Origin of the sequence: Pelagibacterium sp., assembly GCF_035555455.1 — a bacterium.
GTDB lineage: Bacteria > Pseudomonadota > Alphaproteobacteria > Rhizobiales > Devosiaceae > Pelagibacterium.
The window spans coordinates 1-47,550 of record NZ_DATMGM010000030.1 but is presented as its reverse complement, the minus strand read 5'-3'; the positions used below and the strand labels follow the sequence as shown (position 1 = coordinate 47,550).

Here is a 47,550-nt window from a genome sequence, read left to right as displayed (position 1 = left end):
TTTGCCTGCGCACCATGGACGGGATTTCGCGCCCGGCCATCGCCGCCATCTGGCCGACCCTTCGCTCCGACATCGTGGTGCTGGACGTGGGCGCGACCATCGGCGCGGACGCAAAGCAACTCGTCGACTTTTCGATTCTGGGGGCGGCATTGGCCCGGGCCCTGTTCGACAGCGAGCGCCCGACCGTCGGCCTGCTCAATGTGGGCGTCGAAGAAGCCAAGGGCAACGAGGCGGTTCGCGATGCCGGCAAGATCCTGAGCGAGACGGCCCAGACGGACTTTGTCTATAAGGGGTTCGTCGAGGGCGACGATCTGGGCAAAGGTACGGTGGATGTGGTCGTGACCGAGGGGTTCACCGGCAATATCGCGCTCAAGACCGCCGAAGGCACCGCCCGGCAGGTCGGGACCTATCTGCGCGATGCCATGAAATCATCACTGCTGAGCAAGATCGGGGCGCTGTTCGCTCGTCAGGCGCTGAACGCCATCCGTTCGAAACTGGACCCGCGCACCGTGAATGGCGGCATGTTCCTCGGCCTTAATGGGGTCATTATCAAGAGTCATGGCGGCACCGACGAAATCGGTTACAAGAGCGCACTGAGCCTTGCCTATGACATGGCGCGTAACGATCTGATCGAAAAGATCGGTGAAGGCATCAAACATTTCCCCGCGCTGGCAACGCCCGCGGATCCGTCCAGCCTGGAGGCACCTACGGCGTGACCAAGATTCAATCAGTTGTGCGCGGAGTGGGCGGATATCTCCCCGAGCGCGTCATGACCAATGACGACCTCGCAAAGCTGATCGATACCTCCGATGAGTGGATCGTGCAGCGCACCGGTATCCGCAAGCGCCACATCGCCGCCGAAGGTGAGCTCACCTCCGACCTGGCGCTGGTCGCGGCCCGCCGCGCGCTGGAAAACGCCGGCATGGACGCCAGCGATATCGACCTGATCATAGTCGGCACCACGACGCCGGACATGACGTTTCCCTCGACCGCCGCCCTCTTGCAGCAAAAGCTCGGCATTACCGGCGGTTCGGCCTTCGACGTGCAGGCCGTGTGCTCAGGGTTTGTGTTCGCGATGGCGACCGCAGACAGCTACATCAAGACCGGCATGGCCCGGCGCGCGCTGGTGGTTGGCGCGGAGACCTTTTCGCGCATTCTCGACTGGACCGACCGCACCACCTGCGTGCTGTTCGGCGATGGCGCCGGAGCGGTGATTCTCGAAGCGCGCGAAGTGCCCGCCGATGCCCCCGAGGATGGTGTGCTGGCGTCGAGCCTCCGGACGGACGGCAGCCATTGGGACAAGCTCTATGTGGACGGTGGCGTCTCGTCGACCCAGACTATTGGCCATCTGCGCATGGAAGGGCGGGAGGTGTTCCGGCACGCTGTCGGGATGATTTCCGACGTGGTGGAAGAGGTTCTGGCCAAGACCGGCAAGACCACCGATGAGCTCGACTGGTTCGTTCCCCATCAGGCAAACCGGCGGATCATCGACGGAGCGGGCCGCAAACTGGGCATTTCAGACGCCAAGACGGTGGTGACCGTGGATCAGCATGCCAACACTTCGGCGGCATCGGTTCCGCTGGCACTATGGGTGGCTTGCGAGGACGGCAGGATCAACAAGGGCGACCTGGTGATGATCGAGGCGATGGGGGGCGGCTTCACCTGGGGAGCATCACTGATTCGCTGGTAGGCGTTGACCCGGTTTCGTTTTGAGCGTTAAGTGTTTGAAATCTTGGGGGCTGTGTTGCGGGTCTCTATGAGGTTGAGGGGATCATCATGTCGGGAAAAACAGTAACTCGCGCCGATCTGGCCGAGGCTGTGTATCAATCCGTCGGCCTTTCGCGAACCGAATCGGCGGAGCTTGTGGAGCGTGTCCTTCAGATCGTGAGCGATTCGCTGGCAGCGGGGGACAACGTGAAACTGTCGTCTTTCGGCTCATTCCAGGTGCGGTCCAAGAATGAGCGGATCGGGCGGAATCCCAAGACAGGCGAGGAAGTGCCGATCCTTCCGCGGCAGGTTCTTGTGTTCAAACCTTCGAACGTCTTGAAATCCAAGATCAACAAATCTATGGTTCGAACTGTAAAGTAATCACTTTTACCGGGGCAACTTGCGTTGGAAAAATCGCCAGACGCCTTCCGGACGATATCCGAAGCGGCAGAAGAACTCGATCTACCCCAGCACGTGCTGCGCTTCTGGGAAACCCGGTTTTCCCAGATCAAGCCATTGAAGCGCGGCGGCGGACGTCGCTATTACCGCCCGGACGATGTGCAACTGCTCAAGGGCATCCGGCACCTGCTTTACGATCAGGGTTTCACCATCAAGGGCGTCCAGCGTATCCTCAAAGAGCAGGGCGCGCGGCACGTGATCGCCATCGGCGAGACAGGCTCGACCCTGCCCATTGCTGCCCAGCCGCATCCCGATATGGACCTCGATGGCGATTCGGCTATCCCCAATGCCGAATTTGTCGAACTGAGCGATGAGGGCAGGGCGCCAACGCCCCCCCTGTCTGTCGCGCCCGAGCCGGTGCGACCCGAGCTGTCACAAGAGCATCGTGACCGGCTTTCCGCTGCGCTCGCGATTCTGGAGGAATGCCGCGCTCTGCTCGACCGGACACGGACCTGAGCCTTTTCGACCCTGATGCCGGCGCATAGGGGCCATAATTAGCCCTGTCCTGCAAGCAAGCGCTGGGCGGGAGGCTTTAAAGCTGATATTGGCTTTCAACATTGTTGACGGACCGGGTGTGGATGGCTAAAACCTGACATGCACAGTCAGCATTGCGGCTGCGTACTCCACTTCACCCAACGATTGGATGATAAGCGTGACTCTTTTCACTCATTTCCGCACCGCCACCGCGGTTGTAGCCCTGGCAGCCTCGCTCGCCCTTACTGCTGGAGCGTCTGCCCAGGATGTCACTGTCGAGCACCCGCAGGGCGAAACGACCATCACCGGCGTTCCTGAAACCGTCTTCGTCATCGACTGGGCAGCTTTCGATAACCTGACCGCGCTCGGCGTGGAAATCGATGGCGCTCCCGGCTCCAATGTTCCCTCCTATCTCGCCGATAACGCCAGCGGCGACCTCGTCAATGTCGGTTCGCTGTTCGAACCCGATTATGAGACGATCGCGGCATCGGAGCCCGACCTGGTGATCGTTGCCGGACGCTCGGCTTCCACCTATCCGACGGTCAGCCAGATTGCGCCGACGGTCGATATGTCGGTCAACAACTCCGACATCATTGCTGGCCTCAAGGGCAACCTGGCAACTCTGGGCGAGATCTTCGGCATTGAAGACCGCGCAGCCGAACTGACCGCCGATCTCGACGACAAGATCGCAGAAGCGCGCGCCGCCGCCGATGGCAAGGGCGACGGGCTGGTTCTGGTCACCAACGCCGGCAACCTCGGCGTATACGGACCGGATTCGCGCGTTGCATGGATCTATAACGAACTGGGCATTCCTTCGGTGATGGACCGGGTCGAAGACGGCGACCATGGCGGTGACGCCGTGTCGTTCGAATTCCTGCTCGAAGCCAACCCTGACTGGCTGTTCGTCGTCGACCGCGATGCCGGTGTCGGCAATGACGGTGCGGCCAAGCAGCTGCTCGACAACGAACTGATGCACCAGACCACAGCCTGGCAGGAAGATCACATCATCTACCTCGACCCGCAGGCTGCCTACATCACCATGCATGGCTATACCGGCATCATGCTGCTGCTCGACCAGGTGATCGAAGGTCTCAACGCCGCCGAGTAACCGGCCCGGCATTTCCTTGCGCCCGGCGGGTTCCACCTCGCCGGGCGTTCCATATTCAGCCGTCCCTTGGCGGGTGGCGCAAACGCAGGCGATACGGTGCGGCTTCTTTCTGTCGGAATATTGATGACCGTTATTCTGGCGATCATCAGCTTATTCGTTGGCGTCAGCGACGTTTCGATTCACTCGCTGCTCTCCTCCAGTCCCGAGGATCGCCCGATGCAGGTCCTCATCATCAGCCGGGTTCCACGGACTCTCGCAATCCTGCTAGCCGGTTCATCATTGGCTATCGCCGGGCTCGTCATGCAGATGATCGTCCGCAACCGGTTTGTGGAGCCATCGACGGCGGGAACGACCGAGTCGGCGGGCCTGGGATTTCTGGTCGTCACCCTGTTCGCACCCGGTTGGCCGCTGATTGCCAAGATGATCGTTGCCGCCACCTTCGCGATGGCGGGTACGGCGCTGTTCATCCGCATCCTTAGGTTCGTGCCGCTGCGCGACGTGTTGCTGGTGCCGCTGGTCGGGATCATGCTGGGCGGCGTGATCGGCGCGGTCACGACGTTTTTCGCCTACCGCTTCAACCTGATGGCATCGATGCTGGCCTGGAATATGGGCGACTTTTCCGGGGTGCTGCGCGGCCGATATGAACTGCTGTGGTTCGGCCTCGCTGGAACCGTGATGGCCTATATTGCCGCCGACCGGTTCACAGTTGCCGGTATGGGGCAGGATTTCACCACCAATCTGGGGCTCAACTACAAGCTGGTGATGCGGCTGGGCCTGATCATCGTATCGATCGTGAGTGCCGTTGTGCTGGTGTCGGTCGGCTCGATCCCGTTCCTGGGTCTGATCGTGCCCAACGTGGTCAGCCTGATGATAGGCGACAACATGCGGCGCACGGTGCCCTGGGTGGCGGTGCTTGGCGCAGCCTTCGTGCTGGCCTGCGATATCATCGGGCGCATCGTGCGCTTTCCTTATGAAATTCCGATCAGCGTGGTCGTTGGGGTAATCGGCAGTGGCCTCTTCCTCTATCTGCTGCTGAGGAAGCGTCACAATGCGTAATGTCCAGTGGTCGCGTCCGACCGTCGTTCTTTTGATTCTCGCTATTCTCGCTCTGATCTCTATTGCGTGCTTCATGACGCTGGGGGCCAAGGGAAGCTGGAGCTTTGTGTTGCCGTTCCGGGGGCGCAAGCTGCTGTCGCTGGCGCTGGTGGCCTACGCCATCGCTATTTCGACGGTGCTATTCCAGACGGTCACCAATAACCGCATCCTGACCCCGTCGATCATGGGGTTCGATGCGCTGTATATTTTGCTCAAGACGGCAACGGTGTTTTTCCTCGGCCCGCAAATGCTGGCGCTGATGGACCCCCACCTGCAATTCGGCATCGAAGTGGTGCTGATGATCGGGTTCTCGTGGATATTGTTCCAGTGGCTGTTCCTCAGCGAAGGCCGGAGCCTGCATCTTCTGGTGCTGGTGGGCATCGTCTTTGGAATATTTTTCCGCAGCCTGTCGAACTTCATGCAAAGACTGCTCGATCCGAATTCCTTCCAGGTTCTTCAGGATACGTTCTTTGCAAGCTTTTCGACGGTCGATCCGACTCTGCTCGGCGTCTCGGTGGCGATCCTTACAGTCGTGACCCTTGTGTTGTGGCGCATGGGCCATACCTTCGACGTGCTCTCGCTGGGCCGTGACACGGCGATCAACCTCGGCGTGGAATACAAGCGGACCGTGGTGATCATTCTCGTGATGGTTTCTGTGCTGGTTTCGGTATCGACCGCGCTGGTGGGGCCGATTACGTTCTTTGGCCTGCTGGTGGCCAGTTTGGCGCATGGGCTTGTCGGCACCAGCAAGCATAAATACATACTGCCTGCAGCGTCGCTTCTGGCCATCGTGGCTTTGGTGGGCGGACAGACGCTGTTCGAGCGGGTGTTTGCCTTTGACACCGCGCTGTCCATCATTGTCGAGTTCCTCGGCGGCCTCGTCTTTATCATTCTTATTCTGCGGGGAGCGGCCCGATGATCATCACTACCGGCCTCAAGAAATATTACGGCCCCACTGCCGTTGTGGACGATGTCTCGATCCAGCTGCCGGCGCGCGGCATCACATCGATCATCGGCCCGAACGGGGCGGGCAAATCCACCATGCTCTCGTTGATCAGCCGCCTGCTCGGGATGGATGCCGGATCGGTGACCGTCGATGGCATGGACGTCTCCAAGACACCCAGCGACGTGCTGGCCAAGCGCCTGTCGATCCTGCGCCAGGACAATCACATGACCGCGCGGCTGACCGTGCGCGATCTGATTGCCTTCGGGCGTTATCCCTATTCCAAGGGACGGACAACGATCGAAGACAAGGAGCATATCGACCGGGCCATCGAATATCTCAACCTGAACGATTTCACTGACCGGTTTCTCGATGAGCTCTCGGGCGGCCAGCGCCAGCGGGCGTTCGTTGCCATGGTGCTGTGTCAGGACACCGATTACGTGCTGCTCGACGAGCCGCTTAACAATCTCGACATGAAGCACGCCATGAGCATGATGAAGCTCATGCAGCGGGCCTGCCGAGAGCTCGGCAAGACCGTGGTGGTCGTGCTGCACGATATCAATTTCGCGTCCTGGTATTCGGATTACATCATCGCCATGCGCGACGGGAAGGTCGTCAATCACGGCTCGACCGACAAGATCATCCAGCCCGAGGCACTGCGGGAAATCTACGACATGGACATCAACGTCCATGAAATCGGCGGGCACCGGGTGTCGCTGTTTTACGATTGATCGCTTTAGCGATCGATGGTGCCGCGCGTCAGGTAGCGCTCGGCCATGTCCGCCGTGCCCGTCGCAAAGGTCGCGTGCTGATCCCGGGCGAGACCGGTTTCGGCATGGGAGCCCGTCCAGGCCAGCAATGCCATGCGGCGCAGCAACACCATCTCGTCGAGCATGGCTTCGTCCTCGCGCGTGAAGGCGCGATGAACGCGATAGCCTTTTAGCCAGGCCTCACGCAGGGCAGGGACCCTGTCGCTGTCTTCGAAAAACGAGACGGCCGCGCCGAAATCATATCCGAACCAGGAAAACCCGCTGTCGTCGAAATCGATGAGCCGCGTTACTCCATCCGAGACCAGAAGATTGGCCAGCCGCATGTCGGCATGGATCAGGCCGAACCGGTCGCGGGTCGCGCCATAGGCAGCGAGCCTGCGCCGCAATGCCAGGTCGAGGGCATCGAGCGCGGTGCGGGTTTCGCCCGCTACGCCCGGCGCCAGGCGCCAGTCGCCCCAGATGGCATCCGGGTCGAGAATGGCACCAGCGCTCCACGTCTGCCGCTCGAATGAGGGCGGAAGCTGCCAGTGTTCGATATGGGCATGACATTGGGCGGCCAGAGCACCCAATTGGTGGAAAAGCGGGACAAGATCATCGCTCTCGCATGGCTCTTCGCCCTCTTCGAAGGCGAAGGCCACCATATGGCGCTGTTGCCCCATGAACGCAGATTGTTGCACCAGCACGCCGTCGAGCCCGGGAAGGGGGCGGGGAGTGAACAGTCCTGCGTCCCTGCGCAGCGCGCGCATCCACGCCAACTCGCTCTCGATGGCGTTGCGGGAGTGATAGCTGGGCCGGTGAACGCGCAGCACGGCGGGCGTTCCATCGGGCAGATCAAGCCGGAACGTATGGTTTTCCGATAGGTTGATGAGTCTCGCTTCGCTACCTGCAAAGCCCGGCCAAAGGCTGAAAGCTTCGGAAAGCCCCGTCCAGTCATCGCTCATGGTTTGTCCCCCGTCGGCGGTCTTATCGACCAGGAGACGGCAGCTTGTCCACGGTCAATTTGTGCAATCGGGGAGGAGCGGGACGCTTGGAAATGGAAGATTTCCGGATGGGACTGGTGAGAAGATAAAGAAGAAAAAAGATAGTCATTTTATATTATTATAGAAATAAAAAGAAATTATACAGAATATTTTGAGATAAGGAAAGGGTTGTTATTTCAACAATAGCTGATGCGTCTAAGTTGACTGGCATGTGCAGCGATATGATACTTCCGGCGTGAAATGACGTGGGGGGAGGGCCGTATCATGCAGGGCAGAACCGGCTCCTGTCCTTAGAGTGTCAGAATCCTGGCGGGCCGCCCCTCCCGACCCGGATGATCGCTCCAGTGTGCCGTGGTGACGGACAAATGCATCGATCGCGTGTGACCAGGGGCGTGGAGGGAATACAATGAGATATACAACTCTGGCGCTTGCCTTGCTGCTTTCGGCAGCGGGTGCAGGCGGTGCTGCGGCGCAGGAGAGCGCAGCAGACCCATGGGCCGGCTTCACGCCGGTGACTGATGAAATGTTCGCCAATCCGGCTGATGGCGACTGGCTCAACTGGCGGCGCACCCGCGATAGCTGGGCCCACTCGCCACTGACCCAGATCACCCCTGAAAACGTCGACGATCTGCGAATGGCATGGTCGTGGAACGTCGAGCCGGGCACCTTCGAATCGACCCCGCTGGTCTATGACGGGATTATGTTCCTCGCAGGCGCGCGCGACGTCATTCAGGCGCTCGATGCCGTATCCGGTGACCTGCTCTGGCAGTACAAGCGCCAATTGCCCGAAGATGCCTGCCATGGGACTTCCGGCGCCACCCGTAACATTGCCCTTTATGGTGATCGGGTCTTTACCTCGACCTGTGATGCTCACGTTGTCGCACTCGACGCCCGCTCGGGCCAGGTGGCCTGGGACGTGGAGATGGAGAGCTGGGAAGACTACAAGGTGGGCTTCAGTACCGGCCCGACCATCGTCAAGGGGCAGGTGATCTCCGGCCTCACCGACTGTCGCGTGTTCCGTGAGGAGCGCACGGGTTGCTACGTGGTGTCCCACGATCCGCAATCGGGCGAGGAGCTGTGGCGCACCTATACTGTGCCGATCGCAAGTGAAGAGGGTGGCGACACCTGGGGCGACACGCCTGACTTCCTGCGCGCCGGCGGTAGTGTCTGGCATCCATGCTCATACGACGATGAACAGGATATCATCCTGTGCTCGACGGGCCAGCCTTATCCCTGGACGAGCTTTGGTCGCGGCCATCGCGGCGATTCGCTTTACACCAACTCGACGATCGCCCTTGATCCCGACAATGGCGACATCCTGTGGTATCACCAGTTCCTGCCCGGTGAGACCCTCGACCTCGACGATGCTTTTGAGCATGTCTTTGTCGACGTTGATGGTGAAAAGCGCTTCTACAAGATCGGCAAGAGCGGCATCCTGTGGGTCATGGATCGCGAAACCGGCGATTACATCGATCACCGCGAAATGGTGTTCCAGAACATATTCGACGTGAACACCCAAACCGGCCAGGCAACGGTCCGCGAGGACAAGATTCCGACCGACTACGAAACGCCGGTGTTCTCATGCCCCAGCACCGCCGGGGGCAAGGATTGGCACCCGATGGCGTTCAACCCCAACACCCGTGGCCTCTATATGGCTATGAGCCAAAGCTGCATGAACTTTACAGCCCGCGAAGTGGAAGCCGTGGTCGGCGGCGGCGGCACGGGCGGTTTCCGGACGTTTGCTCCGATGCCTGATGTCGGTGGACAGGGCCTGCTCGCGGCAATCGACGTGGATACGCTGGAAGTGAAGTGGCGTCACGAGCAGCATGCTCCGTTCCTGACGGGCTTGCTCTCGACCGAAACCGGCCTGATCTTTGCCGGCGACCTTGACCGCTACTTCAAGGCGTTCGACGCGGAAACAGGTGATGTCATCTGGCAGGTCCGTCTGTCCCAGTCGGTCCAGGGCATGCCCGTGACCTACGAAGTCGACGGCGTCCAGTACATCGCGGTGCCGACTGGCCTTGGTGGCGGCAGCCCGCGCGCCCAGGCGGCGCTGGTCCCCGATATCCTCCATCCGGCGACCGGGAACAACCTGTTCGTGTTCGCCTTGCCGCAAGCCAACTGATCGGCTAGCTCCAGGAGCCGCCTGCCGCTTTCCAACCCGGCGGCAGGCGGTTCCGCCTTTTATGACAGAGGAAGTCCTGGTGAGACGTCTGGCATTGGCTCTTGCTGTTTCATCGCTGGCGACAGTGGCCAGTGCCCAGCCCATGGTGCAGAGCGACTTTTACGAAGGCGCTGCCCGGGCGAGGGGAAATCGCATCATTTTCTGCGTCTGGCCAAGCAGCCCCATGGTCGAACTCGACAGGGCCGTGGGCGAGCAGATTGCCAGCCTGCAACTGCTTGAGGCACAGTTTTACGACGTCTCGCTGGTCAGTTCCGGAACCCAGGAACTGTTCGAGCAGGAACTGTTCGTCCATCTGATGGACAATTGCGATGCAGCCATGGGAACCAGCCACACATGGCGCCCGCTGCCCGAATGGCTGACCATCAGCGAGGCCTATTTTGACGTGACCTATGTGCTCGCGTCGTCCCAGCCCGATATCGGCAGCCCGTTCGATTTGCCTTTGGACGCAAGGATCGGCTCCCTGATGCTTTCACAGGCCGATATGACCCTGGCGATGACGCTCAGCACGGGCAACCGCCCGGACCTGCGGCGCATTCCCTACGATACGCCGGGCAACATCCTGCGGGCGATTGCTGGGGGGCAACTGGAGGCGGGCATCATTCCCAACCACGCCCTGCCTTTGCTTTTGGACCAATATGCCGATAGCGGAATTGAGGTCGCGCCGCTTGTCTTTCCCGTGCTTGAGACCGAGCCGGTCGGCATCGTGCTGTTGAGCCGCGACGCCTATCTGCGCGAATTGCTCGATGAGGCCATTGCCGCCTTGCGGGCCGATGGGACGATTGCGGAACTGGCGTCGAATCTGGGCTTTGATCCAAAAGGGCTTTAGCAAGTGGACACTCACATTTTAGCGTATTTGAATTCTGACCTCGCCGGCAGGTGTGCCGGTGAAACCAAACCGAGGAGAAAGAAGTGAATCGTATTTTTTGGGCTGCGCGGTCGACGCGCGTTCTGGCCATCGCCGCCCTTTCAGGGACGGTCGGGCTCATGGCTGCGACTGGGGCGATCGCGCAGGATGCGGCGGAGGCTCACGATTGGACCACGCCTGAACAGATCGAGCGAGGCGACGCGGCCTATCAGCAGCGCTGCTCCACTTGCCATGGGGCAGATATCGTGTCGATCTATAAGAGCTTCCCCAACGCAGCGCTGTTTTATGGCTTTATCTCGACCACGATGCCCGGCGACTCCCCCGGGAGCCTGCCCGCGCAGCAATATGCCGACATCATCGCCTACCTGTCGGCTGAAAACGGCCTGACGCCCGGCACCGAGGAACTGCCTGCCGATGAGGCCATTCTGGCCACCATCAAGCCAGCCGACTTCTAAAATGCTTTCAACTACTGTTCGAACGCATTTGATGGTCGAGTGGTCTCAAAGCAAGTAGTTTTCCTGAGTCTTGGAAGGAAAGATTTACGCAATAAGTGGTTAGCAACTTCGGGTTTGCCCTCTTCCCACCCAGGATACGGTGGACGCAATCGAAGCCATCTTGAACCCGCGTCCGTGATCGGGGCGCTGCATCAAGCGATAGAACGCTCGACACCAACCTCGCGCCCGGCATCTCGGATCGCGAGGTTGGCCGCGATCCAAGTCAATGTGTGGTCAGGATTTTTAGTCCTAAGCCACAAGCTGGATGAAATCGATGACAATGGCCGAGATGACGCCGCTGACAGTCAATAAAATGCCCAGCAGAAACCATTTGCTGGCCTTGTCGTAAAACCGTCTTTGCAACGAGTTGTGGCGGAGCAGCAGGGCAAGGGAAATGCCCTGGGCAATGATGCCGACGGACAACAAGAGCAGCGTAGGAAGGTCCACAAGCTCCCATGGCAGTGGATTGTTCGCCCACTGAGTGAGGAAAGACAGGGAAAAGGACATCAGGATGCCCACAACGGTTAGAGTGCCGTTGCGGAACAACATTTCCACTAGCTGATCTTCATTCTGCGGCGCTTCCATGTCCGTTCCCCCAACCAGCACCATGAGAACCATGCCCAGGCTTTAGTCGGCCAAGGGCAGGCGGCAGATAAGGCCCATTGTCAGTAATGCACCCGTACCGGGACGTAGATGCGTTCTCCCGCAATATCGATCTGAAATCTGTCGCCGTTTTCGAGGGCGTCAGCGAGGCGCCGGAGTTTGTCAATGAACTCGGGCAAGGGATAATCCTTCTCGATATTTCGGGCACTCTTCATGCTGCAATCTCCGGTTGGCCTGCAGTCAGATCCAGAAAATACACATGGCAATGACCGGCAGGCAACTCCGTTTCTTCGACGCGTTCCTGTCCGGCCGCAGCCGCCACTCTGTGCAAAACACTGCCAAACTTTCTGTTTGTCCTCATTCATGAGATTTAGGGGCTTGCTTCAAAAGCCCCGCTTGTCTATGTCTCCGGTCGATCGGGGCGTAGCGCAGCCTGGTAGCGCATTTGTCTGGGGGACAAAGGGTCGTCGGTTCAAATCCGGCCGCTCCGACCATTATTTTTCAAGAAAAGGCCTGGCGTTTTCAGCGCTGGGCCTTTCTTTTTTGTCAGCGCCGCTGCGCCACCTGACCGGCACACAAGCCCCACACCAGTCCGGTAATCAAAAACCAGTGCCGCCAGTGATCGGTGTCGATGATCGCCGACAGCAGTATCATCGGCACGAAGGTGGCAAAGACCGGGATGAGCAACAACCTGTTCGCACAGGGAAGCACGATAGCCCGTGCGCCGACCACGAAGGTCCAGCCGACCAGGGCAAAATAGGCAAAGGCGCCGCCCCATCCATAGGTCAGCATCACGTTGGCGTAGGTATTGTGGGGCTGTTCGGAAATGCGCATGAAGCTGTATTCCAGCGGGCCGATGCCCCATGGATTGCTGATCGCCAGTTCAAGCGTGTACCAGGTGCGTCCGAACCGGCCGGTCTCTCCGGTATCGTAGCTCTGGATGGAAAAACGCTGCAGGAAGAATTCCGCCACGTCCGGAATCGACAGGAGCGCGGCGAGCGCCAGCGCCAGCGCCATCACGCCGCCGATAGCGATCAGCAGCAGGCGCACCTGCTGCCGCGCGGTCGCTTCGAGCGCGAACACCATGAAAAACACCAGTGCCGTCGACGCGGCAAGGTGACCCCAAGCGCCACGTGAAAAGCTGACGAAGATACCAATGAACAAAATCAGATAGGCGAGCCCGTTCCAGGCCATCTCCCGCCCATTGCCGAGGAGGGCCCGTTGCAGGACCACCATCGCCGGAAAGATGAGAAAGGGACCATAAACGTTCGGGTCTTTGAAAAACGCCTTGGCCCGTCCGAACAGCAGGAAGACGTTTTCACCGGGTAGCAGTCCAACATAGGCCAACGTACCGACGATGGCGGCGATCAGCGCGATCGCGATATAGGGGCCGGTGATCAGTCGCATATGGCGGGCCGGGGCCTGCGCGACGAAATTGGCGACGAAATAGCTGGTGACCAAGAGGAATATGGTGACCAGGTTGAACAATAGTCCCGCGCTCACCTCCTGATAGCGCATGAAAAATACGGAAATCAGCGCAAACGGCGTGAACGCGAGGATCACATACAACAGGGGGAGGGTGCCGCGGTGCAGTTTGAGGCCACCGACCAGGGCAATGGCGAAGGTGATGACGAACATCACCTCATAGGGCGACGGTTCGACCAGAACGAAGCCGCCGGAAAAAATCCATACGGCGACCGATATCGCCAGCGCATTTTGTGCCAGCGTTCTGAACCACCTGCGCCCCAACTCCGAGCGGTCGGCGGGCGCGAGAGCGTACAGCGTAGCGCTCAAAACGCATTCTCGGACTTGGTAACCAGCGAAACCGGCGTCATCAACAAGATGTAGAGATCGAGCAGGATCGACCAGTTCTCAATGTAATAGAGATCGTGGTCCACGCGGGCCATCAGCTTTTCGATCGTGTCGGTTTCCCCGCGCCAGCCATGAATTTGTGCCCAGCCGGTAATGCCGGGCTTGACCTTATGGCGCGCGAAATAGCCATCGACGGCGTCGTGATAGAGCTTGTTGGCCGCCTTGGCGCTCAGCGCGTGTGGCCGGGGGCCGACAATCGAGAGCTGGCCCTTGAGCACATTGAACAGTTGCGGCAGTTCATCGATCGAGGTCTTGCGGATGAAGCGCCCGACAGGGGTAACGCGCGGGTCATCGCGGGTAACCAGTTTCGACGCGCCCGTGTCGCTCGCCTCGGTGTACATCGAGCGGAATTTATAGACTTCGATCAACTCGTTGTTGAAGCCGTGCCGCCGCTGCCGGAACAGGATCGGACCCTTGCTGGTGAGCTTCACCGCAATTGCTGTCGCGAGCATGATCGGGGAGAGGGCAATCAGCGCCAGCAGTGCTATGGTCTTGTCGAATATCCATTTGAACACGAGGTTCCAGTCGGAAATCGGCCGGTCGGCGATGTCGAACACCGGCAGTTCGCCGAGATAGGAGTAGGTCTTGTCGGTAAAGCGCAGCTTGCTCATATGGGCGCTCAGCCGGATATCGACGGGCAGCACCCAGAGCTGGCGCAGCATTTCCAGAACCCGCGCTTCCGCCGAGAGCGGCATGGAGACGATCACCAGATCGATGCGGGCGCGGCGGGCGAACTCCACCAGATCGGCGACTCGCCCCAGTTTCTTGAGCCCGGCCACCACATCGGGGGAGCGGGCGCTGTCGCGATCATCGAACAGGCCGATCAGTTCGACATCGCTCGTCGCCTGCTTTTCGATGGCGGCGATCAGGGCTTCCGCGTCGGGGCCACCTCCGACAATGACGGTGCGGCGACGCAACCGCCCTTTGGCCGACCAGTCGAGCACCAGAGCGCGCAGCAAAAGCCGATAGATGACCAGAAGCACCGCGCCCGACAGCATCCAGCTGCCAAGCCAAAACCGGGAGACCTGTTCGCCTGCCTTGAAGGCGAACAGGCCAGCGATCACCAGCAGGAAAACGCTGACCCACCCGATCAGGACGGTGAACAATTGCCTGATGCCGGAGCGGTAGGCCGAAAGCCGGTGCGTGCGGGCAATATTGAAGGCGACATTGGCCGCGATGACAATTCCGAGCGACAGCGAGACGTAGATGACCGGGTTGGCGCCGTCGAGATAGGCGGCGTAGATCGCCATGCCGAGCGCAAACAGCAGGGCCGCTTCGGCCAGCTGCGCAAAGCCGCCCACGATCTTGTGCGACAGGCCGGGTTCTGCGGGAATGCGCGCCGCAGCCTCGGCTGCCGATCCCAGCGTTCCCGTGGCATCGCCGGCGGAAATATGGCTGAGCGCCGCCTCTTTGGGATCGACCCGGAACATGGGTTACCTCACACCAACATGTAGTGAACGTGCGGCCAATATGGGCGAGGAGAAATGAAAACTCGGTGAAGCAGATGCGTAAACGTCAGGCGAGCAGGTCGCGATACAATGCTTCGATGGAGGTGACCATGCGTGTGAGGGAAAATTGCGCGCGAACGAACGCCCGCCTTGTCGCCGCCTCACGCTCCATTTCGGCCGGCGCGCCGAGACATTGCGCCATCGCGTCGCGCAGCGCATCAACGCTGTTGGGCTCGATCAGGCGATCGGCAGTGGGGCCGAAGATTTCGGGGATGCCGCCAACATCGGTCGCAATGATCGGACGCCCCGCTGCGGCAGCTTCCATCACCACATAGGGGAGGGACTCGGCGCGGGATGGCACCAGAACACAGCACCCGCGTCCAAAAATCTCCCGGGCGGGACGCACACCGACGAGGGTCACTCTCTCTGTAAGATCAAGAGCCCTGATGGTGTCTTTTACCGATCCGGCGTCCGGGCCGTCTCCGGCCATGATGAGGGTCGCTGGTTTTCCGTCAGGGCGGGTGAGGGGTTTCAGCGCCTCCGGCAGCAGATCGACGCCCTTGAGCGCACGCAACTCGCCCACAAAGGCAAAGTCCGCCGCATCGGGCAGGGGGGTGATGACGTCGAACTCGCTGTCGTCGAGGCCGTTGTGAATGATCTCCTGCCGACAGGACGCAAGGGCGATATTGTCGGTGAAAATGCGTTGGGCGTAGGCGCTCTCAAAAATCAGTGCGTCGGTGGTCCGCAACAAACCGCGCTCGATTGACATGAAAACACGCCCGGCGGCGCTACGCGGATCAAAGTGCAGCGCGCCCCCATGGGGGGTATAGACGGTCTTGCGGCGCGTGCCAGCTCCGGCAAGGCGTGCGCCAAACCCGCCTTTGGCCCCATGGCCGTGGAGGATGTCGATATCGAGCGCTTTGGCGAGCGCTCTGATGCGCAACGGTGTGGAGATGTCCTGCGGGCCGAGCAGCCGAGGGATTGCCAGCCGATGGATTCCCAGAGATGCGAAGGGTTCGAGAGCATTCAGGCGGGCTTCTGACTGCGCATCAGCAAGCGTAGAATCTGCGACGATCGAGATCTGGTGGCCCCGTTCCGCCAAAACCTGTGTGAGATCGGAAACGTGGCGGAACAGCCCGCCCACAGGGGCGCGCATGACCTGCATGATGCGCAGGGGCTTTGCTGGCACCGATCAGATCCAGCGTTCTGAAACGACGATGGTGTCTCCGGGAAGGATGGGGAAGTCGAGCGCAACGCTGCCCTTGACCATTTCCTCGCCCTGCCGGCGGAACACGGTGACTGCATTTCGGCTCGCGGTGTCGGAGAAGCCGCCTGCCGCGCTGATCGCGGCCCGTACCGTCATGCCGTAGATATAGGGATATTGCCCTGAAGCTCCGATCGCGCCCTGAATGAAGAAGGGTCGATATTCAGCAACTTCGACGGCAACGTTGGGATTGCGCATGTAGCCTGCGGCTAGGGACGCGGCAACCCGGCGCGACAGGGCGTCGGTGGTGGCGCCGCGCGCCTGGATAGCGCCGATCAGCGGCATCGAGATGGAGCCCGCATCATCGACGCGATAAGTGTTGGTGAGTTCCGCATCGCCATAAACGCTGACCCGCAGCAGATCACCACTATCGAGCGCATAGGGCCCGGTCTGCTCGACAAGATAGGTCGCCGGGCCACTGGAATGGGCGCATGCTGCCAGAAGCAGCGGCAATAGGAGCAATGCAAAGCGCAGCCGTGCCATAAACGTTGTCCGTCCCTCTCAAGAGGCCTTTAGCTCTCTCACGCTATGGTTAAAAACCTCTTATCGCCGAGCGTCTTAACCGAATGCTTACCATGGCAAGGCCATAAGTCACCGACGGCAATGGGGCGATGGATGAGCGATTCCGTATCCGAAACGGCCCAGGTGGAGGCCAGTATCGACGCAGGCCTGATCATGCGCGCGCTGCTGGGCAGGCTGTGGCGGATCGGGCTGGTCACGGTGTTGCTGCTGGCCGTGACGCTGATGGTGTTGCTGTTCGTGCCGCGGCTGTATGAATCGACCACCGAGTTGCTGATCGAGCCGCGCAGCAGCGTCTATACGAGCGCCGCCGGTGGCACCACTGCCGCAGCCTATTATGTCGATGATGCAGCGGTTTCGAGCCAGATGGAGCTGATCAAATCCCGCGACTCCATCCGCGCCGCCCTCGATGCCCTCGATCTGTGGGGTCATCCGCAGTTTGCTGGCAAAAACACCAGCAAGATCATCGTTGAAGTGGGCAAGAACCTCAAGGTCACCCAGGAGCGCTCTTCGCGCCTGATTTCGATTGCATACCGCGCCACCGACCCCGAATTTGCCGCGCATCTGGCCAATGGCATCGCCCAGACCCACGTGCAGCGTCGGGCCGGGCAGCAGGTGTCCGATACGCTCGATGCAACCGCGTGGCTGGAGCAGGAAATTGCCGTACTGCGCGAGCGCGTGGTGGAAGCCGAGCGCGCCATCGCGGACTTTCGCGTCGAGAACGATCTGTTCACCGGCGCCAATAATCTGAGCCTTACCGATCAGCAGCTTTCCAACTTTGCCAACCAGATCGCGGCGGCGGCAGAGCGCCGTAACGCCGCGCAATCGCGCGCGCAATTGATCCGCAGCCTGCTCGAATCCGGCCAGTCGGTGATTGGCGTATCCGATGTGCAGACATCGTCCGTCGCCCAGCAATTGAGCCAGGAGCTGGGCCGGTTGCAGGGTGAGCGCGCGCAACAGGCGGCGACCTTGCTGCCCAACCATCCGGCAATCCGGGCTCTCGATGCTCAGATCGGCGAGATCAATCAGCAGATTTCTGCCGAAGGCAGGCGAGTGGCACAGGCGCTCGAAGCACAGGCGCAGATTGAAGCCGAGCTCGAACGCTCGTTGCAGGAAGAATTGACCCGCCTCAAAGTCACCGCCGGTTCCAATGCGGTGGAAGGTGTTACACTGGCCGAACTGGAACGCGAGGCGGCAGCGCAACGCGAATTGCTCAACGCCTACCTGCTGCGCTTTACCGAGGCCACCGCGCGCTCCGACATGAGCTCTGCATTGCCCGATGTACGGATCGTGAGCGAGGCGGCACCAGCGGTAACGCCAGCATCGCCCAAGGCCGGGCTGATCCTGCTCGCCGTCGGGCTGGCATCGGTGTTGCTGCAAGTGGGCGCGGTGATCTTTTCCGAACTGCTGTCGGGGCGGGCGCTGGTGACGCGCGACGACGAGCCGATGCCCGAGACAGTGGCGGTTGCAGCCGCCGCCGCGCCGGTCCCCACCGAGCCGATAAAGATCAAGCCGGCAGAGCCAGCGCCGATTGTCGCCAGTCCGGTGCCGCCGGTTCGGATTGAGGCGGAGATCGACGGATTGGCCGCGCGCGCGCTGTCCGGCGTCGATCGGCTGTTTATCATCGCCTCGGAGCAAGGGTATGGCGAAAGCAGGGACTTTGCAGAGCGCCTGACCGCCGCAATCATTGAGAACGGCCAGAGTGTCGCCGAGATCGATGCGGCCAGCGGCCAGCAGGGAATCGAATTGGGACTTTCCGATCTGTGCGCAGAGGACGCCGATTTCGGCGATGTGGTGCACCGGGGGAACGATGACCGCTTCGCATTTGTGCCTTGGGGGCAGGGGGAGCGGCTGACCCGCAACATCGACCGGGCTGGCACACTGGTCGAAGCGCTGGCCGATATTTACGAGGTGGTGATTGTCGTGACCGGCAAGGTGGGCGTGGGCTCCAGCCTGCCGCTGTTCGCGCAATTGAGCGGTAAATGCGTGGCGCTGAGCAGCGCGGCAGGGAGGGTCGAAACCCGCCACGAAATTGCTGCTCTGGGATTTGACGACATCCAGATCATCACGACTGCCCAGCGGCAATCGGACGTGGCCTGAGAGGCGTCCGTTGCGTTATACTCTCTACAGAGCGGCGTTCGAACTGCTCGCCATCCCCGGTCTTGCATCGACTTTGCGCCGGTTTTCGGCGGCAAAAGGACTGATTCTCACGCTCCATCGCGTGTTGCCCTCACCACCGGCGGCGTTTGCGCCCAATGGCATCTTGCAAATCACGCCCGATTTTCTCGAAGCGGTGATCGTCAAGACGCGGCAGGCGGGATTCGATATCGTCGACCTTGCTGAGGCGCTACGCCGACTGACGGACCCCGAGGCACAGCCGTTTGTAGTCCTGACCTTTGACGATGCCTATCGGGATAATCTGGTCCATGCCTTGCCTGTTTTGCGCAAGCATCAGGCACCGTTCACACTCTATGTGCCGACAGGGCTGGTCGATGGGGTAGGGATTGTCTGGTGGCAGGCGCTTGAGGATGTCGTTGCCGCGCAGCAGGTGGTGGTGGTCGATTTGCCCGAAGGGCCATATTACGGCGACGCCGCGACGCTGGAGCAGAAGCGAGCCACTTTCGCCCATATCTATCAACGCTATCGCCAGATGCCCGAGCCGGATCGGGAGGCGTCCATGCGGGCGCTGGCAGCGCGCTATGGCCTCGATCTTGCCGCCCATTGCCGCGATCTGATCATGGATTGGAAGGAGCTCAAAACCTTCGCCGACGATCCCTTGTGCACAATCGGTGCGCACACTGTGCATCATTATGAGCTCTCAAAGCTGCCCGAGACGCAAATGCGCGCGGAAATCGAGGAATCAGCCAAGGTGCTCGAAGCCCAATTCAGCACGCGACCGGATCACTTGGCCTATCCCATCGGGGGCGTCGCTGCGGCCGGGCCGCGCGAGTTTGCCGCCGTCAAGGATTTGGGATTTGCCAGCGGGGTAACGACCCGTCCGGGCGGGCTTTATGCCGCGCACGCTGACCATACCGAGGCGTTGCCGCGCATTTCGCTCAACGGCCTGTTTCAGGAAAAGCGCTTTATCGATGTGTTTCTGACGGCTGAAATCTTCTCTCTGATGCGGCGGGGGCGCAAGCTGGACATCGCCTAATCCGGCCGGGCCATCCAGCGGATGACCAGCATGGCGGGAAAAACCCAGCCCATGCCAAAGATGACGAAAAAGACGAGCAGCACGAGATTGTGGGCCCCGACCAGCCACGTTTCATAGAGCCATGTGCCAAGCCCGGCCCAGACAATGAGCGTTGCCAGCGTAATGAAAATTCCCGCAGCCTTGCGTTGGCGTTGTGTCATCGCTGTCTCCTTGCTGCGGCGTTTGATATCATTGCCATCCAGGTGCCGTCCCATTAGCAGTTCGGTCAAAATTGACAACTTCGGTATATTATTGTGTCTGCCATTGCCTCTGCCGGATCAGCATCGCTTGATCATGATCGTATAAAGCCTGTCCGCATCTGGCTCTATTGCCTTGCGGCGTTCGTGTTCGTGATGGTGCTGGTGGGGGGCGCGACCCGTCTCACCGAATCCGGCTTGTCGATCACAAGCTGGCGCCCGATTTCGGGGATCATCCCGCCGCTGTCCGCTGCGGACTGGCAGGCAGAGTTCGAAGCCTATCAGCAAATTCCCCAATATGAGGAACATTTCGCCGGCTGGATGGGCGTAGCGGAGTTCAAGCTCATCTTCTGGTGGGAGTGGATTCACCGCTTTCTTGGCCGCATGCTCGGCTTTGCCTTTGCGATTCCCTTCCTGATTTTCTTGGCGCAGCGCCGCATTCCAGGGTCGCTGACCGTGCCGTTGGTCGGTTTGTTCCTTTTGGGTGGATTTCAGGGTTTTCTGGGCTGGTGGATGGTCAGTTCGGGGCTGTCGGAGCTGACCTATGTGTCGCAATACCGGCTGGCGGCCCATCTGTGCGCCGCCTGTGCGCTGATGGTGGCGCTGATCTGGGTGGCGCGTGGGCTTGAACCCGAGGCCGAAGGGACAAAGACCGGCAAGGGCTGGACCCTGGCCGTATGGGGGCTGTTCCTGCTGCTGTTCGTGCAGATCGGGGCAGGCGGCCTCGTGGCCGGGTTGCATGCAGGGCTGATCTATAACACCTGGCCGCTGATGGACGGGGCGCTGATTCCCAACGGGCTGTTTCCGCTCGATTCAGTGTGGAAGAGCGCGTTTGAGGACGTGATGACAGTCCAGTTCAATCACAGAACGATTGCCTATGTCATCGCTGTCTATGCCGGGCTGATGTGGCTTGCGGGACGGTTCAAGACCGGCTTTGGGGGAATCCATATCTGGATGCCGGCTATTGCCATGACGGTGCTGCTCCAGATTTTTCTCGGTATCGGAACGCTTCTGTCGGTTGTCGGTCTGCCGATCGCACTGGGCCATCAGGCCGTGGCGTTCCTGTTGATCGGAATCGTCACCGCCTATGCCGCTGATATTCATAGGCTTTCTTCGCGGTAATTAGATACCGCATTGGTAAGCCATTGATTTAAAGCGACAATTACTAGGTGCTTGACGAGGGATCGGGGCGCCTGTAAGAACCGCAGCGAAATGATCATCCGTGAGGGTGATCGAGGATGGGCCGCCCCAGGGCGGCCTCTTCTCATCTGAATTACCAGTAAGGAACCAGACAATGAAAACCTACTCGGCCAAGGCTGGCGAGATCGAGAAGAAGTGGGTTTTGATCGACGCAGAAGGTCTGGTCGTAGGCCGTCTGGCCGCGATCATTGCGACACGTCTGCGCGGCAAGCACCTGCCGACCTTCACCCCCAATCAGGACATGGGTGACAACGTGATTGTCATCAACGCCGATAAGGTGAAGTTCACCGGCAAGAAGCTCGATGATAAGCGCTTCTACTGGCACACCGGCTATCCCGGCGGCATCAAGGACCGCACCATGCGCGAACTGCTGGAAGGCCGTTTCCCTGAGCGCGTTGTCGAGAATGCCGTGCGTCGCATGTTGCCCGGCGGTCCGCTGTCGCGCGCCCAGCTCAAGAACCTGCGTGTCTATGCAGGGGGCGAGCATCCCCACGAAGCCCAGCAGCCTGAAACCCTCGATGTTGCAGCGCTCAACACCAAGAATGTGAGGGTGAAATAATCATGTCCGAGACCATCAATTCCCTCGAAGACCTCGGCGCGGCAACGGAAGCCGTTGCGAGCGATGCACCGGTTCACGTCCAGAAGCTCGACAGCTATGGCCGCGCCTATGCCACTGGCAAGCGCAAGGATGCCGTGGCCCGTGTGTGGGTCAAGCCCGGTTCGGGCAAGATCACCATCAACGGCAAGGAATTCACCGAGTATTTCGCCCGTCCGGTTCTGCAGATGATCCTGCAGCAGCCGATCGTGGCCGCTGAGCGTGCCGACCAGTACGATGTGATCGCGACCGTCGCTGGCGGCGGTCTGTCCGGTCAGGCCGGTGCGGTCCGTCATGGCATTTCCCAGGCTCTGACCCACTACGAGCCGGAGCTGCGCGGCGTCCTCAAGAAGGACGGCTTCCTGACCCGTGATAGCCGTACCGTCGAGCGCAAGAAGTACGGCCGGGCCAAGGCTCGTCGTTCCTTCCAGTTCTCGAAGCGCTGATCTTTCACGCTGTTCAAGAGTTTCGAAAGGCCCGCTCAGGCGGGCCTTTTTGTTGTTCTGGGGGTAGGCATGCCAGCGCCGCTCCCTATATAGGCTCCTCTGGCCGGAGGGCGAATAGCCATGAATATGCAATCGACGACCACCGCACCGGCGGTGTCCATCTCACAACTCAACAAGACTTATGATGGCGGTTTCGTCGCGCTCAAGTCGATCGACCTTGAAATCCGGACCGGCGAGATCTTTGCCCTGCTCGGTCCCAATGGTGCCGGAAAGACAACACTGATCGGCACGATCTGCGGTCTGGTCCGCCCAACTTCCGGACAAATCCTCGTCGGTGGCCATGATGTCGTGACCGACTTTCGCAAGACGCGGGCGATGATCGGGCTGGTGCCGCAGGAGCTGACCACCGACCGGTTTGAAACCGTTCAGGCAACGGTGGCCTTCACGCGCGGTTTGTTCGGCAAGCCGCGCAACGATGCGCATATCGAGAAAATCCTGAAAGATTTATCGCTCTGGGACAAGCGCAACGACAAGCTGATTACGCTTTCTGGTGGAATGAAGCGGCGTGTGTTGATCGCAAAAGCGCTCAGCCACGAGCCGAAAATCCTGTTCCTCGATGAGCCCACAGCGGGCGTCGACGTCGAACTGCGCCGCGATATGTGGAACGTGGTCCGCGACCTGCAAGCCACTGGCGTCACGGTCATCCTCACCACGCATTACATTGAAGAAGCTGAGGAAATGGCCGACCGCGTCGGGGTGATCTCTAATGGTGAGATCATCCTGGTCGAGGAAAAGACCGAGCTGATGCGCAAGCTCGGCAAAAAGGATCTGTCCATTCTCCTTCAGGAAAAACTGCCTGCACTTCCCGACACGCTGGCCCGCATGGGGCTCAAGCTGCGGGAAGGGGGAGAGGAATTGACCTACCGGTACGACAGCAAATCGGAGCGGACCGGTATCGCCACCATCATGTCGGCCCTGAGTGAAGAGGGGCTGAGGATCAAGGATATTTCCACGCACCAGTCATCACTGGAGGAAATCTTCATCGGGCTGTTGAGGGACCGGACATGAACATTTACGCGATCAGAGCCATCTATCAGTTCGAAATGGCCCGCTGGTGGCGGACGGTTGCCCAATCGATCATCTCGCCGGTGCTCTCGACCTCGCTGTATTTCATCGTGTTCGGAGCAGCGATCGGATCTCGCATCGAATCGGTGGAAGGCGTCAGCTATGCGGCGTTTATCGTGCCAGGCCTGATCATGCTCTCGCTACTGCAGCAATCGCTGTCGAACGCCTCGTTTGCGATCTATTTTCCAAAATTCGCCGGCACGGTTTATGAAATTCTGACCGCGCCGATATCGCATGTCGAAACCGTGATCGCCTATGTCGGCGCGGCTGCGACGAAGTCGATCATTCTGGCTCTGATCATTCTGGTCACGGCCAATCTGTTCGTTGAGGTGCGGATCGAGCATCCGGTGTGGATGGTGCTGTTCCTGGTGCTCACCGCCGTCACGTTCTCCCTTGTGGGTTTCGTGATCGGCATTTGGGCCGATGGCTTTGAAAAGCTTCAGCTTATCCCGCTGCTGGTCGTGACGCCGCTGGCCTTTCTCGGCGGCACTTTCTATTCAATCACCATGCTGCCGGAGACCTGGCAGACCATCGCGCTGTTTAACCCAGTGGTGTATCTGGTGAGCGGTTTCCGCTGGAGCTTCTATGGCGTTGCGGATGTGAACGTGACGGTCAGCCTGGTGATGACACTGGTGTTCATGGCCGTGGCGCTCGGGATCATCACCTGGATCTTCAAGACCGGCTATAAATTGCGTTCCTGAGGCTTCAGAGGCTCCTCAATCCCCCGGCGTGAGCCGGGGGTGCAACTGCGTGTTACGCCAGCTTGCGCTGGCTGCGGGGCTGGTAATTGGCCATGACCCGCTCGATCACCCTGATCGCCTTGCCCGTTCCGTCTTCGGCGCGCAACTGCTCGCCGATCGCTTCCGCATTGCGGGCAAAGCCAGGGTTGGAGTCGAGTTGCCCCAGCGCATCGGCCAGTGCCGCAGGCGTGAGCTTGCGGCGGCGCACCGGTTTGGGGCCGCATCCGAGTTCATAGACCCGCCCGCCCCAATAGGGTTGATCCACCATCTGCGGGACAACGAAGGTCGGGCGGCCCAGATGCAGGCCCGCCGACGTGGTGCCCGCACCGCCATGATGGACAACGGCTTTCACGTGCTTGAACAGCTGATCGTGCGGGGCGCGATCGATGACATACACCCGATCCGACGGCAATTCATCGGGCTTGATACCGCCCCAGCCGCGACCGACGACCACCCGGCCGTTCCACAGCTTGAGCGCCTCGCGCAGGATATCGGTGTTGCGGTCGGCGCCGAACGGCATCGAGCCGAAGCCGACATAGATGGGCTGCGGACCCGCGTCGAGAAACGCCATGAATTCATCGCTGGGCTGCCAGCCGGTATTGTCCGAAAGCATCCAGTAGCCGGTGACGATCGAGGATTTCGGCCAGTCGCGCGGGCGTGGCGAGACGATCTCCGAATAGGCGTTGAGCGTCCACAAGGGCGTGCCGTCGGTATCCTTGAAGAACCCGCCATGCTTGCGGGGGCCGAGGTCCATCAACTCGCGACGCAGCTTGTTGCGCGGCAGGTTGTAGTAGATCTGCTGGACGGTCATCGTCGAATAGGTGAGGCGGTTGATCGCCCGGCCAAACTGCGGTCCGTAATAGATGCAGAGCGGGAATTCGCTTGTGGAATTAAGCGGTTGCAGCGCGGCAACGATGGCGGGAATATCGAGCGCTTCCGCGATGTCGATGGAAAAGCTCGTATTCATGTTCAGGATGATGCAGTCGGCGCCCTGGCACATTTCCCAGGACGCGCGCGCGGCGCGATCCACGATCTTCTGCCCCTGCCGCAACAGGGCGGGGGCGTTGACCAGCAGGTTCTGATTCATCGCGCGCTCGAATTGGGACTGCTTGACGAAGTCCTGCATCGAGGGCCCGAGGCTCCAGAATTCGATTCCATACCCTGTGACCATGGCTTCGAAATCGTCGGTGGTGCCGAGCACGACCGAGTATCCCTGGGCTTTCATCGCCCTCGCCAAGGCAACATAAGGCTGAATGTCACCTTGCGTGCCGAGTGAGGCCATCGCAATGCGCTTTGTCATTTTCACCTCAATAACCCGCCGCGGCCGGTGTGCACTGTGACACGCCGTGGGCAATGGGGTCATTTACATTGTCGTTACAGACCATTATGAGACCCCTCGCAGGTTTTCATTTACACAATCGGACCACGAGGGCAAGTCAGATGCAAACGCCCAGAACAGCCGCGCTTCTTGGTGCTTCCGGATATACCGGGGCTGATCTTCTGCGTCTGGGTGTACGCCATCCGGGGCTCAAATTTGTGGCCCTGACTGCCAATACCCATGCTGGAAAGCCCATGGCTTCGGTGTATCCGCATCTGGCCGGGGCGGGACTGCCTGACCTTGTTGCCAATGAAGATGTGGATTTTTCCGGCATCGACGTTGTGTTCTGCGGTCTGCCTCACGGCACCAGCCAGAATCTCGTTGCGCGCATCATAGAGCATAATCCGGCGCTGCGCGTCATCGATATGGGGGCGGATTTCAGGTTTCGCGATCCGGCAGATTACGGCCCGGTCTATGGCGACGCTCACGTGGCGCCGGACTTGCAGGCCCGGGCTGCCTATGGGCTCACCGAGTATAATCGCGACGCGATCCGCGAGGCGCAGATCATCGCCTGTCCGGGCTGCTATCCGACAGCGACCCTGTTGGCTTTGTTGCCGCTGGTACAGGCCGGAGCGATCTCTACCGACGATATGATCATCGACGCCAAGTCCGGGGTTTCCGGAGCCGGACGGGCGCCCAAGCAGGCGACCCTGATGGCGGAAGCCGGCGAAAGCGTTGCGCCCTACAGTGTTGGTGTTCACCGCCATGCTCCTGAAATTGAACAGGAAATCGGGCTCGCCGCCGGAAAGAAGGTCGCCGTCAATTTCACGCCGCACCTGATTCCGATGAGCCGTGGCGAACTGATCACAGCACACGTCCGGCTCGACAAGGCCGAAAATGCCGATGCGGTGCGCGCGGTGCTGCGCGAAGCGTATGCCGACGAGCCGTTTATTCGCGTAGCGGAAAAGGGTGTCATCCCCTCGACCGGCCACGTACGGGGTTCCAACTACTGCGTGATCAACGTCTTCGACGACCGCATTCCGGGCCGGGTGATTGTGATCGCCACAATCGACAACCTGGTCAAAGGCAGCGCGGGGCAGGCGATCCAGAATTTTAACGTCGCCTTCGGCTTTCCCGAGGCGACCGCTATCGAGGCTCTGCCGCTTTTCCCGTAAGGGACGCGGCAGGGCCGGTAAAGATCACGGCGAGCGGCCGGTTCTTGCATATAACGGGCGCCCCGTTCACACTTTAGACACCATGATATCGGGATAATCGTCCCCGTGCGCCGCGCCGACACATGAGCGCCCGAGCGCCGGGATAACAGGGATCGAAAACGATCCCGCGAGGACAATATGAGCGAAGAATTTCATCGCATACGCCGCCTTCCACCCTATGTGTTCGAGCACATCAATCCCATCAAGGCTAAAGCACGGGCCGAGGGGGTGGATATCATCGACCTGGGCATGGGCAATCCGGACCTGCCGACCCCCCAGCACATCGTTGATAAGCTTAAGGAAACCGTCAAGGACCCGCGCACGCACCGCTATTCTTCGTCCCGTGGCATTCCCGGACTGCGCAAGGCGCAGGCGTCCTATTACGGCCGCCGATTCGGCGTGAAGCTCGACCCCAACACCCAGGTGGTGGCGACGCTGGGGTCCAAGGAAGGCTTTGCCAATATGGCCCAGGCGATCACCGCGCCGGGCGATGTGGTACTGGTGCCCAATCCGACCTATCCCATTCATTCCTTTGGCTTTATCATGAGCGGGGGCGTGGTCCGGTCGATGCCGGCGGACCCCAATGAGGACTTTTTGCGCTCGCTGGATCGGGCCGTCCGCCATTCGATCCCCAAGCCGATTGCGCTGATCCTCAATTACCCTGCCAATCCAACCGCTTACGTCGCTTCGCTCGATTTCTACAAGGAAGTGGTGGACTATTGCCGCAAGCAGGAGATTTTCATCCTGTCGGACCTTGCCTACTCCGAAATCTATTTTGACGGCGATCCGCCGCATTCGGTGCTCGAAATTCCGGGGGCAATGGACATCACGGTGGAGTTCACCTCCATGTCGAAAACCTTCTCCATGCCGGGCTGGCGGGTTGGATTTGCCGTGGGAAATGAGCGACTTATCGCCGCGCTGGCCCGGGTCAAATCCTATCTCGACTATGGTGCGTTCACGCCCATTCAGGTGGCTGCGACGGCAGCGCTGAACGGCGATGATTCCTGCATTGAGGAAGCCCGCACGATTTATCAGTCGCGCCGCGACGTGATGGTGGAAAGTTTCGGCCGGGCCGGATGGAATATCCCCGTTCCGGCGGCGACAATGTTTGCCTGGGCCCCGATCCCCGATCAGTTCGCCGAGCTGGGAAGCCTTGAATTTGCTAAGCTTTTGATCCGCGAGACCGGCGTTGCCGTCGCGCCGGGCGTTGGTTTTGGCGAGTATGGCGACCAGTATGTACGCCTCGCTTTCGTGGAAAACGAGCAGCGTATCCGGCAGGCGGCCCGCGCCATCCGCAAGTTCCTCGGCGGAGCCTCCGGCAAGGGAAATGTCGTGCCGTTGGCTTCGGCATAGGCCTCTATAGGAAAGCCGATTTTCGGGCCGAACATTGGCTGGAAAATGTATGGACTTGTGCACAATCAAGCACACAATTGGCTGGTTCTTGGCCCGTGAGGGTTGACGTGTAGGTCAATTCCTATTCATGGTCGCGCGCTGTTCAAATTGCGTGCGATCATGAGTGACATTGAATCCTTCAAGGCATCCGTAGAATCCTTTATTTCCGAACGCGGCTGGACCCCGACCCGGTTCGGGCGGGAAATTGCCGGCGACCCGCTGTTCGTGTTCGACCTGCGGGAGGGGCGCGAGCCGCGTACCGAAACCCGCCAGCGGATCATCCGCGCCATGCAGACCCATGCCAGCGCCGAGGGGGAGCAACTGCGTCCGCTCCGCGTCGGCATCGCCGGGCTGGGCACGGTCGGCGCGGCGCTGGTGCGCATCCTCACCCAGGACGGCGACGCGATCGCCCGCAAGCTCGGACGCCGGATCGTGGTGTCGGCCATTTCGGCGCGGTCCCGGTCGCGCGATCGCGGCGTGGACATTTCCCAATTCCGCTGGTTCGACGATCCGGTAGCGCTGGCGCGCTCGGAAGATATCGACCTCTATGTAGAGCTGATCGGCGGCGAAGACGGTCCGGCGCTGGCGTCAGTGACCGCGGCGCTGGAAAATGGCTGCCCGGTGGTGACCGCCAACAAGGCGCTGCTGGCCCGCCACGGCGTGACGCTGGCCAAGGCCGCCGAAGCGACCAGCGCGCAACTGGGCTTTGAAGCAGCGGTTGCGGGGGGCATCCCGGTGATCAAGACGCTTCGCGAAGGGCTGGGCTCGGCCTCGATCACCCGCGTGTTCGGCATCCTCAACGGCACCTGCAACTACATTCTCACCCGTATGGGCGAGGAGGACATCGGGTTTGACGCGTGCCTCAAGGACGCGCAGGCGCTGGGCTATGCCGAAGTCGACCCGACTTTCGACGTGGAAGGGTTCGACACCGCCCACAAGCTCGCCATCCTCACCAGCCTGTGCTTTGAGACAGAAATCGCCGCCGACCAGGTGTTCGTGGAAGGCATCACGCGGATCACCCAGGCCGACATCAAGGTGGCGGCAGACCTTGGCTACAAGATCAAGCTGTTGGGCATGGCGCGCAAGGTCGAGAACGGCATCGAGCAGCGGGTGCATCCGACGCTGGTGAAGAAATCAAGCGCCATCGCTGGCGTGGACGGCGTACTCAACGCGGTCTCGCTGGAAACCAATCATGTGCAGGAGCTGCTGCTGGCCGGACCGGGAGCCGGGGGCGAGGCAACGGCGGCTTCGGTGCTGTCCGATATTTTCGATATTGCGCGCGGCACCCAGGTGCCGCCGCTCGGCGTGCCGTCTTCCCACCTCGTGCCCTGCACCCGTGCGCCGATGCGGGCTCATGAAGGCGGGTATTATATAAGGCTGAACGCAAGGGATGTGCCCGGCGCGCTGGCGGCCATCGCCACCCGCATGGGCGAAAGCAACATCTCGCTCGAAAGCGTCATCCAGCGCCCGGACCTGCGTGCCAACGAATCTGGGCCGGAAGCGGAAAACTCCCGCACCGTGGTGCTGATCACCCACGAAACCATCGAAAGCGCTGTGCGCGAGGCGCTGGGGCGGATCGCCAAGGACGGCTTTATCGTCGGCGAGCCGCAACTGATCCGGATCGAGGAGTTTTAGAGGCGGGGGCTTCGGGGGGAAAGAGCCGCAAGCGCTGCCGGTTACTGAATCCCGGATCGGGTCCGGGATGACGGCGTTGGGGGCGGGAGGGGGCTGCGTGCCTGCCATATCCACCAGAGTCATCCCGGGCGGAGACCCGGGATCGAGTATGCTCTGTGCTGGCGGGGAGTGCGCGGTAGGCGCATCTGTTCAGCCCAGCGCGAGGGTGGCCATGCCGACAAGGACGAGGGCGGCCCAGCCGAGCCGGGGGCCCAGATCGCCCTCCTTGAGAAGAAGGCTGCCGGCGATGACGGTGAGCACCACGGAGATTTCGCGTGTCGGGGCCACATAGGCGACCGGGGTGAAGGTCATTGCGTAAAGAACCAGAATGTAGGCCAGCGGATTGAGCAGCGCGACGGCGAGGACACCCTTGCGGTGCTCGCGCCATTGCCGGGCAATCAGCGCGCCGCGCCGTCTGGCGATGGGGGCCAGCAGCACCACGCGGCTCAGGCCAGAGACATAATCGAGCACCAGAGGCGGCACCAGCAGCACCGACACCGCGTAGGCATCCCACGCCGTATAGCTGCCGATCAGAATGCCGGTGCCTGCACCGAACGCCACGGACGTGGCCACGCGCCGCGCGCCGGGACGAAACCCGCCTGACAGCATCAGGACGCCAAAAATGATAGTGGCTGCGCCCAGCGCCATCTGCCAGCTGAGCGCTTCGCCAAGCAGCGCAACGGCAAAGGCGGTCGACAGCAGCGGGCCGGTGGCGCGGGCGATAGGATAGACCAGTGACAGGTCGCCCTTGCGGTATCCGGTTTGCAGCAACAGGAAATAGCCCAGATGCAGGGCGGCACTGCCCGCAAGAAATAGGGCATGCTCCGGCCCGAACGTGGGAGCGTCGACAAGGACAATCCACAGGGCCAGCGGCAGGTAAACGATCGAGGAAATGGCGGAAAACAGCCAGATCAGTTCCGGGCCGCCACCGATGCGTTTGACGAAGAAATTCCACGTGGCGTGGCAGAAGGCGGCGGTGAGGACGAGAAGAAAACCTGAAAGCGGCATGGCGACCCGATGGTTGAACGCTGGACGCGAATTGTCACGCCCGTTCCATCCCCTCTGGCCTGTTCAGCCTCGGGTGTTTGCCGTCCGGCTCATGATCGGCGCTCGGTCCGGCTTGCCCTATGGCAACGGACCGCTGGCCGTACATGGATAGGCAGAGAAAGGGTAGAGCATTTCGGTGTGGTTGGGGAAGGGGGCTCGCTTGGGGGCGGCGTGCTCGGGGCGGCTGGGGAAAGAGCCGCTGGCGCTGCCGGTTACTGGGTCCCGGATTAAGTCCGGGATGACAGCGTTGGCGTAGGAGGGGGACATCGTGCCTGCCACATCCACGGCGTTGGGGGAGGGACGCCGTGCCTGTCTCACCCACCAGAGTCATCCCGGGCGAAGACCCGGGAACCAGTATGCTCTGGGCTGGCGAGGGGCGCGGCGTGAGCGTGTCGCGGTTGGGTTGGCGCTGTGGGGCAAGCTCAGCGTCCCCCTCATCCCCGGCTCTTCTCCCACGAGGGGAGTCGAAGTGCTGCGCCTTGTGGCTAATCCACACCGAGAACGGTACGGGTGCGGGCTTCGGCGGTTTCGCCGGCGGCGGTGATTTCGGCTTCGGAGCGGCCCAGGGCGCGGGTGGCTTCTTCGGCGGCGTTGCGAACATTGGCGACAATATCGAGCTTTTGTGCATCGGTGAGCGCTTCGTCGCGGCGCTGGGCGGCGCTTTCGACGAGGGCATCGATCTGGCGCTCGATGGAATCGGCAGCCGAGTTCATGCCTTCGCTCAGGTTGGTCATGGCATCATCGCCAAGCTGAACCAGATCGTCGCCAGCCTGCCTTGTCTGGTCCATGATGTCATCGAAGCGCCGCTGGGCGTCCTGCTCGATCTCCTCGCGGCGCTGCTCCAGTTCCTGCGGCGTCATCGGGCCGCTGGAGGCATCCGCATCCGAAGACGGATCGGAAAACGCCTCCGGGTTGCCGGCGTCGGGATTGGGCAGGGAAGGGGCATCGGCGCGGTTCTCGCAGGCGGCGAGCACAAGGGCCGAACACAGGGCAACGGGCAAAAGATAGCGGACAGTCATGACAATTTCCCTCGAAAAACGGATGGCGCGGAGCGCACACAAGAGGAAACGAAAATGGCCCCGTGATGTTCCCTTGGCACGATCAGGACGAAAACGTGCAAAACCGGGCGCTCCGGCTATCGGGGAGCCCATCGGGGCGGCTATAGAAGGGCTATGAAGCCCGATATCCAAGCCTTTCTGAACGTTGAAAGATCGGTCAGCGACCGGCGCTGGGTCGATCGGCTCGATCCCGCCGCCGCCCGCATGGCCGGGGCGATTGCCCAGCAGACCGAATTGTCGGAAATCCTCGCGCGCATCGTCGCCGGGCGCGGGGTGAGCGTCGAGGATGCCGCGCAGTTCATCGCGCCGACCATCCGCGACCTGATGCCCGACCCCTCGACACTGGCGGGAATGGACACGCTGGCCGCGCGGCTGGCCGACGCTATCGAGGCGGGGGAAACCGTGGGGCTGTTCGGCGATTATGACGTCGATGGAGCGTGTTCGGTGGCCCTGATGGAGCGCTATCTGCGCCATTTCGGGCTCAATCCGCCGACCCATATCCCCGACCGGATTTTTGAGGGCTACGGCCCTAACGACGCCGCGATGGAGGGTTTGATCGGCCAGGGGGCGACGCTGATCATGACGCTCGACTGTGGCACGACCAGCCACGGCCCGATCGCCCATGCACGAAAACTTGGGGCCGCTGTGGTGGTGATCGACCACCACCTTGCGCCGGATGCGCTGCCCGAGGCCGATGCGCTGGTCAATCCCAACCGCCGCGACGATATTTCCGGGTTGGGATATCTGTGCGCCACGGGCGTGGCCTTCATGGTGCTGGTGGCGACCAACCGGGTGCTGCGCGAACGGGGCAGGGGCGGACTGCCCGATCTGCTCGGCTGGCTCGACATGGTGGCGCTGGCGACGATCTGCGACGTGGTGCCGCTCAAAGGGCTGAACCGGGCGTTTGTGCTGCGCGGGCTCGAAGTGATGCGCAAGGGCGCCAATGTGGGGCTGTCAAGCCTGGCGATCGCGGCGCGGGTCTCGGGCCCGGTCAACGCCTATCACCTGGGCTTCATGCTGGGCCCAAGGATCAATGCCGGGGGGCGGATCAGCGATGCCGGGCTGGGCGCGCGGCTGCTCGCCACCAGCGACGAACACGAAGCGCTGGCCATCGCGCAACGGCTCGATGAGCTCAACGGCGAACGCCAGCGGATCGAGATGGCGGCGGTGGAACAGGCACTGGCCACAGCGGAAATGGAAATCGGCGAGGGGCCGGGACCGGCGGTGCTGGTGACGGCGTCATCCGAATGGCATCAGGGCATCGTCGGGCTGGTGGCCGGGCGGCTCAAGGAACGGTTCGACCGGCCCGCCTTTGCCATCGCGCTCGGGCCGGACGGGGGCGGGACCGGATCGGGGCGCTCGGTGCCGAGGGTCGATCTGGGCGCGGCGGTCGTCGATGCGGTGCGCGGCGGCATCATCGCCAAGGGCGGCGGACACGCCATGGCGGCCGGTGTAACGCTGGCCCCGGGGCAGTTGGGGCCGTTCCGCGCCTGGCTCAACGATACGCTGGGCGACGATGTGACGGCGGCGCGGGCGGGAAGCGGTGTGCGGATCGACGCGGCGCTCACCGCGCGCGGGGCCAACGCGGACTTCGTCCGCCAGATCGAGCGGGCAGGCCCGTTCGGGGCGGGAAATCCCACACCAGTGTTTGCCTTTCCGGTGCACCAGATCCGCTATGCAGAAGTGGTCGGCGCGGGCGGGCATGTGCGCTGCACCGTGGGCGCAGGCGATGGCGCCAACCTCAAGGCGATCGCCTTCCGCGCGGCAGGAAGTCCGCTGGGCGATGCCCTGCTGGGTGCGCGCGACGGCCAGAGGCTGCATCTGGCCGGAACGCTCAATATCGACCACTGGCAGGGGCGTGAGACCGTGCAGCTGCGCATTATCGATGCCGCTGTGCCGGGGTAAGGGCGCGATGCTCTGCGCGCGGGAGAGCGGGGCGTGGCGCGGGTGCGGAGGGCGTGGCGGGGCATGGTGAAAGAGCCGCGGAGGCGGAGAGTACTGGATCCCGGATCAGGTCCGGGATGACAGGTTGGGGGTGAGGTGCGGCTGGGGATGGGCATGGCGCGGCGGGGGCGTGGTGAAAGAGAGGCTGGCGGGAGTGGGGGGAAGGCACATGGCGTGTTCGCCTTCAGGCCGCCCCTGATGAACAGGACGCTTGCCTTGGGTGATCGCGTTGCAATGCACACAGCGGTGTCATCCCGGCCTTGAGCCGGGAGCTAGTATGCTCTGAGTTGGGGGAGGTCGAGGCTGTGCGGAGGGCGTGGCGGGGTGTGGTGAAAGAGCCGCGGAGGCGGAGAGTACTGGATCCCCGATCAAGTCCGGGATGACAGGGTGGGGTGAGGCGCGGCTGGGGATGGGCGCGGGCGCGGCGGGCTTGGTGAAAGAGGGGCTGGCGGGAGCGGGGGGAAAGGCACATGGCGTGTTCGCCTTCAGGCCGCCCCTGAGGAACAGGACGCTTGCGTTGAGTGATCGCGTTGCAAGGCACACTGCGGTGTCATCCCGGCCTTGAGCCGGGAGCTAGTATGCTCTGAGTTGGGAGAGGCCGAGGCTGTGCGGAGGGCGTGGCGGGGTGTGGTGAAAGAGCCGCGGGCGCTGGTGTGTACTGGATCCCGGATCAGGTCCGGGATGACAGGGTGGGGGTGAGAGCGGGCCCGGGGGGAATGGCGGTACTGGGATGACGGGGCGGCGGGTTACGCGAGGTTGAGTTGCCAGGTGATGCCGAAGCGGTCGCCGACCCAGCCGAAGCGGGTGGAGAAGCCGTAAGTGTCGAGTGGCATATAGACCTGGCCGCCATCGCCAAGCGCCGTGAACAGGCGGTCGAGTTCGGCCTCGTCGGCGCAGTCGATCCAGAATGAGATCGAGGGCGTGAAGGTGAAGCCGTGGGAGACGAAGCTGTCGGAAATCATCACGCGCTGGCCGTTGAGGATGACCGTTCCGCGCATGATCGTCCCTTCTTTACCGGGGCCTTCAGGGCCGTATTTCTGCAGGGAGACGATTTCTGAGCCGGGGAACAGGCTCATGTAGAAATCGAGCGCCTCGCTGCCGCGACCCTCGAACATCAGGAACGGTGTCATTGAAGTGGCCATAGTGCATCTCTCGCGTGTCAGCAGAGGGGAACGCGGCAGAGGCCGCGAGTCAATTGTAAAGCGTGGTTAGAGCATCGGCCTGAAAGAGGACGGCTCCGTTCGATAGACCGCTCACCGCTCTAGTGATCGCGGGGCAGAAGGCGCTTCATGATGGCAAAAAACAGCGGATAGGGCAGCATCCGCAAGAGCTTGAGGATCACAACGAAACGGCGCGGGAAGGCGATTTCGAAGCGGTTGGACTCAAGCAGGCCAGCGACGATACGCCGCCCGGCGTCGTCGGTTTCCATGAGAAACGGCATGGGAAAATCATTTTTTGTCGTGAAATCGGTTTTGACGAAGCCCGGAGAGATGAGACGGACGCCGATACCATCGCGGGCCAACTCGGTGCGCATGGTTTCGGCGAGGGCGATCATCGCCGCCTTGCCCGACGAATAGGCCGCTGAGCGCGGCAGGCCGAAATAGCCCGCAACCGAAGCGACCAGAGCGATCTGCCCGCCGCCATGAGCGAGCATATGCGCAACCACCGGATCGATGGCCCGCATGGCACCGAGAAGGTTGATATCGAGGATGCGCTGATAGAGCGCGTGATCGTAATGACCGGTGCGCAGCCGCTCCATGGTGGCGACGGAATAGACCAGCATGTCGAGCCCGCCCAGATCGGCCACGATACGCGCGGCGACGGAAGCGACTGCATCAGCATCGGTTACGTCGAGGGGATAGGGATGCGCGCCAAACTCTGCGGCAAGCGACTCAAGCGGAGCGGTGCGGCGTCCGGAGACGGCGACCGTCCAGCCGCGTCGGGCAAGGTGGCGGGCAGTGGCGGCCCCGAGACCGGAGCCGCCACCGATGATCCAGGCAATTCTGCCCATGATGTGCGGTGCCTGTGGTTATGCGAGCGCGTCGAGAACCCGAACCCAGGAGCGGATACCCTTATGGTAGCTCGCAAGGTCGTATTTCTCATTGGGCGAGTGGATGCGGTCATCGGTCTGGGCAAAGCCGATCAGCAGCGAATCCATGTCCAGCTTGCGCTTGAAATCGCCGACGATGGGAATCGAGCCGCCCGACCCGGCAATAGCGGCCTCGCGGCCCCATTCATCGGTGAGCGCGGCCAGGGCCTTGCGCAGCATCGGGCCGTCGGAGGGGACGACCGAAGCAGGGCTGCCGCCGTGATCGTGGAAAGTGACGGTGCAATCGGCGGGAACCAGCGCGCGGACATGGGCGCGGAACGCCTCGCGAATCTTTTGCGGATCCTGATTGCCCACCAGCCGGAAGGAAATCTTGGCCCCGGCCTTGCCCGGAATCACGGTCTTGAAGCCGTCGCCGGTATAGCCGCCCCACATGCCGTTGATCTCGCAGGTCGGGCGCGACGTGATCTGTTCGAGCACCGAGCGGCCCTGTTCGCCCGCCGGAACCGACAAGCCGACATCGCCCAGATAGGCACTGTCATCGAAGGGGAGGCGCTCCCACTGCTCGGCGACATCGGCGGGCAGTTCGGGAACATCGTCATAAAAGCCGGCAATGGCGACCGAGCCGTCGGGATTGCGCAGGGAGGCGATGATTTCAGCCAGAACCTGATTGGGATTGCGCGCCGCGCCGCCATACATGCCCGAATGCAGATCGCGACTGGCGGCCTCGATCTCGATATGATCGGCAACCAGACCGCGCAGCATGGTGATGATGGAGGGGGTTTCTTCGTCCCACATGTCGGTATCGCAGACCAGCGCGATATCGGCCTTCAACTCCTCGGCATTGGCGGCAAGGAAGGCATCGAGCGAGGGCGACCCGGATTCTTCCTCACCTTCGAGCAGGATCGAAACGCCCAGCGGCAGCGCACCGCGAACGGCCTTATAGGCTCGGCAGGCCTCGATGAAGGTCATAAGCTGGCCCTTATCATCGGACGCGCCGCGCGCCAGGATAACCTTCTTGCCGTTTTCTTCGCCGATTTTCGGCTCGAAGGGTTCATTGGTCCACAACTCCAGCGGATCGACCGGCTGGACATCATAGTGGCCGTAAAACAGCACATTCGGCGCGCTGTCGCTGCGCTGGTGGCCAACGACCATCGGAAGTCCGGCAGTGGGGCGCACCGCGGCGTCAAAGCCCAACCCGTTGAGTTCGGCGCTCAGCCACTGCGCTGCTTCGAGGCACTCATCGGCATAGGCCGGATCGGTGGAAATAGAGGCAATACGCAACAGCGTGAACAGCCGGTCGAGGCTTTGATCGATATTGGCATCGACATGGGACAAGATGGAATCGAGCGGAGCGTTGGCGTCAGTCATCGCAGGAAAATCCCTCGTTGAGGTGGAAGTCGGCCGAGATTAGCAGGGGGGCGGGCGAGGTAAAGGTCTTTTCCCCCGCAAGCGGACGGGCGCAGCCATTTGTGCGCTGGGGCGTTATGCGTGTTCCCAAATCGAGGAGCACGACGATGGTTAGAGCACAAGACATCAAGGAACATGCCGAAGTGATCGGCGCCGATGGCGTTCACGTGGGCACGGTGGATCGGGTCGAGGGCGACCGGATCAAGCTGACGCGCGACGACAGCGGCGAGGGCGGCCATGCGGGGCACCATCACTATATCTCCATGGGCCTTGTGGCGGGTGTCGAGGACGGCACGGTGCGGCTTTCAGCCGACGCGGACGTGGCCATCACGTTCGAAGAAGAAAAGGACGGCGGCGCGGCTTAAGCGCGTCGAGGCGCCAGCCTACCGCTTGCGCTCGGCGTGGCGTTGGGCGAGGTGATGGCGGTCCGTCAGGCTGGAAAAGATGATGGCCAGGACGATGCCGGTCGCCGCGCCCAGCGCCGTATCGATGACGCGTTCGAGCGCCAGGGCGGCCCCCGCGATATTGGGGGCGGCCAGATGGCTCATCAAAAGGGCCATGGGCGTGACGAGAATCTGCCCCAACCCGTAGTTGAAGCCGATGATCAGCTCGGTGGCAAATTGCAGCACCAGCAGCAGCGCGATGATTGTCCACACCGAGGGTTCCTGGGTGAGGATGGCCCAGACAAGGATGGCCCCCACCACCGTGCCGCTCATGCGTTGCAACGCGCGGGCCATGCTGATGTGAAGATGGGCGCCCTGCATCACGGCGACGGCGCCCATGGCCGCCCAGGCCGGGTGATCGGCCCCCAGCGCGTGGCTGAGGAACACGGCGACCGCCGAGCCGATGGCGATACGCAAAGCGGCCATCAGGCGATGGTTGAGCGGACGGGTCGCTTCCCCGGAAAGCTGGGTTTCGGTGGCGCGCAGGCGGAAATGTTCGGTCGCCGCGCACACCACCCAGCCCAAGGCGGCGACGATGGCGGTGGCGGCGGTCCGCTCGAACACCACCGAGACCGAATCGGCGGGGGCCATGGCGGCGCCGGCGGCGAAAACGAAGATCAGCGCGCCCGGCGCCCCGAACCCGCCGCTGACCGTGGCAAAAAAGAACGCCCCGCAGCTGAGCGCCAGAATGGCGAGCTGGATCTCGATGGGCACGCCCAGCCAGGAAATAGCCGACATGCCCAGCACCGCAAGGGTTTGCAGCAGGGCGCAGCGCAGCACGATGCCATTGCGCTGCTGGGCCGGAGCGAATCGCCCGAACAGCGCCACCAGCGCCCCGAGCGCGCCAAACCCGATGAGATCGGCCCAGGGCGAGAGCAGAATGAGGGGCAGGGCGATGCCGGCGGTGATCGAGGCCTGCAGCCCGGCCAGCGCGGAATTGCGCAGCGAGGGCTGGCTGGTGATCGTGAGGCTATCGCGCACCTGGTGGGGGTGCAGCAGATGGCGAAGGGCCCCCAGGCGGCTGGTCTTGTGGCTCTTTTCGGAAGGATCGGGTTCGGTCATCAATAGGCAAGACCGCCATCGGAGCGGCGGCTCTTCTGTGTGAGGGCAATTCGAGGATGCCGCGCAAATCGCCGTTTCGCAAGACGGGCCGCGCCGATCATCGATGGAAATGGGAATATGGCGCGCCCTACGGGACTCGAACCCGTGTTACCGCCGTGAGAGGGCGGCGTCCTAACCGCTAGACGAAGGGCGCTAGCTCAGATGATCGTTTCGGCAGGTCCCGCAGGGCTGCCCCGATCATGTATCGGCGGCATTGATATCGGCTCGCGCCGCCCAAGGCAACCAGAAAACTTGAGAAGAAAGTGGCGCGCCCTACGGGAATCGAACCCGTGTTTCCGCCGTGAAAGGGCGGCGTCCTAACCGCTAGACGAAGGGCGCTCCATGCTGAGGTGCCGGTGGGAGGCTCGGAGAGCTTTTCCCTAGGGCGTTTCAGCCAATGAACGGGTGTATAGGGGCGAGCCGCAGAATGCGCAATACCCTAAATGGAAAAATCTTTTGATATCAACAGCCGCTGAAGGTTACCGGGCCGCGATTGCCTTTCGGGCGGTCGCGCACATCGACGTGGATGAAGTTCTGCCCCGGATAGCACCCAAGCCCGCCAACCAGCCCGTTATTGCGCGCATAATCGATGAGTCGCGATTTGGGGACGCCGGGAATGTAGAAATCGGCAGCCATGCATTTGGTGTGCAGCGAGGCTTCGGCACCGCCCACCGACGCGTTGTGCGAGGCGGTGCGATAACCCGAATTCATGACGACCTTCTTGCCGAAATGGCCCTCGAAATCCCAGATCAGCAGGCGCAGCTTGGGTGAGAGGCACAGGGCGTTGACATTGGAATGGGAGACATAGGTGCCCCAATCGGTGCGCAAACCGTTGTAACCGGTGCCGCTTCCCGAAGCGAACATGGCCATCGGAGCGCAGGCGCCCAAAAGGCTCACCATGACGATCAGACTGGACAGTAACCGCATAAATACCACTTCCGCGTTGGGGGTGATCTCCCAAACCACGGACATGAAAATACCGGCGGTTGCCTAACCGCCGGTCAATTTGTGTGGTTAATGTCCGGTTACCCGTTTACCACGTGCCGGTGTTGGCCATGGAGGCCCAGGGCTCCTGGGGATCGAGGTTGCCCTCCTGGAGCAACTCGACGGAAATGCCGTCCGGCGACTTGACGAACGCCATGTGACCATCGCGTGGAGGGCGGTGAATGGTGTAGCCCATGTCCATAAGGTGCTGGCAGAGCGCATAGATATCGTCGACGCGATAGGCCAGATGCCCGAAATTGCGTCCGCCGGTGTAGTCTTCGGGATCCCAGTTGAAGGTCAACTCGACCTTGGCGCTTTCATCGCCCGGGGCGTGCAGGAAAATGAGCGTGAACCGCCCTTTTTCGTTCTCGATGCGGTGCGATTCCACCAGACCCAGCCCCTCGCAATAAAAGCGCAGGCTGTCGTCGACGTTGGAAACGCGCACCATGGTGTGAAGATATTTCAAGGCCAAGGCTCCGGCTTGTCTGAATCAGGGCCCGACGCATGGCGGCGACGGGCAGGCGGTAACGCTAGCAGAAGCACCCGGCAAACGCCAAGATGCGGACGTCCGCGACGCCATGATGCAACATTGAGCGACAATATGGTTAATAGTCGTCAATAAAATGATGAATGGTCCTTAACTTTTGCTTTTGAATCGGCCAGACTGCCAGTGATTGTAAAGAGTACCCGCATTCTGCGGGGCCGTGTGTGGAAAAGGCGTTGAGCATGGGGGCGAAAGACACTTCCGGCACCGGAGCGCATCTTCAGGGGGAGACGCGCAGCGATGCGCACCCCCATGGGACCGGACAAGACTACCAGACTGCGGCGGGAGGCGATCTCGACGTCATCGAACTCGCGGGAACCATCAAATGGTTCGACGCGGGCAAGGGGTTTGGGTTCATCGTGCCCGACGGGGGCGGGGCGGACGTGCTGTTGCATGTCACCTGCCTGCGGCGCGACGGCTACCAGACTGCCTATGAAGGCGCGCGCATTGTGGTCGAGGCGCTGAACCGTCCCGGCGGATTGCAGGCGTTCCGCATCGTCTCCATGGACGAATCGACGGCCCGCCATCCGGCACAGATGCCCGAGGCCCGCACCCATGTGCAGGTGGAGCCGACCTCCAAGCTCGAACGGCTGGAAGTGCGGTGGTTCAACCGCGTGCGCGGATTTGGGTTCCTCTCGGCGGGCGACGGGCACCCGGACATCTTCATCCACATGGAAACGCTGCGCCGCTTCGGCATCACCGAATTGCGCCCTGGCCAATTCGTGCTCGCCCGCTACGGTGACGGCCCCAAGGGTCTGATGGTCGCCGAAATCCGGCCCGATGGATGGGGCGACGCGCCATCGTCGCATTGACGCGCCGTCGTTGCAGGTGAGGGGAGGCGCGCGTTTCTGGGCGCGTCCGGGAAAAGCCGAACGGGTTTTTCAATTTTGGCGCGAAGGGGGCTGCGCGGCCGCAACGCGCAGCGCAAGGGAAGCGCGATAAAATGACGTGTGGGAGCTAGGTCCTTCAGATCAGGAATCGCCCGGCAACAGGATGCCTCTTTCTTGCGGTGGAATTCGCTGGACTGTGCGGGAGCACCGTGGCGTAGGCTCGCGCAGAGCGGTACGCTCTTTCGTGGTGGGCATTGCGCGGGCTTATGGGCGCTGCGGAGGCGTATGTCGCCCGGTTATCCTGGTGGTTGATCCATTGATTCCGCGATAAAGGGTGGGGACGGTCAGTTGCGGACTTTTCCCCTGTCGGATTGGATGCAATGGTGGCAGAAGCGCCGCCAAGGCCTTTTGCCGACTCAAGAAACGGGGCAGGATCAATGCCAGCCATTCGCACAATTTTCGCCGCCGCGCTGATCTCGGCTTTCGCCTTTCTGCCCGCGTCGGGGCAAGACGGCGAAGACATCGCGATCATCCATTCGGGTAGTGAGAGCTATCAATTTTCGATCGAGATTGCCGATACGCCGGAAGCTACCGCGCGGGGCCTGATGTTCCGCGAAGACCTGGCTCCGGACGCCGGGATGCTGTTTGATTTCTTCGAGGAACGCCCGGCCAGCTTCTGGATGCAGAACACGCTGATCCCCCTCGACATGCTGTTCATCAAGGCGGATGGCGAGATCGTTCGCATCCATGAAAACGCCATTCCCATGGACCGCACCGGCATCCCATCGGGCCAGCCGGTGCGCTTCGTGCTGGAAATTGCCGGCGGACGCTCTGCCGAACTGGGATTGGCTGCCGGTGACAGGCTGGAGCATCCTCGCGTGGAGGCGGAAGAGCCAGCGGGCGGGCTTTAGGGGCGCGGGCATAGCTCTATCACGGAGCATACTGGACCCCGGATCGGGTCCGGGGTGACAGGTTGGGGGTGGGGAAACGTGGTGCCGTGATCGGCGTCGCTGTCTGGTACTTGGATGCTCGGGGATCAGCCGCATGCCTCCAATCCGCCCTTCACGCCCGGACATCTCCATACCACTGTCATTTTAGCTGTCGCTCCCTGACGTTGCCCAATCCCGAGCGCTGTCATCCCGGACGTGATCCGGGATCCAGTAACCGGCAGCGATGGGATGTTGCTTCGACGCCAAAGACTGCGCGAAAGAAGCGCGCCGGAAGGGGATGCGGGCGGCGCGTTTAAGTGATTCAAAAGGGCAGGGCTTGCGCTTAAGCGCTTGATCATAGTGGCTATCAGCCGGCGCGAGAGCTGGGGGTAGTGCTGGCCGTCAGCACCTCGGGGGTCTTCGTCTCTGGCTCTGAGCATACTGGACCCCGGATCGGGTCCGGGGTGACAGGTTGGGGGTGGGGAAACGGGGGGCCGTGATCGGCGTCGCTGTCTGGTACTTGGATGCTCGGGGATCAGCCGCATGCCTCCAACTCCTGTAATCCGCCCTTCACGCCCGGATATCTCCATACCACTGTCATTTTAGCTGTCGCTCCCTGACGTTGCCCAATCCCGAGCGCTGTCATCCCGGACCTGATCCGGGATCCAGTAACCGGCAGAGATCGGGCTCAGCGCACCCCTCATCCCCGACCCTTCTTCGTCTCAAATCGCTCCACTGGAGCTATTTGTGGCTGCGCTATCGCCTCGAAGTCCCTCAAGGGGAAAAGGGGGATCGTCCGTAGGACGAGACGGATGAGGGGGCGCTACAGCTTGACGCGCCCAGACGCGCACCGGCAAGGATCGGGCGGCGCGGTTGGGTGAATCAAAAGATCGAGGTTTGCGCTCAAGCGCTTGATTATAAAGCGTTTAGCGAACGACGAGGACCGGGACGGTGCTGGAGGTCAACACTTCGGTGGTCTGGCTGCCGAGCAGCATCTTGCGGATGCCGCGGCGGCCGTGGGAGGCCATGACGATCAGGTCAGCGCCGATGTCCTGCGCGGTTTCGACAATGGCATCAGCCGCATAGCGGTTGGGGATGTGCTTTGTCTCGCACTCGACGCCGGTTTCATCGGCAAAGCGCTTGGCCTCAGCGAGGATATCCTTGACCGTAGCGCGGATCGCGGCGTCGTATTCGGCGATCGCGGTCGCTCCTGCCGTGGCAAGCGCGCCGGCGGCCCACATGTCGGTGACGGTGACCACGGTGACCCTGGCACCGAGCTGCTTGGCCAGCTTCAATCCGTGATCGAGGCCCTTGGTGGACAGTTCCGAACCATCGGTGGCGATGAGGATATGCTTGTACATCGATTTCTCCTGCTTTGGCTTTTGGATATCAAAGCGCATCGGCAAGGGTTGCACGTTGACCCAAATCAAGGGAAGCGGGAATTTTCCGGTGCTTAGCCGGTTTCAGTGGGGGCCGGACACCGGTTTGCCCGAAAGCGAGGGCAGCGCCATCAATTCGCGCACGCGCCGCGCGACCAGTTTGCGCAATTGCCGTTCGCTTCGGGCAGCGGGGGCGGCGATGGCATAAGAGGCGATTGTGGTCGAGCCCGCGTCATCGCTCACGCTCGCAGCGAACGACACCAGGCCGGTGGCCGGATCATAATGCAGATGGGCAATGCGAAGCTCGTGCACGCTGACAATCCCGCTTGGTCGGACAGGATATCATCGCGCACGAATATGGTGGTGTGGTGATCCGTTTGGGGCGGCGTGATGGTTATTGCGTCACAACAGATCCGGGTGCTGGCGGGGGGAAATGTCCTCAACAAGGGGGGCGGTCTGGCGCTCGATCATGCGGCGGACGCGCGGGGGTTCGGTGCCCTGATGCAGATCGAGCAGGAGTTTTGAGTTTTCCGCATCGGTCTTGGTGCGCCGCTGCTGGTGGCGGATGTAATCAACCCATGTGGGGACGTGATAGCTCTCCGACCAGATATCGGGGCGTTCCAGATCGCGCAAAAGCGTCCAGCGGCGCGCGCCGTCGCGGATGCGGATGCGGCGGCGCTTGGCCATGACGGCGAGGAAAGCGGGAATGTCCTCCTCGGCAATGCTGTAGTCGATCTTGACCACGATAGGGCCGCTGCGCAGGCGGATATCGACGCGCAGGGTCGGCTCGTGAAAGCTGTCGGAGGGATCGAAATTGACGTCGCTGAATTCGGGCAGGGCGAATTTCAGGCCAATGGCGGCGCAGCCCAGAAGAACGGCACCGGCTCCCAAAAGCGCGATGTCGGGCCCAAAGCTGTCAGCGAACGAGCCCCAGACCCAGCTGCCGGCGGCCATGCCGCCAAAGGTGGCGGTCTGATAGAGCGAAAGGGCGCGGCCAACCACCCAGCGCGGGGTGGACAGCTGGATGGTGACATTGAACAGCGACAGTGCCAGCACCCAGCAGGCCCCGGCTGGCACGAGCGCCAGATGGCTGAACAGCGCGTCGCGGCTCAGGCCCAGACCGGCGCAGCTGATCGCGAAACCGATGCAGGCGAGCCGCACGATGATCTCGTTGGGGAATTTTTCGCGCACGCGGGCGTTGAGAATTGCGCCGCCAATGGCCCCGGCGCCGAAACAGCCCAGCATGGTGCCATAGGTGAACGCGCCGCCAGAGACATATTCGCGGGCGACCGAAGGCAACAGCGCCAGAATGCTGATCGCGGCCAGCCCGAACACAAAACCCCGGAACAGAACGGTGAGCAGTTGCGGCGACATGGCGACATAGCGCACGCCGGCCAGCATCGCGCCGCCAAACCGCTCGCGCGGCAGGGTCTGCTTGGCATAGTCCGGCTGCCAGCGGAACAGGGCGATGAGCAGCGGGATATAGCTGATGGCGTTGAAGGCGAAGGCGGCAAACGCACCGGCGATCGCAACGATGGCCCCGCCAACGGCCGGGCCGACGCTGCGCATGAGGTTGAACCCCATGCTGTTGAGGGTGATGGCCGAGGGCAGATCGGACCGCGGCACGATATCGCCCATGGACGCCTGCCAGGACGGGTTGTGCAGCGCGGTGCCGCAGCCGATGAGGAAGGTGAAGCCGAGCAGCAGCCAGGGGCTGAGCAGGCCGAAAAACGTGAAGATGGCCAGGATGAACGAGACCAGCATCATCAGGGACTGGGCGACCAGCATGATGCGGCGGCGGTTGAAATTGTCGGCCAGGGCCCCGGCGGCGATCGAAAAGATCATGATGGGCAGGGTGGTGGCCCCCTGAACCAGCGCCACCAGATTGTGGGAGTCCGAAATGGTGGTCATCATCCACCCGGCCCCGACACCCTGCACCAGCCCCCCAAGATTGGACGCCAGGGTCGCGGACCAGAGATTGCGGAATGTATCGTGTTTGAAGGGGGCTAGGGTCGATGCACGGGGCAACGTTATTCTCCAGACGGCAGGACGGACTCAAAACAGCATCGGCCTTGCAGTGTAGAGACAAGAAAAAATCGCGCCAGCCCGTGGACCGGTGCAAAACCCCGTTGGGTGGAAAAAAATCTGGCAAACGGGCGGGCGGTTACAGGTCGGGATCGATCAGGGCCAGGCCCGACTCGGGATGAAACCGCTTGCGCAGGTGCAGGGGAGATTCGGTAAGGACGATTTCAAGGGTGGGGCGGACAAGGGCGCTTTGCAGATGCCCGGCCATGGCCGATCCATCGCGCCGGCCCAGAACCGCATGGACGTGAATGGCGGGATTGCCGTCCGGGCCAAGGGCGATATCGCCGGTGAGGGACGCAACCTCCACCTGCTCATCGACCTCGATGGGGAGATAGCGTTTTTCCTCCCAGTCGAAAAACGCCAGCGTGGCGCGCGACAGGGCGCCAATGGCCTTGAAACTGGCGGCGCGCAATTCTTTTTCAGCGGCGAAACTCTTGAGGCAGGCCATGACTTCATCGCCGGTTTCCAGAATGACCGCATAGGTCTGGGCACCGTCGGCGCTGTGAATGAGTTTGCTGTCCATGACGTTCGCTCCCGATAGTGCTGCACAGGCTAACCGCTGGAGGGGACATCGGGTTCCCCATGGGCGCACCCCGCCGGGGCGGGGCACGAAACCGACAACCGGGATCAGAGACCCGGTTCGAGCGGCGGCAGTGTGTCGCTCGACACCGCGGCAGGGGCCGCAGGATCGATGACGGGCGGCGGCGGCGCGGCGAAATCGGCCTGGGGCGCATCGGTGGTGCGGCTACAGGCGGCCATCGAGACGGCGGCGATCAGCGCCAGAGGCAGCATCAGGTGTTTTTTCATGACTGGTCCCATGTTCAGAAGATGGACGATCCAACCGGATCACGGGTTCGTTACCGGCGAAGTGGGGCGACCGGCGGGCACTGGCAAGGCGATTGTGTGCCGTTTTCGGGGCTCTGCTTGCAATCGCGGGGCGTATTGCCGACAAGATGGGTCAGGTGTTCCGGGACACGCTCCGGGCGCTTCGACAGGGTATTGCGCCCCCGCAAAGCTGGGTCGCCTGCGACGGGGAGGATTGGTATGAGCCGTGCGTTTGTCAGGGAAATCGATGATGCGCCGCCACCGCCGACGCCGGAGCGGCCGATCAGCGCTGCGCCCAATCTGGTGACCAAACGCGGGGCAAGCCTCATCGAAGCCAAGATTGAGCGGCTGACCCGCGCACTGCCGGGCCTTTCGGGGGCGGACGAAGAGCTTGCCCAGCGCGACCTGCGCTATTGGGAAAACCGCCGGGCCTCCATGCAGATCATCGAGCGCGCGCCGGGCGACGCCAGTGTCGGGTTCGGAGCCGAGGTGACGCTTCTGCGCGCGGGGAAACAGCAGGTGCTGCGCATCGTGGGCGAAGATGAAGCCGATCCGGCCACGGGCTATTTGGCGTGGACCGCGCCGCTGGCACGGGCACTCGACGAGGCCGAGGCGGGGGAAAGTGTGGAATTTGAAGCCGGAGGCCGGACCGAGGACATCGAAATCCTCAAGGTCACTGCGATTCAGGGGGCGTAGCTTGCGGTCTGGGAGCGCGCATCTCGTGGCGCATGGTGACGATTATGTCGTCGACAGTGACGTGGGCCTCGGGATGGCGGGCCAGCAGGGCGCGGGCTTCCGTGTCGAAGTCGATGGTGCGGCGGCCTGAAAGAGCGTCGCGCACGCGATCGGCAATATCGACGGCAAGCAAGAGTTTCATCGCACATGCTCCCTGTGGCCTTGCGGGGCGCGGCGGTGGATCGGTTATCGCGGCAAAGCCTCGGATCGCCACCCGTTTGCCGGGCACAGCCGCCCGGGCCGCACACTGGCCTTGACCGATTAAACGACAAGCGGTTGCGCTGAGTCAATAAAGAGCGGGAAGACGCG

49 protein-coding genes and 3 tRNA genes are annotated in these 47,550 nt (G+C 61.8%); 27 read left to right on the top strand and 25 right to left on the bottom strand.

Going from position 1 to position 47,550, the window contains the following annotated elements; translation table 11 throughout:
* The 8 genes from VNS12_RS05650 to VNS12_RS05615 all read left to right on the top strand — a co-directional run.
* Window positions 1–716 (top strand): phosphate acyltransferase (locus VNS12_RS05650; RefSeq protein WP_325486866.1); only part of this gene is annotated, 716 nt, incomplete at its 5' end.
* The gene (locus tag VNS12_RS05645) at window positions 713–1,690 is read left to right on the top strand and encodes a beta-ketoacyl-ACP synthase III (protein ID WP_325486865.1); all 978 of its coding nucleotides are present in this window, start codon (window positions 713–715) and stop codon (window positions 1,688–1,690) included. The genes VNS12_RS05650 and VNS12_RS05645, both read left to right, overlap by 4 nt.
* Window positions 1,691–1,776: 86 nt before the next feature.
* The gene (locus VNS12_RS05640) at window positions 1,777–2,088 is read left to right on the top strand and encodes an integration host factor subunit alpha (RefSeq protein WP_325486864.1); all 312 of its coding nucleotides are present in this window, start codon (window positions 1,777–1,779) and stop codon (window positions 2,086–2,088) included.
* Between the two features lie 24 nt (window positions 2,089–2,112).
* A complete protein-coding gene (locus tag VNS12_RS05635) occupies window positions 2,113–2,622 on the top strand; it encodes a MerR family transcriptional regulator (protein ID WP_325486863.1) in 510 nt (169 codons plus the stop codon).
* A gap of 187 nt (window positions 2,623–2,809) precedes the next feature.
* Window positions 2,810–3,748 (top strand): siderophore ABC transporter substrate-binding protein, encoded by a 939-nt coding sequence (locus VNS12_RS05630; protein ID WP_414693072.1) that lies wholly within the window; start codon window positions 2,810–2,812, stop codon window positions 3,746–3,748.
* A 123-nt stretch (window positions 3,749–3,871) separates the two neighbouring features.
* Window positions 3,872–4,804: an ABC transporter permease gene (locus VNS12_RS05625; protein WP_414693071.1), complete on the top strand. Its 933-nt coding sequence runs from the start codon at window positions 3,872–3,874 to the stop codon at window positions 4,802–4,804.
* Entirely contained in the window at window positions 4,797–5,762 is a 966-nt protein-coding gene (locus tag VNS12_RS05620; RefSeq protein ID WP_325486860.1) for an iron chelate uptake ABC transporter family permease subunit, read from the top strand. Before VNS12_RS05625 ends, VNS12_RS05620 begins: the two co-directional genes overlap by 8 nt.
* Window positions 5,759–6,517, top strand: coding sequence for an iron ABC transporter ATP-binding protein (locus VNS12_RS05615; protein WP_325486859.1), 759 nt, complete (start codon window positions 5,759–5,761; stop codon window positions 6,515–6,517). The genes VNS12_RS05620 and VNS12_RS05615 overlap by 4 nt, the downstream gene beginning before the upstream one ends.
* Before the next feature lie 5 nt (window positions 6,518–6,522).
* On the opposite strand, the gene VNS12_RS05610 is transcribed toward VNS12_RS05615, so the two are convergent.
* A complete protein-coding gene (locus tag VNS12_RS05610; protein ID WP_325486858.1) occupies window positions 6,523–7,497 on the bottom strand; it encodes a phosphotransferase enzyme family protein in 975 nt (324 codons plus the stop codon).
* Between the two features lie 445 nt (window positions 7,498–7,942).
* Between VNS12_RS05610 and VNS12_RS05605 the strand changes: the two genes are divergently transcribed.
* The 3 genes from VNS12_RS05605 to VNS12_RS05595 all read left to right on the top strand — a co-directional run bounded on the left by VNS12_RS05605 (window position 7,943) and on the right by VNS12_RS05595 (window position 11,041).
* Window positions 7,943–9,661 (top strand): pyrroloquinoline quinone-dependent dehydrogenase, encoded by a 1,719-nt coding sequence (locus tag VNS12_RS05605; protein ID WP_325486857.1) that lies wholly within the window; start codon window positions 7,943–7,945, stop codon window positions 9,659–9,661.
* A gap of 79 nt (window positions 9,662–9,740) precedes the next feature.
* Window positions 9,741–10,547: a type 2 periplasmic-binding domain-containing protein gene (locus tag VNS12_RS05600; RefSeq protein WP_325486856.1), complete on the top strand. Its 807-nt coding sequence runs from the start codon at window positions 9,741–9,743 to the stop codon at window positions 10,545–10,547.
* Between the two features lie 83 nt (window positions 10,548–10,630).
* Window positions 10,631–11,041 carry a c-type cytochrome gene (locus tag VNS12_RS05595; RefSeq protein WP_325486855.1) on the top strand — a complete coding sequence of 137 codons (411 nt, stop codon included), beginning with the start codon at window positions 10,631–10,633 and terminating at the stop codon, window positions 11,039–11,041.
* Window positions 11,042–11,329: 288 nt separating this feature from the next.
* Here the strand turns inward: VNS12_RS05595 and VNS12_RS05590 are convergent, their stop codons facing one another.
* Window positions 11,330–11,665, bottom strand: coding sequence for a hypothetical protein (locus VNS12_RS05590; RefSeq protein ID WP_325486854.1), 336 nt, complete (start codon window positions 11,663–11,665; stop codon window positions 11,330–11,332).
* A gap of 80 nt (window positions 11,666–11,745) precedes the next feature.
* Window positions 11,746–11,898 carry a hypothetical protein gene (locus VNS12_RS05585; RefSeq protein WP_325486853.1) on the bottom strand — a complete coding sequence of 51 codons (153 nt, stop codon included), beginning with the start codon at window positions 11,896–11,898 and terminating at the stop codon, window positions 11,746–11,748.
* Between the two features lie 202 nt (window positions 11,899–12,100).
* Here VNS12_RS05585 and VNS12_RS05580 point away from each other — a divergent pair.
* Window positions 12,101–12,177, top strand: a tRNA-Pro gene (locus tag VNS12_RS05580).
* 52 nt (window positions 12,178–12,229) lie between these two features.
* On the opposite strand, the gene VNS12_RS05575 is transcribed toward VNS12_RS05580, so the two are convergent.
* The 4 genes from VNS12_RS05575 to VNS12_RS05560 form a co-directional block, all read right to left on the bottom strand.
* Window positions 12,230–13,477: an O-antigen ligase family protein gene (locus tag VNS12_RS05575; protein ID WP_325486852.1), complete on the bottom strand. Its 1,248-nt coding sequence runs from the start codon at window positions 13,475–13,477 to the stop codon at window positions 12,230–12,232.
* Window positions 13,474–14,985, bottom strand: a complete 1,512-nt coding sequence (locus VNS12_RS05570) for an undecaprenyl-phosphate glucose phosphotransferase (protein ID WP_325486851.1) — start codon at window positions 14,983–14,985, stop codon at window positions 13,474–13,476. Before VNS12_RS05570 ends, VNS12_RS05575 begins: the two co-directional genes overlap by 4 nt.
* Before the next feature lie 85 nt (window positions 14,986–15,070).
* Window positions 15,071–16,192, bottom strand: coding sequence for a glycosyltransferase family 4 protein (locus tag VNS12_RS05565; RefSeq protein WP_325486850.1), 1,122 nt, complete (start codon window positions 16,190–16,192; stop codon window positions 15,071–15,073).
* Between the two features lie 3 nt (window positions 16,193–16,195).
* On the bottom strand, window positions 16,196–16,750 hold the full coding sequence (locus tag VNS12_RS05560; protein ID WP_325486849.1) for a polysaccharide biosynthesis/export family protein: 555 nt from the start codon (window positions 16,748–16,750) through the stop codon (window positions 16,196–16,198).
* 132 nt (window positions 16,751–16,882) lie between these two features.
* On the opposite strand from VNS12_RS05560, the gene VNS12_RS05555 reads away from it, so the two are divergent.
* Both VNS12_RS05555 and VNS12_RS05550 read left to right on the top strand, forming a co-directional pair.
* Entirely contained in the window at window positions 16,883–18,886 is a 2,004-nt protein-coding gene (locus tag VNS12_RS05555; protein ID WP_325486848.1) for a GumC family protein, read from the top strand.
* Window positions 18,887–18,896: 10 nt separating this feature from the next.
* On the top strand, window positions 18,897–19,940 hold the full coding sequence (locus VNS12_RS05550; RefSeq protein WP_325486847.1) for a polysaccharide deacetylase family protein: 1,044 nt from the start codon (window positions 18,897–18,899) through the stop codon (window positions 19,938–19,940).
* Here the strand turns inward: VNS12_RS05550 and VNS12_RS05545 are convergent.
* The gene (locus VNS12_RS05545) at window positions 19,937–20,140 is read right to left on the bottom strand and encodes a DUF2842 domain-containing protein (RefSeq protein ID WP_325486846.1); all 204 of its coding nucleotides are present in this window, start codon (window positions 20,138–20,140) and stop codon (window positions 19,937–19,939) included. The two genes, VNS12_RS05550 and VNS12_RS05545, sit on opposite strands and share 4 nt — an antisense overlap.
* 93 nt (window positions 20,141–20,233) lie before the next feature.
* On the opposite strand from VNS12_RS05545, the gene VNS12_RS05540 reads away from it, so the two are divergent.
* The 5 genes from VNS12_RS05540 (at window position 20,234) to VNS12_RS05520 (ending at window position 24,243) form a co-directional block, all read left to right on the top strand.
* Window positions 20,234–21,298 carry a COX15/CtaA family protein gene (locus tag VNS12_RS05540; RefSeq protein ID WP_325486845.1) on the top strand — a complete coding sequence of 355 codons (1,065 nt, stop codon included), beginning with the start codon at window positions 20,234–20,236 and terminating at the stop codon, window positions 21,296–21,298.
* Window positions 21,299–21,470: 172 nt separating this feature from the next.
* Entirely contained in the window at window positions 21,471–21,935 is a 465-nt protein-coding gene (gene rplM, locus VNS12_RS05535; RefSeq protein ID WP_325486844.1) for a 50S ribosomal protein L13, read from the top strand.
* Window positions 21,936–21,937: 2 nt separating this feature from the next.
* A complete protein-coding gene (gene rpsI, locus VNS12_RS05530; RefSeq protein ID WP_325486843.1) occupies window positions 21,938–22,417 on the top strand; it encodes a 30S ribosomal protein S9 in 480 nt (159 codons plus the stop codon).
* 120 nt (window positions 22,418–22,537) lie between these two features.
* Complete coding sequence (locus VNS12_RS05525; RefSeq protein WP_325486842.1) at window positions 22,538–23,485, top strand: ABC transporter ATP-binding protein; 948 nt, start codon at window positions 22,538–22,540, stop codon at window positions 23,483–23,485.
* Window positions 23,482–24,243: an ABC transporter permease gene (locus VNS12_RS05520; RefSeq protein WP_325486841.1), complete on the top strand. Its 762-nt coding sequence runs from the start codon at window positions 23,482–23,484 to the stop codon at window positions 24,241–24,243. The genes VNS12_RS05525 and VNS12_RS05520 overlap by 4 nt, the downstream gene beginning before the upstream one ends.
* 52 nt (window positions 24,244–24,295) lie before the next feature.
* Here VNS12_RS05520 and VNS12_RS05515 read toward each other — a convergent pair whose 3' ends face one another.
* Window positions 24,296–25,582: a glycosyltransferase gene (locus tag VNS12_RS05515; RefSeq protein WP_325486840.1), complete on the bottom strand. Its 1,287-nt coding sequence runs from the start codon at window positions 25,580–25,582 to the stop codon at window positions 24,296–24,298.
* Between the two features lie 140 nt (window positions 25,583–25,722).
* Between VNS12_RS05515 and argC the strand changes: the two genes are divergently transcribed.
* The 3 genes from argC (at window position 25,723) to VNS12_RS05500 (ending at window position 29,841) form a co-directional block, all read left to right on the top strand.
* Window positions 25,723–26,775 (top strand): N-acetyl-gamma-glutamyl-phosphate reductase, encoded by a 1,053-nt coding sequence (gene argC, locus VNS12_RS05510; RefSeq protein WP_325486839.1) that lies wholly within the window; start codon window positions 25,723–25,725, stop codon window positions 26,773–26,775.
* A 177-nt stretch (window positions 26,776–26,952) separates the two neighbouring features.
* A complete protein-coding gene (locus tag VNS12_RS05505) occupies window positions 26,953–28,167 on the top strand; it encodes an LL-diaminopimelate aminotransferase (RefSeq protein ID WP_325486838.1) in 1,215 nt (404 codons plus the stop codon).
* 327 nt (window positions 28,168–28,494) lie between these two features.
* Window positions 28,495–29,841: a homoserine dehydrogenase gene (locus tag VNS12_RS05500; protein WP_325486867.1), complete on the top strand. Its 1,347-nt coding sequence runs from the start codon at window positions 28,495–28,497 to the stop codon at window positions 29,839–29,841.
* Window positions 29,842–30,030: 189 nt separating this feature from the next.
* Here VNS12_RS05500 and VNS12_RS05495 read toward each other — a convergent pair whose 3' ends face one another.
* Together VNS12_RS05495 and VNS12_RS05490 are read right to left on the bottom strand one after the other, a co-directional pair.
* Window positions 30,031–30,888, bottom strand: coding sequence for a DMT family transporter (locus VNS12_RS05495; protein WP_325486837.1), 858 nt, complete (start codon window positions 30,886–30,888; stop codon window positions 30,031–30,033).
* 524 nt (window positions 30,889–31,412) lie between these two features.
* Window positions 31,413–31,946: a hypothetical protein gene (locus VNS12_RS05490; RefSeq protein WP_325486836.1), complete on the bottom strand. Its 534-nt coding sequence runs from the start codon at window positions 31,944–31,946 to the stop codon at window positions 31,413–31,415.
* A gap of 153 nt (window positions 31,947–32,099) precedes the next feature.
* On the opposite strand from VNS12_RS05490, the gene recJ reads away from it, so the two are divergent.
* Window positions 32,100–33,890, top strand: coding sequence for a single-stranded-DNA-specific exonuclease RecJ (gene recJ / locus VNS12_RS05485; protein WP_325486835.1), 1,791 nt, complete (start codon window positions 32,100–32,102; stop codon window positions 33,888–33,890).
* A gap of 785 nt (window positions 33,891–34,675) precedes the next feature.
* Here the strand turns inward: recJ and VNS12_RS05480 are convergent.
* From VNS12_RS05480 to VNS12_RS05470, 3 genes are all read right to left on the bottom strand, one after another.
* Window positions 34,676–35,071, bottom strand: a complete 396-nt coding sequence (locus VNS12_RS05480) for a VOC family protein (RefSeq protein ID WP_325486834.1) — start codon at window positions 35,069–35,071, stop codon at window positions 34,676–34,678.
* A gap of 119 nt (window positions 35,072–35,190) precedes the next feature.
* Window positions 35,191–35,940 carry an SDR family NAD(P)-dependent oxidoreductase gene (locus VNS12_RS05475; RefSeq protein WP_325486833.1) on the bottom strand — a complete coding sequence of 250 codons (750 nt, stop codon included), beginning with the start codon at window positions 35,938–35,940 and terminating at the stop codon, window positions 35,191–35,193.
* An 18-nt stretch (window positions 35,941–35,958) separates the two neighbouring features.
* Window positions 35,959–37,347, bottom strand: coding sequence for a M20/M25/M40 family metallo-hydrolase (locus VNS12_RS05470; protein ID WP_325486832.1), 1,389 nt, complete (start codon window positions 37,345–37,347; stop codon window positions 35,959–35,961).
* 146 nt (window positions 37,348–37,493) lie between these two features.
* On the opposite strand from VNS12_RS05470, the gene VNS12_RS05465 reads away from it, so the two are divergent.
* The gene (locus VNS12_RS05465) at window positions 37,494–37,751 is read left to right on the top strand and encodes a DUF2171 domain-containing protein (RefSeq protein ID WP_325486831.1); all 258 of its coding nucleotides are present in this window, start codon (window positions 37,494–37,496) and stop codon (window positions 37,749–37,751) included.
* 18 nt (window positions 37,752–37,769) lie between these two features.
* On the opposite strand, the gene VNS12_RS05460 is transcribed toward VNS12_RS05465, so the two are convergent.
* The 5 genes from VNS12_RS05460 to VNS12_RS05440 all read right to left on the bottom strand — a co-directional run bounded on the left by VNS12_RS05460 (window position 37,770) and on the right by VNS12_RS05440 (window position 40,380).
* Window positions 37,770–38,891, bottom strand: a complete 1,122-nt coding sequence (locus VNS12_RS05460; protein WP_325486830.1) for an FUSC family protein — start codon at window positions 38,889–38,891, stop codon at window positions 37,770–37,772.
* 118 nt (window positions 38,892–39,009) lie between these two features.
* A tRNA-Glu gene (locus VNS12_RS05455) sits at window positions 39,010–39,084 on the bottom strand.
* A 110-nt stretch (window positions 39,085–39,194) separates the two neighbouring features.
* Window positions 39,195–39,269, bottom strand: a tRNA-Glu gene (locus tag VNS12_RS05450).
* A gap of 123 nt (window positions 39,270–39,392) precedes the next feature.
* Window positions 39,393–39,902 (bottom strand): YcbK family protein, encoded by a 510-nt coding sequence (locus tag VNS12_RS05445; protein WP_325486829.1) that lies wholly within the window; start codon window positions 39,900–39,902, stop codon window positions 39,393–39,395.
* A gap of 61 nt (window positions 39,903–39,963) precedes the next feature.
* Entirely contained in the window at window positions 39,964–40,380 is a 417-nt protein-coding gene (locus VNS12_RS05440; protein WP_325486828.1) for a VOC family protein, read from the bottom strand.
* A 260-nt stretch (window positions 40,381–40,640) separates the two neighbouring features.
* Between VNS12_RS05440 and VNS12_RS05435 the strand changes: the two genes are divergently transcribed.
* Window positions 40,641–41,270 carry a cold-shock protein gene (locus VNS12_RS05435; protein ID WP_325486827.1) on the top strand — a complete coding sequence of 210 codons (630 nt, stop codon included), beginning with the start codon at window positions 40,641–40,643 and terminating at the stop codon, window positions 41,268–41,270.
* A gap of 455 nt (window positions 41,271–41,725) precedes the next feature.
* A complete protein-coding gene (locus tag VNS12_RS05430) occupies window positions 41,726–42,199 on the top strand; it encodes a DUF192 domain-containing protein (RefSeq protein WP_325486826.1) in 474 nt (157 codons plus the stop codon).
* Between the two features lie 944 nt (window positions 42,200–43,143).
* Here VNS12_RS05430 and VNS12_RS05425 read toward each other — a convergent pair.
* The 5 genes from VNS12_RS05425 to VNS12_RS05405 form a co-directional block, all read right to left on the bottom strand.
* Window positions 43,144–43,578, bottom strand: coding sequence for a universal stress protein (locus VNS12_RS05425; RefSeq protein WP_325486825.1), 435 nt, complete (start codon window positions 43,576–43,578; stop codon window positions 43,144–43,146).
* A 102-nt stretch (window positions 43,579–43,680) separates the two neighbouring features.
* A complete protein-coding gene (locus VNS12_RS05420; RefSeq protein ID WP_325486824.1) occupies window positions 43,681–43,908 on the bottom strand; it encodes a hypothetical protein in 228 nt (75 codons plus the stop codon).
* Window positions 43,909–43,998: 90 nt separating this feature from the next.
* Window positions 43,999–45,624 (bottom strand): MFS transporter, encoded by a 1,626-nt coding sequence (locus tag VNS12_RS05415; protein ID WP_325486823.1) that lies wholly within the window; start codon window positions 45,622–45,624, stop codon window positions 43,999–44,001.
* Between the two features lie 136 nt (window positions 45,625–45,760).
* A complete protein-coding gene (locus tag VNS12_RS05410; protein WP_325486822.1) occupies window positions 45,761–46,204 on the bottom strand; it encodes a PPC domain-containing DNA-binding protein in 444 nt (147 codons plus the stop codon).
* 104 nt (window positions 46,205–46,308) lie between these two features.
* Window positions 46,309–46,488, bottom strand: a complete 180-nt coding sequence (locus VNS12_RS05405; RefSeq protein ID WP_325486821.1) for a hypothetical protein — start codon at window positions 46,486–46,488, stop codon at window positions 46,309–46,311.
* Between the two features lie 237 nt (window positions 46,489–46,725).
* Here VNS12_RS05405 and VNS12_RS05400 point away from each other — a divergent pair, with 237 nt between their 5' ends.
* A complete protein-coding gene (locus VNS12_RS05400; RefSeq protein ID WP_325486820.1) occupies window positions 46,726–47,202 on the top strand; it encodes a GreA/GreB family elongation factor in 477 nt (158 codons plus the stop codon).
* Here VNS12_RS05400 and VNS12_RS05395 read toward each other — a convergent pair.
* Window positions 47,180–47,383 carry a hypothetical protein gene (locus VNS12_RS05395; RefSeq protein ID WP_325486819.1) on the bottom strand — a complete coding sequence of 68 codons (204 nt, stop codon included), beginning with the start codon at window positions 47,381–47,383 and terminating at the stop codon, window positions 47,180–47,182. The genes VNS12_RS05400 and VNS12_RS05395 overlap by 23 nt on opposite strands.
* Window positions 47,384–47,550: the final 167 nt, after the last annotated feature.

Excerpts from the sequence above, each read along its gene's own strand:
- VNS12_RS05640 (WP_325486864.1), top strand. The coding sequence starts at position 1,777 with ATGTCGGGAAAAACAGTAACTCGCGCCGATCTGGCCGAGGCTGTGTAT.
- VNS12_RS05630 (WP_414693072.1), top strand. The coding sequence starts at position 2,810 with ATGATAAGCGTGACTCTTTTCACTCATTTCCGCACCGCCACCGCGGTT.
- VNS12_RS05625 (WP_414693071.1), top strand. The coding sequence starts at position 3,872 with ATGACCGTTATTCTGGCGATCATCAGCTTATTCGTTGGCGTCAGCGAC.
- VNS12_RS05620 (WP_325486860.1), top strand. The coding sequence starts at position 4,797 with ATGCGTAATGTCCAGTGGTCGCGTCCGACCGTCGTTCTTTTGATTCTC.
- VNS12_RS05615 (WP_325486859.1), top strand. The coding sequence starts at position 5,759 with ATGATCATCACTACCGGCCTCAAGAAATATTACGGCCCCACTGCCGTT.
- VNS12_RS05610 (WP_325486858.1), bottom strand. The coding sequence starts at position 7,497 with ATGAGCGATGACTGGACGGGGCTTTCCGAAGCTTTCAGCCTTTGGCCG.
- VNS12_RS05605 (WP_325486857.1), top strand. The coding sequence starts at position 7,943 with ATGAGATATACAACTCTGGCGCTTGCCTTGCTGCTTTCGGCAGCGGGT.
- VNS12_RS05590 (WP_325486854.1), bottom strand. The coding sequence starts at position 11,665 with ATGGAAGCGCCGCAGAATGAAGATCAGCTAGTGGAAATGTTGTTCCGC.
- VNS12_RS05585 (WP_325486853.1), bottom strand. The coding sequence starts at position 11,898 with ATGAAGAGTGCCCGAAATATCGAGAAGGATTATCCCTTGCCCGAGTTC.
- VNS12_RS05570 (WP_325486851.1), bottom strand. The coding sequence starts at position 14,985 with ATGTTCCGGGTCGATCCCAAAGAGGCGGCGCTCAGCCATATTTCCGCC.
- VNS12_RS05560 (WP_325486849.1), bottom strand. The coding sequence starts at position 16,750 with ATGGCACGGCTGCGCTTTGCATTGCTCCTATTGCCGCTGCTTCTGGCA.
- VNS12_RS05555 (WP_325486848.1), top strand. The coding sequence starts at position 16,883 with ATGAGCGATTCCGTATCCGAAACGGCCCAGGTGGAGGCCAGTATCGAC.
- VNS12_RS05545 (WP_325486846.1), bottom strand. The coding sequence starts at position 20,140 with ATGACACAACGCCAACGCAAGGCTGCGGGAATTTTCATTACGCTGGCA.
- rplM (WP_325486844.1), top strand. The coding sequence starts at position 21,471 with ATGAAAACCTACTCGGCCAAGGCTGGCGAGATCGAGAAGAAGTGGGTT.
- rpsI (WP_325486843.1), top strand. The coding sequence starts at position 21,938 with ATGTCCGAGACCATCAATTCCCTCGAAGACCTCGGCGCGGCAACGGAA.
- VNS12_RS05525 (WP_325486842.1), top strand. The coding sequence starts at position 22,538 with ATGAATATGCAATCGACGACCACCGCACCGGCGGTGTCCATCTCACAA.
- VNS12_RS05520 (WP_325486841.1), top strand. The coding sequence starts at position 23,482 with ATGAACATTTACGCGATCAGAGCCATCTATCAGTTCGAAATGGCCCGC.
- VNS12_RS05515 (WP_325486840.1), bottom strand. The coding sequence starts at position 25,582 with ATGACAAAGCGCATTGCGATGGCCTCACTCGGCACGCAAGGTGACATT.
- argC (WP_325486839.1), top strand. The coding sequence starts at position 25,723 with ATGCAAACGCCCAGAACAGCCGCGCTTCTTGGTGCTTCCGGATATACC.
- VNS12_RS05505 (WP_325486838.1), top strand. The coding sequence starts at position 26,953 with ATGAGCGAAGAATTTCATCGCATACGCCGCCTTCCACCCTATGTGTTC.
- VNS12_RS05500 (WP_325486867.1), top strand. The coding sequence starts at position 28,495 with ATGCAGACCCATGCCAGCGCCGAGGGGGAGCAACTGCGTCCGCTCCGC.
- VNS12_RS05495 (WP_325486837.1), bottom strand. The coding sequence starts at position 30,888 with ATGCCGCTTTCAGGTTTTCTTCTCGTCCTCACCGCCGCCTTCTGCCAC.
- VNS12_RS05490 (WP_325486836.1), bottom strand. The coding sequence starts at position 31,946 with ATGACTGTCCGCTATCTTTTGCCCGTTGCCCTGTGTTCGGCCCTTGTG.
- recJ (WP_325486835.1), top strand. The coding sequence starts at position 32,100 with ATGAAGCCCGATATCCAAGCCTTTCTGAACGTTGAAAGATCGGTCAGC.
- VNS12_RS05480 (WP_325486834.1), bottom strand. The coding sequence starts at position 35,071 with ATGGCCACTTCAATGACACCGTTCCTGATGTTCGAGGGTCGCGGCAGC.
- VNS12_RS05475 (WP_325486833.1), bottom strand. The coding sequence starts at position 35,940 with ATGGGCAGAATTGCCTGGATCATCGGTGGCGGCTCCGGTCTCGGGGCC.
- VNS12_RS05470 (WP_325486832.1), bottom strand. The coding sequence starts at position 37,347 with ATGACTGACGCCAACGCTCCGCTCGATTCCATCTTGTCCCATGTCGAT.
- VNS12_RS05465 (WP_325486831.1), top strand. The coding sequence starts at position 37,494 with ATGGTTAGAGCACAAGACATCAAGGAACATGCCGAAGTGATCGGCGCC.
- VNS12_RS05460 (WP_325486830.1), bottom strand. The coding sequence starts at position 38,891 with ATGACCGAACCCGATCCTTCCGAAAAGAGCCACAAGACCAGCCGCCTG.
- VNS12_RS05445 (WP_325486829.1), bottom strand. The coding sequence starts at position 39,902 with ATGTCCGTGGTTTGGGAGATCACCCCCAACGCGGAAGTGGTATTTATG.
- VNS12_RS05435 (WP_325486827.1), top strand. The coding sequence starts at position 40,641 with ATGGGGGCGAAAGACACTTCCGGCACCGGAGCGCATCTTCAGGGGGAG.
- VNS12_RS05430 (WP_325486826.1), top strand. The coding sequence starts at position 41,726 with ATGCCAGCCATTCGCACAATTTTCGCCGCCGCGCTGATCTCGGCTTTC.
- VNS12_RS05425 (WP_325486825.1), bottom strand. The coding sequence starts at position 43,578 with ATGTACAAGCATATCCTCATCGCCACCGATGGTTCGGAACTGTCCACC.
- VNS12_RS05410 (WP_325486822.1), bottom strand. The coding sequence starts at position 46,204 with ATGGACAGCAAACTCATTCACAGCGCCGACGGTGCCCAGACCTATGCG.
- VNS12_RS05405 (WP_325486821.1), bottom strand. The coding sequence starts at position 46,488 with ATGAAAAAACACCTGATGCTGCCTCTGGCGCTGATCGCCGCCGTCTCG.
- VNS12_RS05400 (WP_325486820.1), top strand. The coding sequence starts at position 46,726 with ATGAGCCGTGCGTTTGTCAGGGAAATCGATGATGCGCCGCCACCGCCG.
- VNS12_RS05395 (WP_325486819.1), bottom strand. The coding sequence starts at position 47,383 with ATGAAACTCTTGCTTGCCGTCGATATTGCCGATCGCGTGCGCGACGCT.